At 61.3% G+C, this 57,671-nt stretch carries 47 protein-coding genes and 2 pseudogenes (1 of these 49 running past the window's edge); 20 read left to right on the top strand and 29 right to left on the bottom strand.

Going from position 1 to position 57,671, the window contains the following annotated elements:
- Positions 1-104, top strand: the end of a protein-coding gene (locus AYK65_RS22405) for a tautomerase family protein (protein WP_037381523.1). The gene continues 109 nt to the left of window position 1, outside the view; only the last 104 of its 213 coding nucleotides appear in the window; its start codon lies off the left edge, out of view; its stop codon occupies positions 102-104.
- A 44-nt stretch (positions 105-148) separates the two neighbouring features.
- Positions 149-1,144 carry an MBL fold metallo-hydrolase gene (locus AYK65_RS22400; protein ID WP_081160873.1) on the top strand — a complete coding sequence of 332 codons (996 nt, stop codon included), beginning with the start codon at positions 149-151 and terminating at the stop codon, positions 1,142-1,144.
- A gap of 331 nt (positions 1,145-1,475) precedes the next feature.
- On the opposite strand, the gene AYK65_RS22395 is transcribed toward AYK65_RS22400, so the two are convergent.
- A complete protein-coding gene (locus tag AYK65_RS22395; protein ID WP_081160871.1) occupies positions 1,476-1,931 on the bottom strand; it encodes an Rrf2 family transcriptional regulator in 456 nt (151 codons plus the stop codon).
- Between the two features lie 85 nt (positions 1,932-2,016).
- Here AYK65_RS22395 and AYK65_RS22390 point away from each other — a divergent pair, with 85 nt between their 5' ends.
- The 3 genes from AYK65_RS22390 (at position 2,017) to AYK65_RS34035 (ending at position 4,790) form a co-directional block, all read left to right on the top strand.
- Entirely contained in the window at positions 2,017-2,796 is a 780-nt protein-coding gene (locus AYK65_RS22390) for a class I SAM-dependent methyltransferase (protein ID WP_081160870.1), read from the top strand.
- A 196-nt stretch (positions 2,797-2,992) separates the two neighbouring features.
- Positions 2,993-3,502, top strand: coding sequence for a P-loop nucleotide/nucleoside kinase family protein (locus AYK65_RS22385; RefSeq protein WP_081160868.1), 510 nt, complete (start codon positions 2,993-2,995; stop codon positions 3,500-3,502).
- A 982-nt stretch (positions 3,503-4,484) separates the two neighbouring features.
- Positions 4,485-4,790, top strand: a complete 306-nt coding sequence (locus AYK65_RS34035; RefSeq protein ID WP_139793314.1) for a helix-turn-helix domain-containing protein — start codon at positions 4,485-4,487, stop codon at positions 4,788-4,790.
- A 481-nt stretch (positions 4,791-5,271) separates the two neighbouring features.
- Here AYK65_RS34035 and AYK65_RS22360 read toward each other — a convergent pair whose 3' ends face one another.
- From AYK65_RS22360 to AYK65_RS22315, 10 genes and pseudogenes are all read right to left on the bottom strand, one after another.
- A complete protein-coding gene (locus AYK65_RS22360) occupies positions 5,272-6,198 on the bottom strand; it encodes a DMT family transporter (protein ID WP_081160865.1) in 927 nt (308 codons plus the stop codon).
- A 491-nt stretch (positions 6,199-6,689) separates the two neighbouring features.
- Positions 6,690-9,665: an NAD(P)-dependent oxidoreductase gene (locus AYK65_RS22355; RefSeq protein WP_081160863.1), complete on the bottom strand. Its 2,976-nt coding sequence runs from the start codon at positions 9,663-9,665 to the stop codon at positions 6,690-6,692.
- A gap of 269 nt (positions 9,666-9,934) precedes the next feature.
- Positions 9,935-10,210 (bottom strand): helix-turn-helix domain-containing protein, encoded by a 276-nt coding sequence (locus AYK65_RS22350; RefSeq protein ID WP_420810263.1) that lies wholly within the window; start codon positions 10,208-10,210, stop codon positions 9,935-9,937.
- Between the two features lie 7 nt (positions 10,211-10,217).
- A pseudogene (locus AYK65_RS22345) lies at positions 10,218-10,814 on the bottom strand (transposase family protein); the annotation flags it as partial.
- Positions 10,815-10,972: 158 nt separating this feature from the next.
- A complete protein-coding gene (locus AYK65_RS22340) occupies positions 10,973-11,218 on the bottom strand; it encodes a MoaD/ThiS family protein (RefSeq protein ID WP_081160860.1) in 246 nt (81 codons plus the stop codon).
- A 9-nt stretch (positions 11,219-11,227) separates the two neighbouring features.
- Positions 11,228-13,480: a xanthine dehydrogenase family protein molybdopterin-binding subunit gene (locus tag AYK65_RS22335; RefSeq protein WP_081160858.1), complete on the bottom strand. Its 2,253-nt coding sequence runs from the start codon at positions 13,478-13,480 to the stop codon at positions 11,228-11,230.
- A 2-nt stretch (positions 13,481-13,482) separates the two neighbouring features.
- A complete protein-coding gene (locus AYK65_RS22330; RefSeq protein ID WP_081160900.1) occupies positions 13,483-13,959 on the bottom strand; it encodes a (2Fe-2S)-binding protein in 477 nt (158 codons plus the stop codon).
- On the bottom strand, positions 13,959-14,819 hold the full coding sequence (locus AYK65_RS22325) for an FAD binding domain-containing protein (RefSeq protein ID WP_081160855.1): 861 nt from the start codon (positions 14,817-14,819) through the stop codon (positions 13,959-13,961). Before AYK65_RS22325 ends, AYK65_RS22330 begins: the two co-directional genes overlap by 1 nt.
- A 679-nt stretch (positions 14,820-15,498) precedes the next feature.
- The gene (locus tag AYK65_RS22320) at positions 15,499-16,917 is read right to left on the bottom strand and encodes an adenylate/guanylate cyclase domain-containing protein (protein WP_081160852.1); all 1,419 of its coding nucleotides are present in this window, start codon (positions 16,915-16,917) and stop codon (positions 15,499-15,501) included.
- Positions 16,914-17,690: a COG4705 family protein gene (locus AYK65_RS22315; RefSeq protein WP_081160850.1), complete on the bottom strand. Its 777-nt coding sequence runs from the start codon at positions 17,688-17,690 to the stop codon at positions 16,914-16,916. The genes AYK65_RS22320 and AYK65_RS22315 overlap by 4 nt, the downstream gene beginning before the upstream one ends.
- A gap of 604 nt (positions 17,691-18,294) precedes the next feature.
- Here AYK65_RS22315 and AYK65_RS22310 point away from each other — a divergent pair.
- The 3 genes from AYK65_RS22310 (at position 18,295) to AYK65_RS22300 (ending at position 20,883) form a co-directional block, all read left to right on the top strand.
- Positions 18,295-18,972, top strand: coding sequence for a winged helix-turn-helix domain-containing protein (locus AYK65_RS22310; protein WP_081160847.1), 678 nt, complete (start codon positions 18,295-18,297; stop codon positions 18,970-18,972).
- A 106-nt stretch (positions 18,973-19,078) separates the two neighbouring features.
- Entirely contained in the window at positions 19,079-20,326 is a 1,248-nt protein-coding gene (locus AYK65_RS22305) for a HAMP domain-containing sensor histidine kinase (RefSeq protein WP_338031455.1), read from the top strand.
- Between the two features lie 2 nt (positions 20,327-20,328).
- On the top strand, positions 20,329-20,883 hold the full coding sequence (locus AYK65_RS22300) for a dual specificity protein phosphatase family protein (RefSeq protein WP_081160897.1): 555 nt from the start codon (positions 20,329-20,331) through the stop codon (positions 20,881-20,883).
- A gap of 548 nt (positions 20,884-21,431) precedes the next feature.
- Here the strand turns inward: AYK65_RS22300 and AYK65_RS22295 are convergent.
- The 5 genes from AYK65_RS22295 to aztA all read right to left on the bottom strand — a co-directional run bounded on the left by AYK65_RS22295 (position 21,432) and on the right by aztA (position 25,570).
- Entirely contained in the window at positions 21,432-21,710 is a 279-nt protein-coding gene (locus tag AYK65_RS22295; RefSeq protein WP_081160841.1) for a hypothetical protein, read from the bottom strand.
- The gene (locus AYK65_RS22290; protein WP_081160895.1) at positions 21,707-22,777 is read right to left on the bottom strand and encodes a CobW family GTP-binding protein; all 1,071 of its coding nucleotides are present in this window, start codon (positions 22,775-22,777) and stop codon (positions 21,707-21,709) included. The genes AYK65_RS22295 and AYK65_RS22290 overlap by 4 nt, the downstream gene beginning before the upstream one ends.
- A gap of 133 nt (positions 22,778-22,910) precedes the next feature.
- Complete coding sequence (gene aztC / locus AYK65_RS22285) at positions 22,911-23,894, bottom strand: zinc ABC transporter substrate-binding protein AztC (RefSeq protein WP_081160839.1); 984 nt, start codon at positions 23,892-23,894, stop codon at positions 22,911-22,913.
- A 19-nt stretch (positions 23,895-23,913) separates the two neighbouring features.
- A complete protein-coding gene (aztB, locus tag AYK65_RS22280; RefSeq protein ID WP_081160836.1) occupies positions 23,914-24,780 on the bottom strand; it encodes a zinc ABC transporter permease AztB in 867 nt (288 codons plus the stop codon).
- Positions 24,773-25,570: a zinc ABC transporter ATP-binding protein AztA gene (aztA, locus tag AYK65_RS22275; RefSeq protein ID WP_081160833.1), complete on the bottom strand. Its 798-nt coding sequence runs from the start codon at positions 25,568-25,570 to the stop codon at positions 24,773-24,775. Before aztA ends, aztB begins: the two co-directional genes overlap by 8 nt.
- A gap of 153 nt (positions 25,571-25,723) precedes the next feature.
- Here aztA and AYK65_RS22270 point away from each other — a divergent pair, with 153 nt between their 5' ends.
- From AYK65_RS22270 to dmeF, 6 genes are all read left to right on the top strand, one after another.
- Complete coding sequence (locus tag AYK65_RS22270) at positions 25,724-26,713, top strand: CobW family GTP-binding protein (protein ID WP_081160831.1); 990 nt, start codon at positions 25,724-25,726, stop codon at positions 26,711-26,713.
- Between the two features lie 50 nt (positions 26,714-26,763).
- Positions 26,764-27,999 (top strand): zinc metallochaperone AztD, encoded by a 1,236-nt coding sequence (aztD, locus tag AYK65_RS22265; RefSeq protein ID WP_081160828.1) that lies wholly within the window; start codon positions 26,764-26,766, stop codon positions 27,997-27,999.
- A gap of 71 nt (positions 28,000-28,070) precedes the next feature.
- Entirely contained in the window at positions 28,071-28,484 is a 414-nt protein-coding gene (locus tag AYK65_RS22260; RefSeq protein ID WP_081160825.1) for a Fur family transcriptional regulator, read from the top strand.
- A gap of 43 nt (positions 28,485-28,527) precedes the next feature.
- Positions 28,528-29,733: a zinc metallochaperone GTPase ZigA gene (zigA, locus tag AYK65_RS22255; RefSeq protein WP_081160892.1), complete on the top strand. Its 1,206-nt coding sequence runs from the start codon at positions 28,528-28,530 to the stop codon at positions 29,731-29,733.
- Positions 29,734-30,055: 322 nt separating this feature from the next.
- Complete coding sequence (locus AYK65_RS22250) at positions 30,056-30,328, top strand: metal/formaldehyde-sensitive transcriptional repressor (RefSeq protein ID WP_081160823.1); 273 nt, start codon at positions 30,056-30,058, stop codon at positions 30,326-30,328.
- An 18-nt stretch (positions 30,329-30,346) separates the two neighbouring features.
- Positions 30,347-31,297, top strand: coding sequence for a CDF family Co(II)/Ni(II) efflux transporter DmeF (gene dmeF / locus AYK65_RS22245; RefSeq protein WP_081160820.1), 951 nt, complete (start codon positions 30,347-30,349; stop codon positions 31,295-31,297).
- A 330-nt stretch (positions 31,298-31,627) separates the two neighbouring features.
- On the opposite strand, the gene AYK65_RS22240 is transcribed toward dmeF, so the two are convergent.
- Entirely contained in the window at positions 31,628-32,512 is an 885-nt protein-coding gene (locus tag AYK65_RS22240) for an NAD(P)H-binding protein (RefSeq protein ID WP_081160890.1), read from the bottom strand.
- Positions 32,513-32,639: 127 nt separating this feature from the next.
- On the opposite strand from AYK65_RS22240, the pseudogene AYK65_RS33970 reads away from it, so the two are divergent.
- Positions 32,640-33,639: pseudogene (locus AYK65_RS33970) on the top strand (AraC family transcriptional regulator).
- A gap of 55 nt (positions 33,640-33,694) precedes the next feature.
- On the opposite strand, the gene AYK65_RS33260 reads toward AYK65_RS33970, so the two are convergent.
- Positions 33,695-34,618 carry an alpha/beta hydrolase gene (locus AYK65_RS33260; protein WP_081160818.1) on the bottom strand — a complete coding sequence of 308 codons (924 nt, stop codon included), beginning with the start codon at positions 34,616-34,618 and terminating at the stop codon, positions 33,695-33,697.
- 406 nt (positions 34,619-35,024) lie between these two features.
- A complete protein-coding gene (locus AYK65_RS22225) occupies positions 35,025-35,894 on the bottom strand; it encodes an aldo/keto reductase family oxidoreductase (protein WP_081160815.1) in 870 nt (289 codons plus the stop codon).
- Between the two features lie 117 nt (positions 35,895-36,011).
- On the opposite strand from AYK65_RS22225, the gene AYK65_RS22220 reads away from it, so the two are divergent.
- Positions 36,012-36,935 carry a LysR family transcriptional regulator gene (locus AYK65_RS22220; RefSeq protein ID WP_081160813.1) on the top strand — a complete coding sequence of 308 codons (924 nt, stop codon included), beginning with the start codon at positions 36,012-36,014 and terminating at the stop codon, positions 36,933-36,935.
- Positions 36,936-37,038: 103 nt separating this feature from the next.
- Here AYK65_RS22220 and AYK65_RS33965 read toward each other — a convergent pair whose 3' ends face one another.
- Complete coding sequence (locus tag AYK65_RS33965) at positions 37,039-37,254, bottom strand: RidA family protein (RefSeq protein WP_420810262.1); 216 nt, start codon at positions 37,252-37,254, stop codon at positions 37,039-37,041.
- A gap of 646 nt (positions 37,255-37,900) precedes the next feature.
- Here AYK65_RS33965 and AYK65_RS22210 point away from each other — a divergent pair.
- Positions 37,901-39,094 carry a hypothetical protein gene (locus AYK65_RS22210; RefSeq protein WP_081160810.1) on the top strand — a complete coding sequence of 398 codons (1,194 nt, stop codon included), beginning with the start codon at positions 37,901-37,903 and terminating at the stop codon, positions 39,092-39,094.
- Positions 39,095-39,141: 47 nt separating this feature from the next.
- Here AYK65_RS22210 and AYK65_RS22205 read toward each other — a convergent pair whose 3' ends face one another.
- The gene (locus AYK65_RS22205; protein WP_081160807.1) at positions 39,142-39,657 is read right to left on the bottom strand and encodes a cupin domain-containing protein; all 516 of its coding nucleotides are present in this window, start codon (positions 39,655-39,657) and stop codon (positions 39,142-39,144) included.
- A 648-nt stretch (positions 39,658-40,305) separates the two neighbouring features.
- Here AYK65_RS22205 and AYK65_RS22200 point away from each other — a divergent pair.
- Positions 40,306-41,286 carry an AraC family transcriptional regulator gene (locus AYK65_RS22200; RefSeq protein WP_081160805.1) on the top strand — a complete coding sequence of 327 codons (981 nt, stop codon included), beginning with the start codon at positions 40,306-40,308 and terminating at the stop codon, positions 41,284-41,286.
- 59 nt (positions 41,287-41,345) lie between these two features.
- On the top strand, positions 41,346-42,554 hold the full coding sequence (locus AYK65_RS22195; RefSeq protein WP_081160802.1) for an MFS transporter: 1,209 nt from the start codon (positions 41,346-41,348) through the stop codon (positions 42,552-42,554).
- A gap of 499 nt (positions 42,555-43,053) precedes the next feature.
- Here the strand turns inward: AYK65_RS22195 and AYK65_RS22190 are convergent, their stop codons facing one another.
- Positions 43,054-44,382 (bottom strand): ATP-binding protein, encoded by a 1,329-nt coding sequence (locus AYK65_RS22190; RefSeq protein ID WP_244560088.1) that lies wholly within the window; start codon positions 44,380-44,382, stop codon positions 43,054-43,056.
- Positions 44,383-44,644: 262 nt separating this feature from the next.
- Between AYK65_RS22190 and AYK65_RS22185 the strand changes: the two genes are divergently transcribed.
- Positions 44,645-45,493: a MipA/OmpV family protein gene (locus AYK65_RS22185; protein ID WP_081160796.1), complete on the top strand. Its 849-nt coding sequence runs from the start codon at positions 44,645-44,647 to the stop codon at positions 45,491-45,493.
- 64 nt (positions 45,494-45,557) lie between these two features.
- On the opposite strand, the gene AYK65_RS22180 is transcribed toward AYK65_RS22185, so the two are convergent.
- The 7 genes from AYK65_RS22180 to AYK65_RS22150 all read right to left on the bottom strand — a co-directional run bounded on the left by AYK65_RS22180 (position 45,558) and on the right by AYK65_RS22150 (position 57,419).
- Complete coding sequence (locus AYK65_RS22180) at positions 45,558-46,280, bottom strand: response regulator transcription factor (RefSeq protein WP_081160793.1); 723 nt, start codon at positions 46,278-46,280, stop codon at positions 45,558-45,560.
- 108 nt (positions 46,281-46,388) lie between these two features.
- Complete coding sequence (locus AYK65_RS22175; RefSeq protein WP_081160790.1) at positions 46,389-47,006, bottom strand: methyltransferase family protein; 618 nt, start codon at positions 47,004-47,006, stop codon at positions 46,389-46,391.
- Between the two features lie 148 nt (positions 47,007-47,154).
- Positions 47,155-50,253, bottom strand: a complete 3,099-nt coding sequence (locus AYK65_RS22170; RefSeq protein ID WP_081160786.1) for an efflux RND transporter permease subunit — start codon at positions 50,251-50,253, stop codon at positions 47,155-47,157.
- Complete coding sequence (locus AYK65_RS22165) at positions 50,253-51,485, bottom strand: efflux RND transporter periplasmic adaptor subunit (protein ID WP_244560087.1); 1,233 nt, start codon at positions 51,483-51,485, stop codon at positions 50,253-50,255. The genes AYK65_RS22170 and AYK65_RS22165 overlap by 1 nt, the downstream gene beginning before the upstream one ends.
- Positions 51,486-52,423: 938 nt before the next feature.
- Positions 52,424-54,226: an NAD(P)/FAD-dependent oxidoreductase gene (locus AYK65_RS22160; protein ID WP_081160782.1), complete on the bottom strand. Its 1,803-nt coding sequence runs from the start codon at positions 54,224-54,226 to the stop codon at positions 52,424-52,426.
- A 63-nt stretch (positions 54,227-54,289) separates the two neighbouring features.
- Complete coding sequence (locus AYK65_RS22155) at positions 54,290-55,363, bottom strand: 2,3-butanediol dehydrogenase (RefSeq protein ID WP_081160779.1); 1,074 nt, start codon at positions 55,361-55,363, stop codon at positions 54,290-54,292.
- Positions 55,364-55,532: 169 nt separating this feature from the next.
- Entirely contained in the window at positions 55,533-57,419 is a 1,887-nt protein-coding gene (locus AYK65_RS22150) for a sigma-54-dependent Fis family transcriptional regulator (RefSeq protein WP_081160777.1), read from the bottom strand.
- Positions 57,420-57,671 lie beyond the last annotated feature (252 nt).

Below are 57,671 nucleotides of genomic sequence, written 5' to 3'. Positions count from 1 at the left end.
TGCGTCCGACCACGATGGTCCTGATCGAGGAAGTGCCCGATGGCGGATACGGCCGTGCGGACGAAGTCTTCGTCATGCCGGAGGAATACCGGGCAAAGGACTGACGCCGTATCGATAGAGAGCTGCTGAACACAGGAAGACATGTGTGATGGAGACTGAAAAGACAGCATACACAGACAGACGCGATTTGCTGAAGCTGACGGTCTTGGCTGGACTGGCGGGAATGGTTCCGATCCGCGCTAGCGCACAAGGGCAGGACATCTTGCAACCGCCCGCGCGGCCCCTGCCAACCGTGGATACACGTTTTCCGGCGGAGATGGCGCCAGGTGTCTTTCTTGTGCCCGACAAGCGCATCCCGCTCGTTCCGAATATCGGGATCATCGTCGGCACGGAAAGCGTGCTGGTGATTGATTGCGGTCTTGGTCTCGAGAGCGCCGAGAACGTCCTGCGCCTGGCGCGAGAACTCGCACCGGGTCGCCGGATCATCCTGACGGTCACCCACGCCCATCCGGAACACGGCTTCGGTGCCCAAGTGTTTGGGAACGACGCACGCATCTACTACAACAGCGCGCAACGGGACTATTTGCAGCGCTCAGGTCAGACCTTGTTGGACGGCTTCAGAGCGGCCATTCTGCCGGAAGGGCAGAAGCATCTGCTGGACGGGATCAAACTGACGCCACCGCATGAGACATATGACACCGCGGAGACCGTGATCGATCTGGGTGGTCGTGAAGTCCGGTTTCGGACTTGGGGCACCGCCCATTCTCCGGGGGATCAGATCCTCTTCCTGCCCCAGGAGCGCATCCTGTTCGCGGGAGACCTTCTCGAAGAGCGTATGTTTCCAATCGTGCCGTTCTTCCCGCCTATGATCGGTGCCGGCGACATTGACGTTGCAAAGTGGGAAACCGCTCTCAACGATTTGATGCGGTTGCAGCCGCGCCTCATTGTACCGGGGCACGGAAATCTCGGCGGCGCCGAGCTTCCTGAGGCCGTGCTTGGCTATTTCCAAACGGTGCGTGGAATGCCCGCCGAGGCCGGTCCGCAGACGGCCAAGCTTCCGTCGCTCCTTCGCGCGCGTTATGCAACATGGGAGAATCCGGAGTTCATTTCGCCAGCACTCCGATACTTTCAGCAGAGAGCCTAATCAGCAACTGCTGTAACAAGGGAATGGCGTCTCGCCGATGCAGATAGCTCTGGCCTCCTCGCCCCGCTCGCCCAGCATCTTGTCGATGCCGGGCACCTCGAGCCCCGTACAGCTGCGCGAGAGCCTGGCCGCGGCCGACCTTTCACTGCCGCAGGATATGGTATCGCGGATCGGTGAAGCGATTCAGCGGGAGGTGGGTTAGGCGAAGGACCTATACGGGCTCACCTGCGGAATGAATGACCGCTATCAGGCGGCGATACCCAGCATTCGAACTTCCGAAATGAAGGCGCATTGCGGACACGCCTAAAGTGTATCCCGCCTGCTAGTATGCTTAGGTTTGCTTCGGCGCCCGCGCCTCAATCGCCCCAGCACAACGCATGTCGAAGCGTTTGGCGAGTTCCGCCAGGCTGACCTCCCCGAGACGGCTGATCAACAATGCCTCAGCCTCACGCATGGCGCCTTCGACCGCCTCGTTGACGATCTTCTCGACGGCGCAGTCGGGGTTGGGATGCTCGCTACCGATGGCGAAGATGCGCGGACCTCCCACTGCCCGATGAACATCGAGCAGCGACACTTTCGTGAGGTCCATGGCGATCGACCAACCGCCGCCATGCCCTTTCTCCGATCGCACATAACCCGCTTTACGCAGGCCCGCCATCGTACGGCGTACGACCACCGGGTTGGTCCCAAGCATGCGCGCGACCACCTCGGACGTCATAGGTCCATCGTGGCGTGCCATGTGGAGCAACACATGGAGCATGCGGGAAAGGCGGCTGTCGTTGCGCACGGTTTCATCCTTGCACGGTGGAGTGGATTGGCAGCGTCGGCAACTCACGTTACATTAAATGTTACATGATTCGAAGAGGCGTGACATGCGTGAATTTGAGAACCCCGATCATTGGGATACTGCTGCTCTGCACTACGAGAAGACCGCGCACCCCTTCACTGCGCGCTATGCCGAAGCGGCGTTGGCACGCGTGCCGCTGACCTCGGAGGCTCGAGTCCTGGATGTCGCGGCCGGCACCGGCGCATTGGCACTGGCTGCGGCGCGCACGGGCGCTCAGGTGCTCGCGACCGACTTCTCGCCCGGCATGGTCACCCGCATCGCGGCTGCCCGACTGCCCAATGTGGAGGCGCGCGTCATGGATGGGCAGAACCTCGACCTTCCTGACGCGGGTTTCGACGCAGTCTTCTCGATATTCGGCGTGATTATGTTCCCCGACTGGCGCAAGGGCCTCGCCGAGATGGCGCGAGTGACTCGTCCGGGTGGATATGGTGTGGTCGCAACCTGGCAGAGTCGTGGCGCGGCGACGTTTCTGCTGCTAGGTCAGATCCGCCAGACGCTGTTTCCTGACCTTCAGAGCATGGCGATGCCGGAAGCCGTCCAGGCGCTAACCGATCCGAAGGATTTCGCGCGGGAACTGATCGATGCAGGCTATCGGGATCCGCAGATCGATCAAGTCATGTATGAATATGAACTTGAGGTCGCGACACTCAACGAGCCCGACACATTGTTTGGCATGTCTCCGGATTGGACTAGCCTTTCCGACCAGGAGAAAGCGGCAGTCGTCGCCGAGGTCCGCAGAATTGCTGCCGATCGAGCGGTTCTGCCGATACCATCTACCGCACTGATCGGTGTCGCGCGCCGCTGAAATCGTGCGGCGGCGGCTGAACGGATGACTGCTTTCAAGATGGTGGCAAGTCGTCCTGAATAACGTACTTGAGGGCGCGTTCTGGGCGTGGCTGCACTAACGTAGCGGATGGACAGCTGACCTGATCGCTCAGCTTGTGACCTGAGCACTCTGAGGTAGGGTGTCTTCTTACCCGATTGGAAGCCATGATAAACCTATGGGCATCAAGAACTATCTGATCGAAGGCGGTTCCGGCACTGGAAAAACGTCTGTCGCTACAGAACTGGAGCGGCGGGGCTACCATGTGATCCATGGTGATCGGGTCTTAGCTTATGTCGGTGACCCCGAGACAGGCCAGGCACTCGCAGGCCCTCCCAAAGGCGCAGACCGCATCGCTTGGGGCTACGCGCACTGGATCTGGCCCGCCGACAAGGTCCGGACCATTGCTGCCGACACCACCCATCCTGCCACATTCTTCTGTGGCGGCTCGCGCAATTTCCAAAAATTCCTGCACCTATTCGACAAGATATTCGTGCTCGACATCGACGCTGAGACGTTGAACCGAAGATTAGATGGACGGCCGAATGAGCCTGGCTTCGAACCGGCTGAGCGGGCACTGGTACTCCACTACCATCATACTCGGGAACATCTTCCTGCCGGCATCACCATCGACACGGCGAATACCGTCGCACGTGTTGTCGACGATATCCTCGCTAACCTCACTTGAACCCTTGCAGCAATTGTGATCGGAAAGGGACACCCCGATTATTGCGGGAAAACCGAAGCCGCTTGAACCGGCCACTGGGCGTTGTCACTATCGTAGCCGACCGGCAGCTTTGAGACAGACAACCCGGGTGGTCCAACGACCGTCTTGGGGGCGCAAACCTGCCGTCCCCGCGCAACGAATTGACAGTCCCCTTCGGGCTCAGAGCTGTCATCCACCTTCAACTATCTTGAGACGAAGCGGACAGTGATAATTTGACACTTCAAAGCCAGCATTCGGCGATCATCGGATCGTCCGTGGGGAAGCGCGGAATCCGGTAAAGGCCCCGCTTCCGCATTTCGGCCCGGATCGGCTCGATGCGATCCACGACCCGCACCCCTGGTGAGGTTTCAGTTCCGCCCTCGCCGCCGTGAAGCACGGTCTGACAGCGGCATGTGTATCTGCCCGGAAAGTCCGAGGCATACGACGTAGAGGCCAGTGGTCGTTCCCGGCCTCATTTGCGTTCCTCCCATCAGGGATCCTTCTGCCGCCGTTGTCTCTCCGGTGCCGATAAATGCGACGCGGTTTCCCCGCCCAGGCGGGCCTCGTCGATTCGGCGACCAAGGGCGCAAGGAGAAAGTTGGTGGTGCGAATCAACCGGCAGACATGGGGGCACGAAAAAGCCCCGGCGGGCACTGCCGAGGCTTCCTTTTCGCCCTACCAAGCCGCTGTTTCGGAGGGGGCCGGTTGCAGCGAGGGCGATGGTGCCGGGCAGCAATTTCCCGGCGACATCGCGATGATGCCACCGGGCCGGCGCATCTCAAAGTAGCAAAAAGTAGCTAGATCGTTGCATCTTCGAGGTGTGGTTAACTGGCAGAAACGCAAGAAAGCGTTCTCCGACAAGAATTGGTGACACATGTGTCAGTGTCACCGGCTGATACCTGCCGCTTGCCTCGCACCCGGCGATTTTCGCTTTAACACGATTTCGCTGCTATAATCGCGCCTTATGAAGCCGCAAGAATTCGCCGCCACTATCGCGGGACTGGAAAGCCAAGGCATGACACCGAGCGAGATCGCCCGCGAGGCGGGCCTCTCGCGCATGACGGTGTGGCGGATCGCCAAAGGCGAGACCTCCCGCCCCTCCTATGAGACGGTCACCCGCCTCAAGTCGGTGGTCGCACGCCGGACTGCTGCAATGCGCAGACCTGCGCTAGTCTTCTATAAGGAACGGTTCTGGAATGTAGGCGTGTGTCTAACCGGGAGTGAACCACACAAATTGAGGATGCCCTCTTTAAATGCCACATCCGGCTGAAAACAGCTGCATTCTCACATTTACGTGTCAAGCGACACCAGGAGCAGCTTACTGCGCAGCACGATGAGTCTTACGACCGATTTCATCTCAGAGCTGATTAGGGCGGCAATGAGTCGGACCGGCTGACACACTATGAGATAAGCCGGCTCCTTGACCGCGCGATAGACACGATCCGCGACATGCGCGAGCGCACCGTTGAGCCCATCGTGCACGAGACGTCCTGATTGATCTCCGGATGTCGTCGGAGCGGGCTCGCGACCCTTCGGCGGAGGAGGTCAGGGATGCCCTGGTGGAGGCGGCCGACGTCATCAGGGCACTGAAAATCGTCTTGGAACGGACCCCGTAACATACCTCGCTCACGATGGCAGCGATGCCCGGGACATGAACTCTGCCGCACTCGACCGGCGACTACCTCTGGAACGAAATTGACCGACCCCTTGAACGTTTCAGGCCGATCCGCGCTAACCGCTTCAATCCAACTTCAAATTCCCTTAGCGGGTATTATTGCAGAAATGCCCACGGATCCCCGCTGCGCGCGTTGCCGACCAATCTGAAGCATCGCGATGCTTGCGATCACGAGCAAAACCGCGCCGATCTCAAGAATGCCTACCGGCTCACCTGCAATCCAGCTGATCGACAGTGCAACGATCGGCGTGACGTATGTCGCTCCGGAAGCAGCGACAGCACCAAGCTCTTGAAGCAGATAGTAGTAAAGTAGGAACGCAGTGCCCGTGCCGAGAACACCCAGCCCAACCACGACACCCGCTGTCGCGTGCCAATCCTGAAGAATGTTCTGGATTCCGGTCGTGTCGGTCAGCAACAGCAGGACGACGAGGGCGAGGCCGGTCTGCCACGTCGCTAAGGCGAGCGGCGGGAGGTTATAGGGCGCCAGGAACCGGCGAACGTAGACGTACGAGACTCCAAGGATTGAAGTTGCAGACAACATCCAAAGGACGCCGCAAATGTCAATCGTTCGCCCTAAGACCTCCCACGGGCGGGCGATCAGGGCAATGCCACAGAAGCCAAGCAGCACCCCACCTGCCATCATGCCATTTAACTTCTCTGATCGAAGGAAAAGGAGCGTCGCGATAGTGGTAAACATCGCGATTGACCCACCCAGGATGCCGGCGGCACCCGACGGCAAGAGGGCCGTGCCCTTTACAATCGCGTAGTAGTAGTAGGCCGTCGCTACGACCGCCATAACTGCAAAGTGCCCGACACAGTGGAATTGAGAGCGAGTAAGCACTCTTTTCTGCAACGCAAAGGCTAACAGGGGGAGAAACCCAAATAGGATTCGTAAAAGTGTAATTTGTGACGCCGTAATATATTGAGTAGCCATTTTCATGTATAAGAAATTCGACCCCCAAAATAAGCCGAGAAGGACAAATGCTATATAGGTCAATCTCATTGCTTTGTTCCTTGTGAGCGAGTGCCGCGCGGCGATCAAACAGAATTTTATAGAAGCGGGCGTCTATGGCAGAACGACAGAAGCCCGATAGGCTATTTCCTGCAATCGATACAGCGGAATAGGGTGCCCCTTTATACCCCTACAAATTGCATCGTTCTGATCGTCACGGCAGGCATTAATGCGACGGCGGCTTTGACAATATTCTCGTACGATGCGCCAAGGGGAACGGCGCATCGCCCCCTCTCACGCCGCCGCTGACGGAATCACCCGGACAATTGCCGGTAAAGCATCTCTCGCATCACGGAGGACTGTTCTCGATTCGCGAGTCCCGTTCCTCAGCAATAAGTTTTTGGGCCACGTTGGCTCTTCCGGCGGCAGGAGCCGCAGCGGCACGCCGGCGGCGATCACCTTTGCCGGGTCGGCAGCGGCGACGGCGGCATCAAAAAGCGAGGTCCTAAACCGGCGGCGCTCGTCGGGGGGTTCAACGGGTGTTACTCCTCCGCCGGCCCGTAGAGACCGAGCTGCTCTAACAGCGCCCGCTGCCGGTCGACACTTTCCACGAGAAGGCCGGTATAGCGATCGATCATCCGGCCGCGGTGGTTCGGATCAGAAACGCCAGAGAGCGCGCCCAGGATCGCCGCGACCTTTTCCGACGTTTGCCGCAGTTCCCCCAGGAGCTCCGCCTTGCCGCCGACCTCGGTGATCACCCCCTTCGTCACTCGGCCGATGCCAGCGGGCGTGCGGCTGCCGGCTGACACGTAGCCCTCTGGAAGGTCGCCCTTGAGATTGGTGACCGACTTGAAGCGGATGACGTCGAAGACCTGATCGACCGCCTGCTTCGCACCGGTCACCCGCGAGGGATGGTCGGTGTCAGCGGCCGCATGCGGCAGCAGCTCCAGCTTGCCCTTGTGGCGCTCTTCGAGCGGCAGATAGGGAAGCATCGGTCCGCTGAGCCTGCCGGTCGCCGCGTCCTTGAAGAGGTCGGCGTCGATCGCCGCATGCGCGATCTTGCCGGAGGACAGCGCCTCATCGAGGGCGGTGACATCGACCACCTCGCCGCGGTCGTAGTTGACCAGCACCGCGCCGTCATTCATCGCGCCGAGCACCTTCGCATCGACGGTTCCGGCGTTGGAATAGACGCCGGTCGCCGCGTCCAGGCGGCCAAGGCCGATATGGACGGAGAGCACGTCCGCATCGGTCGCCGCTGCGACCGGACTTGCGGCATATTCGAACCCTTCCGCGTCGATCCAGCGCTTGTGATGCTCGCGCGCGTAGATCGCCACCTTCATGCCGAAGGCCTTGGCGAGCTTGGCCACTTCGCGGCCGATGTTGCCGTAGCCGAGAATGGCAATCTTCCGGCCCTCGAGCTTGGCAGTCGGAAAATCCTTGAGCTGGCGGCCGGTATCGAAGTCGCCCCCGGCGACCATCCGGTGCAGCCTGTCGACCGGCAGGTCTGGAACGACCTTCAGGATCGCCTTCATTGCCATCTGGGCGGTCGCGCGGCTGTTGATGCCCGGCGTGTTCATGAGCGGCGCCTCGCCGCCCTCGCCGTTACCGCCGCCCCAGGAGGCCGAGCCCATATTGCCGGTGCCTGCACCGATGCGCACGCCACCGAGCGGGAATATGGAGGCCTTCGGAATGAATGACGCCGCCGCGATCAGCGCATCGTACTGCCCCTTATCGGTCTGCGGTAGGATCTCCGCCTCCGTGCTGAGGTTCGGCTGGTAGAAGAAGTGGATGCGCCCCTTCTCGAGCGCGGACCGGTCGCCGAGCGGCCCGACATGGAAGACGCCGCCCTTGTCCTCGATGTAAGCCTTGATCTCGCTGTGATCCGGCTGGCCGTCAGCGCCGAAGCGCAGGCCGACCAGATCGGCGATCAGCACTGTATAGGCGCGCTCGGGATCGTCCTTGCGGACGGGCCCGTCGGCCTTCGCCGGAGCCTCGAAAGTGACGCCCTGCTTCGCCAACTCCTCTTCGAGAACGACGATCTTGGCACGCAGATAGGCGTATTGCAGATTTTCCAGCAGCGCGACGACATCTTCCGGCTCGCGGATGCCGCCGACCCAGGCGCGGTAGTCGCCGGGCGTGCCCGGGAAGGCATTGACGTAGCGGGCCGCATCGAGGCCGGGCTCGTATTCGCCGTTCGGATGAGTAATTCCCTCATACCCGAGCAGTTGCTTCGAACGGGCGATGATGCGGGCGTGGATGTCTGGATCGGTAATGCCTGGGTCCTCGACCTTGAGCAGCGTCACTGCCGCGCCGCGCCGTTCGGCATCGGTGACCGTCAGCGACAATAGCGGATGCGATGCGACCCACTCGTCGATCACCTTGCGATTTTTGGCAGAGCGGCGGTTGAGATCGACGACCGACCCGACCCGGGCCTCCGACTGCAAGAGGCCGAAGGTGGTCTCGGCAAAGGCAAGCGCGCTGTAAGTGTTGATGACGCCGCCAAGCATGCGGTCTTCGGCGGCATCGTAGAACGGCCCGGCATCAACAGAGCGCTTGGCCGAAAACGGCTGCCTCGGATCGATCGGCGGAGCGATCTTCAACTGGCGCGGAATTGCCCAGGCGGGATCCTGCTGGTTCTTCTCGATCAATGCCAGGGCATGCGGCGTGAAGGAGGCGACAAAATAGCCCGAAATCCCGCCGATCGCCTTCTGGAACGGCATGAAAAGGCAGCACTTCGCCATCACGGCTTCGACCAGTTCGGGCTCCCACGGCATGGCGCCGAGCATCGAGGTAGCATCGAACACCGCATGGCGGTTTGCCGGGTCGCCGTCCAGCCAGCTCAAGAGTTCGCTGATCTCGCGACTGGTATAGGTATTGGCGCCAGTCGTCTCGTGACCGACACCGACGAAGATAGAGACGCCGAGGCCGGAGAGCTCCGCGGCCGTGGGGATCACGCCTTCGGAAACGGCGAAATGGATTCGGCTCTCGCAGCCCTTTTCGGCAAAGCGCTGCATCTCGATCAGCTGTGTGGCCCAGGACTGGCGGAAGAACCCGGCGGCCTTGGACGGATCGCTCTCCGGCTGCGGGGTGTCGACATATATGCGTTGCGAAGTGTCGTTCGCGTTCATCAGATGCTGGACGCAGACGGTGAAGCCGCTGTGGCCACCGCCGAGCCCGACGGCCATACGGTTTGTCTTCGGAAAGCCGAAATAGCGATGGATCGCCCGCATCATGTCGGTCAGGATCTTGTCTGCCGGATAGCCGCGGTGCATGCTCCGCGAAATCTCGGCAGTGGTGAAGCCGCCGATGTCGTTGCCCCTGTCGTCGAATTTGCGATAGGTATTCTCGATCCAGGCGTCGAAGGCGATGCGCCGCAGGCGGCTGTCCACTTCGTCGGTGGTCGCATCGGTGATCGGGCCGACGCCGAAAAACGGATTGGACGGCAACTTCGGCGCACCATTCCTCGTCAGTTCGAGTGCCTTCAGTCGCTGTTCCTGCATCTGCGCGATGTTCGTCATGATCTGCCTATCTGTTGTCGAGGCGTGAGGATGCGCGATATTGGATCGGACACGTCAGAAAGATGACCTCATATGCGCCGAGCAGCACGCGGAATGCGTCATGGATGCGCCTGGAATGAGGATTGCTATCGCGCCGGCGCTGGCAAAGCGCCGATGCCCGTACGAGGAATAAACTACCTGCGGAAGGGAACGTCGCTGGCCCCGTTTCGGCGGCTGCGGTAAAACGGCCCGTCATGCGCCGGCGCAAGAATCAGACGCAATATCGACGTTTAACCGGGTGATTTGCCATTTGCTGATCGGCGTATGGATGCGCGGAAATACTGTGGTGTACTGGAGAACCGCCTCCGGAACATCCGACTGAGGTGCGAGGCATCACAAAAGCCGCTTTCCACTGCGATCATCGCAATCGACTTGCCGGTGTTTTCCAGCATGTGCCGCGCGAGCGAGAGCCGCATTGCGATGAACGCGGAGAGAGGCGAGATTCCAAGTGCCTGCCTGAAATGCCGTTCGAGAGATCGTTTGCCGACGTTCAGATGTCTTGCCATCTCGGCAACGGAGAGTGGCGCGTCCAGATTTTGCTGCATCAGCGCCAAGGATGTCGACGACCGAACGGCGCTCCAGGTCGACGATCATCGTGCCGTAGCGCCACGATCGCCGCCAGCTCCAATCATCTATGCCAACAACCCGGATCGTGGCGTCGCGATGAGCGAGCGCGGCATCCCGCTTCAGTTGCCGCAGGATCGTGTCGTCGCTGACCGGCATGCCGAGCCGTCGCATCAAGCGCTCGCCGGGACGGCCGCCGGCGCTATGGCCGAGCAGACCGACAATCTCGGAGACCCGCCTTGTCCGGCGCGCATAAGGGGAGGCAATCGTCGGCAGCCGGTCGGTGAACGTTTGTCATTCACATTTCTGATGCGCGCACCGCCAGCGGCTCAACCGAAGCTTCACCGTTACGGTTTTGCCCTGGACCGGCAGATCTTGGAGGCTTCGGTCGGACCAGCCATGCCAATTTCGGGTCCGCCGTCCGCAATCAGGGCAAATGCCAAAAGCTGGCCCGGCAGCGGAAACAACCCAACCATCATCATCTGTGAGCGCAACACCCAGAACTATTGCCCCTGAGCCGGGCGACCATTTCATTTTCGTTCGCATACCCGCCTATGGCGGCATCATGTCTAACGGCGCGTGAACCACACAAAGTGAGGAAGAACCAATTTAAGTGCCAAGCGACAGCAGCACGACGATCACGGTGAGATGCGCATTGCCTCGTCGAAACAGTGCGTCTACACGGGCGCTCTCGCGACCCGCCTTCAACCGCCTGCCAGTCTCGGCAGCAAATAGATTTCCGCGCCCGTCGGCAGTTCCTTCGACCAGGTGTCCCGATAGATCGTTCCGTCAATTGCGACTGCGATCCCTCGTGTCATGAGCGGCTCGAGCCGAGGGAACCGTTCGCTCAACCTCTCGAACAGTTCCCTGATATTCTTTGCCTCGATCTCGATCTTGCTGTTGCCCTCAGCTGCCGCGGCGAGAGAGCCCCAGAGCGTCACCTCGACCATCGCACCTCCTTACGCTTCGAGCGCTGCCAGGATCCGCGGCGGCGACATGGGAATATGCAGCATTCGCACGCCGACCGCATTGGACACGGCATTGGCCACCGCTGCAAGCGGAGGGACGATGGACGTTTCCCCGACGCCGCGAACCCCATAGGGATGATTGGGGTTGGGTATCTCCAAGATCTGCGTGTCTATCATAGGCAGATCCGAACACACCGGGATACGGTAGTCGAGGAAGCCCGCATTTTGCAGCCGGCCGTCTTTGCCGTAGATATATTCTTCGTTGAGTGCCCAGCCGATGCCCTGCGCGGCGCCACCCTGGTACTGTCCTTCGACATAGGTCGGATGCACGGCTTTGCCGGCATCCTGCACCACGGTGTAGCGCAGCACCTTGGTGGCCCCGGTTTCCGGGTCGACCTCGATATCGCAGATATGGGTGGCAAAGGATACGCCGGCGCCGTCGGCGACGATCTCGCTGTGCCCCGCAATCGGGCCGCCCGTGGTGCCCGATGCCGCGGCAATCTCCTTCAGAGACAGTTTCGGAAGGTTTCCGTGCGTCTCGCCCTTGGCGACGGCATGGCCCTTTTCCCAGGTCACGTCCTCGACCGGAATGTCCCACATCTGTGCCGCACGCTCTCGGAGAATCTTGATAGCGTTGCGGGCAGCAGAAATGGTGGCCATCGACGACGAGAACGTTCCTCGGCTGCCATCGGTCATGTCATTGTAGCCGAGAGTGGACGTGTCGGCGATCACCGTTCTGACCTGCGAATAGTCGATCCCGAGCTCCTCTGCGGCCACCAGCGACAGCGATGCGCGCGAACCGCCCACATCCACCGTGCCAACCGCGAGCGATACTGTGCCATCTATACCGATGTTGAGATCGGTACACGTCTGGCCCCCGAAGTTGAACCAGAACCCACATGCCATGCCGCGCCCCTGGTTCTTGCCAAGGGGTGCCTTCATGTGAGGATGGTTCTTCACGGCCTCCAGTGTCGGCCCGATGCCGATCGGGCCGTAGACTGGACCGTAGGATGCCTTGGTCCCTTCCTGTGCCGCGTTCCGGATCCGGAAATCGACCGGATCCATGCCGACCTTCTTGGCAAGTTCGTCGATGGCGCTTTCCACTGCAAACGCCGCCATCGGCGCCGAAGGCGCGCGATATGCCGCGGTCTTCGGCCGGTTCACCAGCACCTCATAGCCGACCGTCCTGACATTCTCGAGCTTGTAGCAGGCGAATGCGGTCATGGCGCCAACCTCAGCCCATGCTCCGGCATAGGGGCCGCAGGAATAGCGCAGCGTCGCATCGGCGGCGATGATCGTTCCGTCCTTCAATGCGCCGATCTTCACGTCGATCGACGTGGCGCTTGTCGGGCCGGAGGCGCGAAACACCTCGTCACGCGTCATCACCAGCTTGACCGGCCTCCCGGCCTTGCGCGACAGTGCAAGCGCGACAGGCTCGGCCCAGACATGGGTCTTGCCGCCGAAGCCGCCGCCGATTTCCGACGACGTCACGCGCAGCTTGGAAGCATCCATGCCGAGCAGTTCTGCGCAGTGCTGGCGATAGACAAAGTGGCCCTGGGTGCAAACCCACAGGTCCGCTGTGCCGTCCGAACAGACATTGGCGACGCAGGCGTGAGGTTCGATGTAGCCCTGATGAGTCTGTTCGGTCTTGAATGTCCGTTCGACCACGAAATCGGCCCTTGCCATACCGGCGTCGACGTCGCCATGCCCGAACTGGCTCCGCATCGAGACATTCGAAGGGCGATCCGGCTTGGGATCAACGCCCGTTGTGAAGATCGTGTCGTTGATGAGCGGAGCATCCGGCGCGAACGCCTGGTCAACATCGGTAACGTGCGGCAGGAGTTCATACTCGACCTCGATGAGCTTGAGCGCCTGCTTGGCGGTTCGCGCATCGATTGCTGCCACGGCGGCCACGGCGTGACCGTCGTAGAGCGCCTTCTTGCGCGCCATGCAGTTGTCGAGAATGTCATACATCGCCGCATCACCATTGGTGAGGTCGGGCAGGTCCGCCGCCGTCAAAACCGCCTTAACGCCAGGAAGTTGCGCGGCCTTTGACGTGTCGATCTTGCGAATGATGGCATGAGCGTGCGGGCTGCGCAAAATCCGTCCGACCAACTGGCCGGGCATGTTGAAGTCCGCGCCGTAGCGCGCGCGGCCCGTCACCTTGTCGACTCCATCCGGCCGGATGGGTCGGGTGCCCACGGAGGAGAAGCTGCGTTTCGAGTGGCTGGGATCAAAATTCATGGTCAAGCTCCTCTCATCACGCCTGCTGCGTCCTGAACGGCGCGCACGATCTTGTCGTAGCCGGTGCAACGACAGAGATTTCCGGCAAGGCCGAAGCGTATTTCCTCTTCGGTCGGATCCGGATTCTTCGCCAGCAGATCCTTTGCGGCAATGAGGAAGCCGGGTGTGCAGATGCCACATTGCAAGGCGGCATGCTCGAGGAACTTTTGTTGCAGCGGATGAAGCTGGTCACCCTGTGCCATGCCCTCGACGGTCTCGATGCGCCGGCCTTCCGCCTCTGCCCCAAGCACGAGACAGGAGCAGACCAGGCGATCGTCGAGAATGATGCTGCAGGCGCCGCAGTCGCCCGTGCCGCAGCCTTCCTTCGCTCCCATGAGCCCCAGGCGATCACGCAATACGTCAAGCAGCGTCTCGTCGGCGTGACAGAGAAACTCGGCGTTGTCGCCATTGATGTTCGTTGAAACTGCTATGCCTACCATCATTTCTGTCCTGCACGCTGATAGGCGGCCAGTGCGACCCGCTTGGCCAGCACTCCCGCGACTTTCCTTCGGAATTCCACAGTGCCCCGCTTGTCGTCTATGGAACGACAGGCGCCTGAACAGGCCGCGGCCAGGCGGTCAAGCGTCTTGTCGTCGACGCGGGAACCAGTGAGGATTTCGGCCGCTTCCTCGACCAGAAGCACCGTCGGCGCCACCGCGCCAAGCGCGACGCGCGCCGACTGGACGACACCCTGGTCATCAAGAGTGAGATTCACCGCGGCACTGACGACCGCAATATCCATCTCGGTACGTGGCGTGAACCGTTGATAGGCGTCGCCCGAACGCGGCTGGCGCTTGTCGAGCAGAATGGCCTCGATGATCTCGCCGGGCGCAAGCGACGTCTTGCCCGGCCCGACCGGCACCATTTCGACAGCGATCGTGCGGGAGCCGGCCGGCCCCCTGATCAGAGCCTTTGCACCGGCCGCCACCAGCGCGGGCACGCTGTCGGCCGCAGGCGATGCGTTGCAGAGATTTCCGACGATGGTGCAGCGCCCCTGCACTTGCTTGGAACCGATGAGATTGGCGCCTTCCACCACGCCGGGCCACGCCCGCCGGAGCGCTGCATTCTCGCCGAGGACCGCGCAAGGCACCGCAGCGCCGATGACGAAACCATCCTCGCTTTCAGTTATGTGTCTCAGGGCGTCTATAGCTTTGATGTCGATGATGAGTTCGGGTTCGATGAAGCCCCCCTTCATTCTCACCAGCAGATCGCTTCCACCGGCCAGAATGGCGGCCTTGCCTGACGCTTCAACCAGTAGGCCGATGGCGTCCTCCAATGAACTCGGACGAATGTAGCGCAAAAGAACCCTCCTCTTTAAGCATTGGGCGAGACGCGAAGCGCGCAGATCCAGGTGTGATTATGTTGAGCTCCAGCATGATTTTCCTCGTCACGCTATGAGATGCGCTGTTAGGTGGCAAGCCGAGTTCTCCTTTCCAGTCCGATGAACCGGCTCCCGACGCATAGTTCAGCGGTCCACTCCAGGCTTAGTTTTCTAAACCTGCGCAATGCTAGCTTGCCTGATATCGTATGGCACTGCGCTGGGTAGCGACGGCCAGCACCGACACACGCACTTCGGAAAACGCAATCAAGCTGGAACTCTGGATAAACCTGATCGACACGTGGGGCTACAACATAGACTTCAGTCGAGAAGAAACGGATAGCCGATTACCGCAGTTGCCAGACCCGAAGCTCATCGAACGTCATAAATCGTTGTTCCCGCCAACGATACGCAGCGTTTAGTGCTGTCGTTTGATGCCATTGCCCATGCCCCCCATAGGCTCTGTCAGTATCGGGGCAGTTGAAAGGATTCGAAGCGCAAACCCTGCCATTAGGCGGGCGCGTGATCCTGGCGCAAGCGGTTCACTTCCATAGCGTTTTCCGACGACGCGCACTGCAATGCAACGTGAAGCGAAGTCCGTCCCGCAAACGGGACAGCCCGTCCCGCCGAAAGTTTGCCCGCCTCTGGCCTCTGCCTTTCATTATGTAAGCTTCGCAACGTTTGGCGTTTCACGTTCGCACTGCGAACCGGACCGCAGCCTTAGACGGCGAGCTTTTACAGCGCGTTGGTGTCCCTTGATTTCCAGAGGCACCATGGCCGTCTCCACGAACGACAGGCCGTCTGGCGGTCTGCCGACCTCGAACGACACTATCAACTCCGACGGCTGCGCGCCCGCGCAAAGCGCGGCGGCGATGTTGACGGTGTCTCCGAGGATCGTGGCATCCTTCCGCTCGCCAGCTCCGATTTCGGCCTCGACGAGATAGCCGTCGTGTATGCCAATGCCGACTTGTCGAGGGAAGTCACACTGGCGCAGCCGGGTCAGCATCTCGTTCGCCGCTCGCCAGGCATTCTCCCTTCGATCGTTGCCCTCGAACCATGCCACGAGACCGTCGCCCAGGAGGCGATCGACATCGCCGCCATGAGCGATGACAGCCTGGAAGCCGATATTTGCCACCGCGGAGACCAGCGCTGCAGCTTCGTACGGCGACGCCGCTTCGGCAAAGCTCGAAAAGTCGCGAATGTCGAGGAACAGCACCGACGCGTTGATTTGCCGCGGACTGCTCGACCAGGCCTCGGCTCGCCGGCTAACATTCTTCGAAACGAATCGCGCCAGCGAGGAATGGGCCTCGTTCAACGCTGCGGTTCGGTGGTCGATCTCGGATTGCGCCTTCGAGACAAACAGGATGGCCATGCCGACCGAAATGGCAAAGACGGAGCCTACCCCTCCGAGCCAGAGCAACGTGTAGGTGGAAAGCGCGCGTTCCCAATTTGCAGATGCCTCCGCAGTGACGACGATCAGCGGCGGTTCTTTCGCACTGGCTTGGATCTTGGTTGCCGCCAGCCAATACATCGACGGTCCGTCCTGCTCGCGGAACAGAGAGAAGCCATCCTTTACGCTCTTCAATTCGCCAAGGCTCAAATTTCGACAGCCGCGATATGCCGTTCCCGCGATAATGGAACCGGACGGATCGAGAATGACGGCGCATAGCCAGTTCATTTCCTCGGCTTCCCTTGACAGGGCCGAAGACGCCACCGCCACCTCGCCCTTGGTCGCGCCCAGTTGGCGTCCCTGCCATGCCGCCGGATCGGCACGCTCTGCGGTTGCGACCAAAGCAGTATGCCAGGCTGCGGCCTGGGATTCATAAGCATATTCGGCGCTGCTTGAGAGCGCCTGCGCGAATGCAAACAACAAGCCGATCAGGGCGGCAGCAAGTGACGGTAGCACGAGCAAGACGAAGCGACGCCGCAACTGGTATGCCGAGCGCTCGTATTTTTGCTTCGTCTCCTGCTGGTAAGCGGCGGTTTCCGTCGTGCCGCCACTGACGATCAGACCGGCGCCTTGCGGGCGCCGGTCCAGGTTCTGCTGGGATTGTTTATAGCTTTCGCGCAGCAGGCTCACGACGCCTTCGCATCCGAAAGCTCGAGCCGCATCTTGCGCTCGCGACGCGAGCCGATGAAAACGACCCCCGCAAGAAGAGCGGAGGCGACAAGCGACGTCGCAAGCGTTCCGAGCTCGAGACCGCCATGGGTGTGTTCTTTGACCAGGAAGTCGCCGAAGGTTGCACCGAACGGACGGGTGAAGATGAAGGCCGCCCAGAAGAGGAGGACGGTGTTGATCTTGGTGAAGTAGTGGAGCACCAGGATCACGGCAATTAGGGCCGCGCATACCAGGGCGCCCTGTATGAAATTCAGGCCAATCGGGTCGATCAAAGCATCGCCGAACGCGGTACCGAGGCTGTTGGAGAAGACCACTGCGATCCAGAAGAACAGCTCGCTGTCCTTGGCGAGGATGGGCTCGACGCTCAACGTCCGCTTGCGCCAGTACCAAAGCGTCAGGGTGATAGTCAGACCGGCGACCAGGATCGTCGAGCCCAGCACGTAGCCGAGCCCGAACGTACGGTCCATCATATCCGAGATTTCAGTACCTGTAGTGGTGGTGGCGACGATCGCGGCCCAGAACAGGGCCGGGTGGAAGGCATTGGACCGGATCTGCGTGAGCAGGACGCCGACAAGCAGCGCGACCGTTCCGAAGAATCCAACAACATAGCCGAGGCCCAGGGTGTGGGCGATAAAGTCCCCGGCAGTTTCGCCTAGTGTGGTCGCGATGATTTTTGCGATCCAGAAGGATCCAGTGATCGCTGCGACCTTGTTTGGGATGTCTGGTTGAACCATTTTCGTCTCTCGTCCGCTTGAGTGCTTGCGGACACCTGTCCGCGACGACCCAAGTTGCACGGCACTTTCACCCAGGCCTGGCCGTCAACATACGGATATGTAAAACTTGGCTGTTATTGGCGCGCAGGCGCTACTTTCTCCGCGTGCGGCTGGGCGATGCCTCTACGCATGCAGGTGAACCAGCCGCCGTCCTGGCGCAATGCGAGCGCGCGGGGGCCACGCCGACGCTTCAATGCTGATGCTTCCGACCCACTTTTCGGCCCCGGGCCACCAGGCGGGAGCGGCGCGGGGACGCGCGCCCGGCCGATTTCGACGGCTTGCCAACTGGAGAGCGACAGGCCGCTACGCCAACCGTCCGAGACAGGGCCGGGCATTCCCAAGCGATCGGATGAACCTTCTGCGCCGCAGTTGTAGAGAGGCTCCCATACAGTGCTCTTGCCGACAGGATGCCGTTCGTAAGAACGTCTTTTGAGCATTGAATTGCGGCTGACCCGAACCGCCTTACGAATTTGTAAAAATTCGATCAGGTCTGGGACACAATGTTGCGCGATTTATACACCGAAGAGAGTTTACGGTGGCAGGATAACGGTGGAGTCGGACGGCAATGCGCATTCTCGTCATCGAGGACGACCAAAAGACATCGGAATATATTTTGAGGGGCCTGTGCGAAGCGGGTCATGTCTGCGATGTCATCGAGGACGGTCGTGACGCCCTCTTTCAGGCCAGCCGTGAGCCGTACGACGTCATGATCGTCGATAGAATGCTACCGGGTCTGGACGGACTTTCCCTGGTCAAGGCGGTCCGAGCGGCGAAGGTGAAGACCCCGGTGTTGTTCCTGACAGCGGTCGGTGGGGTCGACGACCGGGTGGAAGGACTTGAGGCGGGCGGAGATGATTACCTGACAAAGCCCTTCGCCTTTTCGGAGCTGCTCGCCCGTGTCAACGCGCTTTGCCGGCGCCCTCCGGTCCAGGATCAGAAAACGCTTCTTCGATTTGCCGATCTGGAAATGGACGTCGTCAAGCGACAGGTCAGCCGCCGGGGGCAGACGATCGATCTGCAGCCGCGGGAATTCACATTGCTCGAGGTGCTGATGCGGGCAGAAGGCAGGGTGCTGACGCGGACGATGCTTCTGGAACGCGTGTGGGATTTCCACTTCGACCCAAAGACTAGCGTCGTCGAAACACATATCAGCCGTCTAAGAGCGAAGATCGACAAGCCGTTCGACGCTCCGCTGCTCCATACGGTGCGCAATATCGGATATCGCCTTGATGCGCGCCGCTAGATTGTTACGGAGCACGCCCTTCCGTCTGGCGCTCACGTTCGGCTTCCTCTTCGTACTGGCATTCCTCGTCACCGGCACCATCGTTTATGCAATGCTCAAGCGGGAATTGTCGGAGGCGCTCGACGCCTCCGTGCGCGAGACCTATTCGGTGGTAGCCTCCACCTACTCATCCGGCGATCTGGAGGATCTGTCAGCGGCCATCAACACTTACGCCAGGCTTAGTCGGTCCGAGGATCAGGTGTATTTGTTGCTTGACGACAAGGGCGAGCGACTGGCCGGCAATATTGGAATCGTGTCTGTTGATGATGGCCTGTCGAGCGTTAGCGCCTCTCACCTGGGTCTAAAGGGCGACAAGCAGTTTCGAATAATGGCCGGCGACGTCGGCAAGTATCGGCTCGTTTTCGGCCATAGTTTCACGGAAACCGACGAACTCGAGGAAACCGCATTAGCGAGCTTCGCTTGGGGTGCCTTTCTGATCGTCGCGCTCGCCTTCGGCGGCGGGGCTTTTCTCGCCAACCGCGCCCAGCATCGGCTGGAGGGTATTGCGCGCACGATGAGCGAGGTGTCGAACGGCAATCTTTCTCCACGAATTCCGCTGAGCGGGAACGGCGACGACATCGACGTCCTCTCCAAGCACATGAACGAGGCGCTCGATCGGCTGTCGGCGCTAGTCGAGGGCATGCGCCAGGTCAGCGCTGATATTGCCCATGATCTTAAGACGCCACTGAACCGTCTGCGGATGACGATTGAGCAGGCGATGCAGCAAAGCGAGCGCGGCGAAGATGTTCAGGATCGTCTCGTCGAAGCGCGTGAAGAGAGCGATCGGATCAAGACTACATTCGAGGCCTTACTGCGCATATCGCAGATCGAGGCTGGCGCGCGAAAGACGCGATTCCGACCCGTCGACCTGATGGACATCATGCAGTCTGTGTCAGAGGTCTATCGCAGCGTCGCCGAAGATAACGATCAGGAGCTGGAGTTCATATCCGAAGTGAAGCTCCCCTGTATGATCGTCGGCGACCGTGAGTTGCTCACCCAACTTTTCGTCAATCTGGTCGAAAATGCGATCACCCACTGCCCCCCAAAAACACAGATCACGATGAAGCTCGCGGTGGATGGTCGCAGCTTCCGCGCCACCGTTGCGGATGACGGGCCGGGCATTCCGGCGGGGGAACGCGAGCTCGTGTTCCGGCGCCTTTATCGGCTCGACAAAAGCCGAACGACGCCCGGTAGTGGCCTTGGCCTTAGTCTCGTGAAGGCAATTGCCGATCTGCATTCCGCCAGCATAGTGCTCGAGGACCGAAAGCCAGGGCTCGATGCAATCCTCCGTTTTCCTGCGCAACAACTGGAATGAACATGAAGAACTTTTCAAATTTGCTGGCAGGTGCCGCCGGCGCGGCCGCCCTGCTTTTCGGCGGCTTTCTAGGCGTTCTGCAACTTACGGGCAATTTCCACGAGGTGCTGCCGAGGGAGCTTTACCGATCGGCACAGCCGTCGGCTGCCGACATCGCGACCTATGCACGGCAATACGCGATCAAGACGATTGTGAATCTGCGCGGCAAGAGCAAGGAAGGCTGGTACCGGCAGGAAGTCGACGCTGCCAATCGAGCCGGCATTGCTCATATCGATTTCCGGCTGTCGGCCTCCAAGAAGGTTTCATCAGATGAGGTGCGACAACTGGTTGCTTTGCTGCAGGATGCCCCAAAACCGATCCTCATTCACTGCCAGGCGGGAGCCGACAGAACAGGACTAGCCTCCATGATCTATCTTCAACAGATCGCGGGCGTCGACGAAGAGACTGCGGAAAGGCAGTTGTCTGTCCGCTACGGCCACATTGGCATTCCCTACATTTCCGCGGCCTTTGCCATGGATGAGAGCTGGGAGGATTTCGAAAGGATCATCTTTGGATAATGTCTCTCTTATCGGGCCGCTCAACGCGGCGAAGGTCTCGTCTCGATAGTCGACAACAGATTTGAAGCTGGCAATCCTGGTCGGCAGAAGCTGGCCGTAGGAACTGAGTGTCACCGCGCGATCATCTTGCGCGTCAGCCCGTGTGATTCCGGAACGGGCAGATCGGCAGGCGAGCTCCCTCGCAGGCGCGAATTGCGGTTGCGTCACCGCCTTGCGCCGAGGCGCGGCGCCAAGGATGGGCGAATAGGCCAGCATTGGTCTCCGTCTTCGGCCTTCCTCCGGAACGGTCGTTCCTATTATCGCACCGATGGGACTCACTTAAGAACGGATCAAGGTATTCCACCGTCAGACTGACCATGACATCGGCCAAGCGATCGGAGACGAAGTGCTCGCCTACCTCCTGGTCATGCAGCCACACCGGGGTTCGACGTTCGGCAAGCACGAACAAAGCCTCGCCGAACTATTTCGCGTACGCTCCCATGAATACATTTCGCCGCTAGCAGAGCCGAGTGTCCGCTACGGTTGGACCTGCTCCCGCAAACCTCAATTTACCCCCCGCCGCGAAACGCGCTCGCAATATCCTCGATGACGATGTCCTTCATTGGCTTGTGAAGCGATGCCTGCATGGTTGATCCAGATCCCTGCATGACGAGAACGACGGTCTCCTTTGGGGGGCAGCCCGGCAGATGACAGGCAAGTTCGTTGACGCAGACGATGGCGTCGTCGTCCAGCTTGAGGACCTCGCGCGTCCATTGTTTGATCACACGCACGCTATTGACGACGCCAGGCGTGCCACGTGCGAGAGGGTTGACGAACGGACTGCTCATGCCGACCTCCGCTGCTTCCTGGACGAACGCGGTGCCAACACGTCAAAAAGGTCGCGGATCGGCTTTGCGGGCATGTCCTGCCCGATCAGAACGACGCGGGTGCGACGATCGTCGTTTGGCCACCCTTCCAGACGCTGGGAGGGATAGAGCCGGTGTTGCACCGCGTGCGCAATCATCGGGCGATCCGGAGCGTCGGAAAGTGCGAATATGCCCTTCAGTCGCAGCAGGCCGGATTCGATATTGCTCGTCACGATCTGAAGGAAGATTTCAACCGCATGCCGCTCGAGCGGAAGATCATGAGTGAGACTGAACGCCTGGATCCCGTCACCATGGCGGTTGGGATCATGCTTATGGTCGGGGTGGGATGCGAGGGCCTCGATCGCAAGCCAGCCGCCCACGTCTTCGCCCTTGCCGTTAAGAGAATAGGCACGGTTGCCGAACAAAGCCGCTAGCTCAAAACCCGGGCCATGGCGGTCATGATACTGGGCGGCCGGGTTAAACGCGCCGAGCTCCCCGGCCCAATCGCGACCATCGCCAATGACATCGGTTTTCGTCAGAATGACGTGATCGGCGAAGGCAAGCTGCTTCCAACCTTCGAGGAAACTATCAAGAGTTGCGCGGCCGTTCATGACGTCGAAAGCAGTGATGACCTCAGCGAGGTAGAAGTGAGCCGCGACGACATGGTCCCTCAGTCCCACGGCAGGTACGCCTCCGGGAATGAGGCTGTTGATGATCGGGGCGGGATCGGCGAGTCCGGTGGTCTCGACGATGACGCGCGAAACCGGCGGAATTTCGCCTCGGAGCCGTGCCTCGTGCAGTTCGTGCAAGGATATGCAGATGTCGCTCGTCGCCGTGCAGCAGATACAGCCGCTCGTGGTGCGGAAATAGCTTTCAGAACCGCTGCGCACCAGGTGGTGATCGATCGGGATCGTGCCGAACTCGTTGATGATAACCGCGGCGCCTGCCATCCGGGGATCTGCAAGAATCTCGTTCAGCAATGTCGTCTTGCCCGAACCGAGAAAGCCGGTGAGCAGTGTCACGGGCACCGGGTCGTAGATCCGCCTCATGCACTTCTCCGATCTCTCGGGCACCGCATTGCGCCGCTTGAACAGTCCGGCAATCATGTCGCGATCGCGTCCCACATTGGTTCACACGGGTGTTCAACGGGCTTGCCCGACCGGCGCCGGGCAGGCCCTCGGGTTAGCTTCCGAGAATGGCAGCCTTGATGGTGTTCACGTTGTAGCGGAACATGTCGATGTAGGTGGATGCCGGACCCTCTTGGCTGGAGAGCGCGTCGGAATAGAGCGTCCCGCCGACCTTCAGACCGGTTTCGCTCGCGATCTGGTCGACGAGGCGGGGATTGGTGATGCTCTCGACAAAGATTGCCGAGGCCTTGTCCTCCTTCACCTGATCGACGAGCCGGGCGACGTCGGCGGCGGATGCTTCCGCTTCCGTCGAGACGCCCTCAGGTGCGATGAACTTAAGACCGTAGTCGTGCTCGAAATAGCCGAACGCATCATGCGAGGTGATGATGGTGCGCTTGTCCTGCGGAATGGCGTCGATTGCGGCGTTCACCTCCGTCTCCAACTCGCCGAGCTTGGCGCGATAGGCTTCCGAGTTGGCCGTGTATGTCGCGCAACCAGCCTTGTCGGCTTGGCAGAAGGCGTCGGCGATGTTCTTCACGTAGATTCTGGCATTGTGGATCGACTGCCAAGCGTGCGGATCGAACTCGCCATGATGGTGATGACCTTCATGGCCATGGTCGTCGCTGGTGTTGACATGTTCTTCGGCCTTCGCATGCTCCTCGCCTTCGTGATGAGCATGCTCTTCCTCCGCAGTCTTCAGTGGTTCGATGCCCTTGCTCACCTCGACGACGGGAGCCTTGGTGCCACTCGTCTCGACCAGGCGCGACATGAAGCCTTCGAACTGAAGACCGTTGACCAGAATGACATCGGCGCGCTCCAGGGCGGCCGCATCGGCCGGGCGCGGTTCGTAGACGTGGGCGTCGCCGTCAACCGGTACCAGCGTCGAGATTTCAACCCGATCGCCGCCCACGTTCTTCGCGAAATCGGCGATGATGGAGAAGCTGGCGACGACCTTTAGATTGGCAGCAGACGCGCTGGACGCGAGGCCGCCAAGGGTCAGAAGGCTGGCATAGGTTGCGAGGCGTAGTGTCGTGAACATGGAAGTCTCCTTCTGTTGATCAGGCAGATCTATGGCGGCGCGACGGCAGCGCGCTCGCCAGCACGCCTCTTCGGCCGAAGATAGTAGACAGGATGTATGCGCCCCCGGCGGCCATGATGATGGCCGGTCCGGACGGCATCGATGCGTGATAGGAAAGGAGGAGGCCGCCGAGCGACGAAACCACGGCGATGACGATGGCGATCAGGCACAAGGTGCGGACATCGTTTGACCAGAAGCGGGCTGCCACCGCCGGCAGCATCATCAGACCGACGGACAGCAGCGTGCCCAGCGCCTGAAATCCGCCGACGAGATTAAGCACCACCAACACCAGGAACAGCAAGTGGACTGGCCCGCCGAACCGGCTGACCGATCGCAAGAAGAGAGGATCGAGGCATTCGGCCACGAGCGCGCGCCAGCAAAGCCCGAAGGCGAGGAAGGTGACTGCGGCGATGCTTACGATCAAGCCGATCGCCTCGTCATTCAGGGCGAGTACGGAGCCGAACAGCACATGCATCAGATCGACGCTCGACCCACGCCATGAAACCAGAAGAACACCCGCGGCCAGTGAGATCAGGTAGAAGGCGGCCATCGAGGCATCCTCCTTCTGGACCGTGAAGCGCGACACCAGCCCGGAGCCGAGTGCAACAACCAGGCCAACCACCAGCCCACCTATCGTCATTGGCAGGATGTCGAGCCCGAAGAGGAGAAAGCCGAGTGCGGCCCCTGGCAGGATGGCGTGCGACATTGCATCACCGGTGAGGCTCATGCGTCGAAGCATCAGAAACACGCCAACGGGCGCGCAACTGACGGAAAGAACCACAGAACCAAGCAGCGCCCGCTGCATGAAGCCGTATTGCAGGAAGGGGCCGAGCAAACTGTCATACATTGGCGGCAACCCTTTGCTTACGACCAGCGTCCGGCTCGTGAGTGGGACTGAAACCCGGCCGCTCGTCCTCGCACCAACCGGCGTTCTCGTCCCATGCTTCCTGGAAGTTCCGTGCACGCGACAGGTTCTCCGAGGTCAGGACATCCGATGTCGGCCCCCAGGCCACCAGCTTGCGGGCAATCAGCAGCGTGCGCGGAAAATGCTCGCGCACAAGCGCATGATCGTGGAGTACGCAAAGCACCGTGCGCCGCTGCGCGGCCCACTTCTTGATCAGACGAATCAGATCTTGGATCGTCCGCCCGTCGACTGCATTAAAGGGCTCGTCCAGCAGGATCAGATCGGCATCCTGGAGCATCGTCCGCGCAAATAGAGCGCGCTGCATTTGCCCCCCGGACAGACTGTCGAGAGGGCGCTTCTCAAAGCCGGTCAGTCCGACGACATCGAGGCACCCCGCAAGTTTCGCCCTGTCCTTGCCGGTAATGCGGCCTAGGAATCCCCGGTCCTGCCAGAAGCCAAGGGATACTAGGTCGACAACGCGCGCTGGAAAGGTCCGGTCCAATTCCGATTGCTGCGGAAGATAGGCCAGCCGCCCGAAGTGCTGCTCGCAGGTGCCGCTGATCGGCTTCAGGATGCCGGCGATCCCCTTCATCAGGGTCGACTTGCCTGATCCATTGGCGCCGACGATCGCAGTCAGAACACCGCGCTCGGCAGTGCCCCTCAGGTGGTGAACAGCAGCATGGCCTTGGTAGCCGAGCGTCAGATTTTTGAATTCTAGGCAAATGTCGGTCATCGCGTCCTCTGGGATTGACAGCGACTGCATATGTAATGTTATTACGTTCGTCAAATGAAATGTTACGTAATAACGTATCTCAAGACACGTGAACTAAGCCCGACGGGAAACCCGGTCGGCGGTGTCAGAGCCCGTTAATTGAGGAGATCAACTATGCCGAAGCAGAGCGAGCCAACCCCTGTCACAGTGCTCACGGGCTATCTTGGCGCGGGCAAAACCACGCTTCTGAACCGCATCCTGTCGGAGCCGCACGGAAAGAAGTTCGCCGTCATCGTCAACGAGTTCGGCGAGGTCGGCATCGACAACGATCTCATCGTCGATGCGGACGAAGAAGTCTTTGAAATGAACAATGGCTGCATTTGCTGCACGGTGCGCGGCGACCTTATCCGCATCATCGAAACGCTGATGCGTCGCCGCGACCGCTTCGACGGCATACTCATTGAGACCACCGGCCTCGCAGACCCCGCGCCCGTGGCGCAGACCTTCTTCGTCGATGAGGACGTTCGGTCAAAGACACGCCTCGATTCGATCATCACCGTTGTCGATGCCAGGCACCTGCTCGGCGAGATCGACCGGGCGCACGAGGCCCAGGAACAACTGGCATTCGCCGACACCATCATCCTCAACAAGATCGATCTCGTAGCGGAGGCGGCGATAACCTCCGTCGAAGAGCGGATTCGGCGCATCAATCCGACAGCCAGCATTCTGCGCTCCGAACGCTGCAATCTCGATATTGCCAGCTTGTTGGATCGCAAGGCCTTCGATCTCGATCGCATTCTCGAAGTGGAGCCCGACTTCCTCGATGAGGAACATGAGCATGATCACGACGATCATGTGACGAGCTTCTCACTCGTCGAGCGGGAGCCGATGGATCCGACCAAGTTCTTCAATTGGCTCCAGACCACAGTCCAGCGCTTCGGCACTGACATGCTGCGAATGAAGGGGATCGTCTCGTTTGCCGGAGACGACGACAGGTACGTCGTCCAGGGCGTGCACATGCTGATGGAAGGCGATCATCAACGTCCATGGAAAACCGGTGAAGAGCGGATAACTCGCCTCGTCTTCATCGGACGCAACCTTCCGAAGGACATCATCAGCCACGGCTTTTGCAATTGCCGCGCGACGCGAGAAGCCGCCGAGTAGCTTCGCGCAAGCCCTCCAATCACAACAGTTTCAGTAAAGGAAGAAACCCAATGAGATTGTCTCTCACTCGAAGCCGCCTACTGACGGCAGTGGCCGCGACCCTCGTGTTTGCGGCCCAGGGCGCGCTCGCCGAAGACCACGAAACGCAAGAGGTTTGGCGGATCTTCGTCGCCGATCACACGCACCCAGTCGTTCGAGCCATCGACTTTTCTGAGGGCAAGGAACTCGGCCGCTACGACGTGAAAGGCTATGCGGCGCTCACGGCGAGCGCATCCGGACAGACGGTGTTCGCGACGCAGTCGGATCATGACGTCGTGCATGTCATCAAGACTGGAATTGTGTTTTCCGATCATGGTGAGCATCGCGACCTCGGTGTGTCGGATGTTGCGCTTATCCCGGTAACCTTCGAGGGCAAGCGCCCGGTCCATGTCGTTCCGCACGACGACCACGCAATCCTGTTTTATGACCGTGATGGCAAAGCCGACATTGTCGATGAAGCGGCGTTGCTCGAGGGCAAGGCCGAGGTCCGCACGGTCGATGCAACCAAGCCCCATCACGGTGTTGCAGTCACCTTAGGACGCTACGTGCTGGTATCTGTGCCCAATACTGAGGTTGAGACTAAGCCGGATGAGTTGCCCCCGCGCGTCGGTCTGCGTGTCATCGATGAAAACGGCCACCAGGTCGGCGACATAGCCAAATGCACCGACCTTCATGGTGAGGCGACCTCCGCGCGCCTCGTCGCCTTTGGCTGCAAAGAGGGTATCCTCATTGCGCGCCCTGGCGGTATCGATGGGCCGAAGCTGGAAATGCTTCCCTATCCCGCGGATTTCCCGAAGGGCCATACGGGAACCCTGTTGGGCGGCAAGGCGATGCAGTTCTTCCTCGGTAACTACGGCGAGGACAAGGTCGTGCTCATCGACCCGGACAGCAAGCAACCCTACCGGCTGGTTGAGCTTCCGACCCGCAGGGTCGATTTCCGCCTTGACCCTGCGACGCCACGCAATGCCTACATCCTGACGGAGGACGGCGATCTTCACGTGCTGGACGTGGTCAAGGGCGAGATCGTTCGCAAGGGCAAGGTGACCGAGCCCTATAGCAAGGATGGCCATTGGCGCGACCCCCGTCCACGTCTGGCCGTGGCCGATGGCCAGATCGCCATCACCGACCCGCGGCACTCGCTTGTCCGGGTCATCGATGCCGAAACCCTTAAAGAGACACGCACCATCGCAGTCGAAGGCCAGCCGTTCTCGATCGTCGCTATCGGTGGTTCGGGCGCATCGCACTGAAGCGATGATGCCGTGGTCCGGAACTGGGCGTCAGTTCCGGACCACTTGGACAACCTGTTCGGGAGAGAAGAATGCCGCAGACCACCCATGCTGACGCGCTGAAGCTGACGAAGAACCAGAGCCTCGTGCTCGCGGTGTTGCAATCGTCCGCGCAACCGCTCAGCGCCTACAGTATCCTCGACCGTCTGCGTGAACACGGCCTAAAGGCGCCGCTCCAGGTCTATCGAGCGCTCGACAGGCTGCTGAAAACCGGCCGAGTCCACCGTCTGGAAAGCATGAACGCTTTTGTCGTCTGCTGTCACTCGCTACGCGGGCAAATCCATCCGCGGATCACCGCCTTCGAGATCTGCGAGGCCTGCGGAAAGGTCAACGAATTCCACGACACAAAAATCGAAGACGCGTTGACCAGACATGCGCGAAGCAGCGGCTTTAAGATCAGGACCACGACGATTGAAGTCCACGGCCTCTGTGCCGATTGCCATTGATCCAGTCGGAACACCCCGATCGATGTTAAACAGGAATCTTGAATTGACGAACAAACTTCCCGTCACCGTTCTCTCCGGCTTCCTTGGCGCCGGCAAGACCACGCTCCTCAACCACATCCTTGCCAATCGACAGGGTATGCGCGTCGCGCTCATCGTCAACGACATGAGTGAGGTCAATATCGACGCCGCGCTCGTGCGCGACGGCGGCGCCAATCTTTCGCGCACGCAAGAGCAGCTCGTCGAGATGACCAACGGCTGCATCTGTTGCACGCTGCGCGACGACCTGCTGAAGGAAGTCCGCGCGCTAGCCGAACAGGGCCGGTTCGATTACCTGTTGATTGAATCGACCGGCATCGCCGAACCGCTCCCGGTGGCCGCAACCTTCGATTTCCGCGACGAGAGCGGGCAAAGCCTGTCGGACGTGGCAAGGCTCGACACGATGGTGACGGTTGTCGACGCCGCAAACCTGCTGAAAGACTACAGCTCGGCGGATTTCCTGTCCGACGGCGGCGAGACGGCCGGCGACGGCGACACCCGCACCATCGTCGATCTCCTGGTCGAGCAGATCGAGTTCGCCGACGTCATGATCCTCAACAAGATCGGCACGGCCACGCCGGAAGAACGCGACGCGGCGCGCAAAATCATCGTTGGCCTGAATCCCGACGCCAAGCTGATCGAAGCCGACTTCGGCAAGGTCGACCTCAAGGAGGTTCTGGGTACCGGCCGCTTCAACTTCGCCAAAGCCGAGACGCATCCCCTCTGGTTCAAGGAACTGCACGGATTCAAGGACCACATCCCTGAAACGGAAGAATACGGCATTCGCTCCTTCGTCTATCGGGCGAGGAAGCCTTTCGATCCCATGCGGTTCCAGGCCTTCATCGACAAGTCGTGGCCGGGCGTCGTGCGCGCCAAGGGGTTCTTCTGGCTGGCGACGCGGCCACACCACGTCGGTGAAATCAGCCAGGCGGGCGCTCTCGTGAGGACGGGCAAGATGGGTCTGTGGTGGTCCTCCGTGCCGCGGGAGCAATGGCCGCAGGATGCCGGCTTCGTGAAAATGCTGAGGCCCTATCTCGATCCGATCTGGGGCGACCGTCGGCAGGAGATCGTCTTCATCGGCGCCGACCCGATGGATGAGTGGAGGATCCGGGCGGAGCTCGATGCTTGCCTCATCGATAGCCGGGTGTTTGCGCCCGAGCTCTGGCGCAATCTGCCGGACCCATTCGCAAGCTGGGCGCCGAAAGCTGCTTAGCATCCATGGAGCCAGGAATCGGCGCATCCTCTTCCGACGAACGCATCCTTGCGGCCCGAGCCAACAAAGTCTCGATGCCGGAGAGTTGTCGCCGCCCGCATCGCCCGCGTGGACCCGTCTTGAGTTGACCGTGATGCCGCTCGTCGCGTTTGAATAGCTCGGAAAGTCTCGGCGTGTCGGTTTCGCGGCGGCGCCGAGGCCGTTCATACTGATCTCTATCCTTTTCCGTCGACCTGCCAGTTCAAGCGCGCCTCGTCCGGCTGCAAGGCTTTTCCTTCATCTCCCACTGTAGTATAGAGGGTTATATTACCGGGACTGAACCATGGGCCACACCATCCGACAAAAAGAAAAACTCATTGCGCGTGTTCGGCGCCTGAAGGGGCAGCTCGATGGCGTCGAAAAGGCTCTGGCAGCGGAAGTACCCTGCGGTGAGGTGTTACGGCAGCTCGCATCCATACGAGGTGCGATGAGTGGGTTGACGGCGGAACTGATGGAGGATCACCTGCGGGGCCATGTCCTTAACGTCGAGACCGAGGCGGACCGCCGGGACGGGGCCGAGGAGATGATCGAGGTCATCCGCACCTATTTGAAGTGAGTTTGGCAGGGAAATCCCATGGCTTCATCCACCTCGGGTCTGTACCACGACCATGTGTTCCTCGGCGCTGACCATCGGCGTAACGAGAGGAAGGTCTGGCTCGTCATTGTGCTGACCGCCACCATGATGGTGATCGAAATCTCCGCCGGCACGGTGTACGGCTCGTTAGCGCTCGTTGCCGACGGATGGCACATGTCCACGCATGCCGGTGCCATGCTCATCACCGCCCTTGCCTATTCGTATGCCCGCCGGTATGCCGGCGATCCTCGCTTCACGTTCGGAACGGGCAAACTTGGCGATCTCGCAGGCTTCTCAAGCGCTGTCGTTCTGGCTCTCGTCGCTCTCCTTATTGGCTGGGAAAGCCTGCTGCGTTTCGCAAATCCGATCTCGATCCAATTCGAACAGGCAATTGCGGTGGCGGCTGTCGGCCTGGTCGTAAATCTTGTAAGTGCCTGGTTGCTGAAGGACGACCGGACGTACGACCATCATGGCCATCACCATGCCCACGATGACGCACACGAACACAGTCAACAGGATGGCCATGCCCGGGACAACAACCTCCGCGCAGCCTATCTGCATGTTCTCGCCGACGCTCTGACCTCGATCCTGGCGATCGTCGCGCTGCTCGTCGGAAGGAGCTATGGCTGGCTGTGGGCCGACCCGTTGATGGGCATTTTAGGCGCTCTGGTGATAGCGCGCTGGTCGTGGGGTCTCTTGCACGACGCCGGCAGCGTCCTGCTGGACCGGGTGCCAGAAGCCGAACTCATCCAACGAGAGATCCGCGAGGTGATCGAGATCGAGGGCGATAGGATTACAGATCTCCACGTCTGGCAGGTCGGGCCTGGACATTACGCGGCGATCCTATCGCTCATCTCAGTCCGGCCGAAAGAACCGGACCATTACAAGGCCCGCCTTGCACATGTTCACGAGCTTGCTCATCTGACGGTGGAAGTGAACTGCAGCACGTGAGCGCCGAGCTGTGCAATATGCAGCCAGATATAACTCTTGAACTGAGCAATATACGGCCCGCTTCACAAGTGTAGCCGACGATGTCGCCCACTACGATCGCAGCCAGTCTGCATTCCATCACGAGCCTCGACGGTCTTCAGGAGCATCTATAAGGCACCGTCCTCGCTGGCCCAATCAAAACCGTGTGTGCGGAATGTCGGCCGTCTTTGAACGACTGGTTGCCGGCTTTGCCGCGACGGGCCTGATCTGGTCATCTTGTCCCGTTCAAGCGCGCGTCGGTCTGCGCATAACGACCCTCCCCGCTCCGCCTGGGGCGGCGGACTGCTAGCTCTAGCCGAGGATCGTCGGCTTGAGCACCGTCTCGCACCACTCCCGGAAGCTGGTCGGCGTCGAATTCGCGGGCGTCCGCGACTCGGCATCGTCGAGACCGGAATCCTTGGCCGCAAACATCTCTGCATAGCCCAGGGCGAAAGCCGGCGACATGCCGCGTGCGGCAAGCCCGTCCTTGAAGGCTTCGAGGGAGACCTGCTGGAACCGCACCGGCCACCTCAGCACTTCGGTGAGGATCGCGGCCATGTCGTTACAGGACAGGTCCTCCGGACCCAGCAACGGCACGTCGGCGCGCCCGCGCCACGACCGGTCGAGCAGCAGCTTCGCGGCGGCGGCGGCGATGTCGCGCGTGGCACAGGTAGGATGCCTGCGGTTGCCATCGAGGGGCAGGCTGAACAATCCCTCGTCGCGGATCAATGCCGCCTGGCGGAGGAGATTGTCCATGAACGAAGGGTTTGCCAGCGCGCGGTAGGAGGCGCCCGTGTCGGCTATCATATCGTCCATCGCCAGCGATGCCGTGACGAGCCCGGCACGACCGGCAAGCGCAGTACCGCGGCCAAGCGCCGAGACGCCAACCACATGCCGAACGTCGCAGCGCTCAACAGCCTCGCAGGCCGGAGCGCTGAAATCGAGGTAGGCGGCCTCGAGGCTCTCCGCGGCCGGGTCGGGAGGAACGAGCCAGAACAGGGCGTCGGCGCCCGCGAATGCTCTCAGCACGACTTCGCGATTCCCGTGCGAACCCTGCACGACGTCGACTTGCTCTCGAATGCGTGCCGGAAGGCGTGAAGGCTCGCGCGCGATCATGCGGACCGGTTCGCCGCTGCCGACGATGATCTCGACGAGCTGGCGCCCGATTTGGCTGGTGGGAGCGGTAATGACGATCATCGTCGCTTCTTTCGCTTGATAGGTGGATTCCGCCACGCGGCGGCTTGGCTGATGAGGGATAGTCCAGCGAGAGAATACGATCTATGCTGCGCAGTACGCGATTTTTGCTGGATCGTCCCAGATGCCAATGGACCCGCTCTCTGACATCCTGTCGCTGCTGAAGCCGCGCAGCTATGTGTCGGCGGGCTTCGATGCAGGCGGAGACTGGGCGATCCGCTTCACCGACCAGCAGGGCCGCATCAAATGCTACGCGGTCGTTTCGGGCGCGTGTTGGCTCACCGTCGACGATGTATCCGCCCGTTCGCCTGCGGGCGGGTGATTGCTTCGTGCTACCGAGCGGCCGGCCTTTTCGTCTCGCCAGCGATGCCGCGCTGGAGCCTGTCGATTCAAGCGCGGTCTTCCCGCCGGCTCGGCCCGGCGGTGTTGTCACCTACAATGGCGGGGGCGATTTCTTCCTTGTCGGCAGCCGCTTCGCCGTCAGCGGCCCGCATACGGCCGGGCTGCTGCGCACGCTGCCGCCAATCGTGCATATCCATAAGGAACCGGACCAGACGGCGCTGCGATGGTCGGTGGAGCAGATGATGCATGAGCTTCACGCGCAGCAGCCGGGCGGCGCGCTGATCGCGCAGCATCTTGCCCATATGATGCTGATCCATGCGCTCCGGGCCTATCTTGCGGAAGGGGCGCCGGCCGGCGTCGGCTGGTTCCATGCGCTAACAGACAGGCAGATGAGTGCGGCGATCGAGGCGATGCATGAAGAACCGGCGCACCGCTGGACCGTGCAGGCGCTGGCCGAGCGCGCCTGCATGTCGCGATCGAGCTTTGCCGCCAGGTTCAGGGAGGCGGTGGGGCAAACACCGATGGAGTATCTGACGCGCTGGCGGATGTTGCTGGCGGCGGATCGGCTGGAGAACAGCGCCGATTCCATTTCCGTGATCGCTCTCTCGCTCGGCTATGAATCCGAAAGCGCTTTCAGCACGGCCTTCAAGCGGGTGATGGGCTGCTCGCCGCGCCAGCACGCGCGCGGCAGAGGCCTCCACGGCTCCAATAGGCAGGTCGCGCCAGCCGACGAGGTGCCAAACAGCCATACGGCAGCGGAGGCGACGCTCACGCTGGCCGGAACGTAAAAGCCGGACCGCCCGGCACACAGCATTTTCAGCCGTTCCTCTTGCTATGGCGCTTTCAAGCTATGAACCGGGCAAACCATTCCAGCATCTGCGCCGGCTCGCGCTGAAAATAGGTATAGCCGTCCCATCGCCGCGTCGTACCCTCGATCCAGTGCAGCTCTTTATCTGCTACGGGCATATTGTTGTACATCGCCTGAATGTCGTCGGGCGTGGTGTAGAGGTCGTCGCGGACCTGATAGAGGAAGGTCGGGATCGTCATGCTCCGAGCCCAAGGGACCGGGGAGAACTGGTCGATCGTGAAGCTGGTCTGTAGCCGGATGCGTTCGTTCAGATCCTCGATGTAGTGGGCGGGAATCTCGAAGCGCTCGAGCGCCCTCCGAAGCGCGGCGCCGCTCGACAGAGGCTGCGGCGCGACCATGCAGCGTACCCCGTCGAAGGCTTGGGGCCGCCGCGTCATCGCGAACATCGTGGCGTTGCAGCCGACGCAGCGACTGAAGAGGCCGATCGTCATGTCGCGTGTGTCTGCGCGGCGGCGGACGTAGTTCAGCGACCCGATTACGTCGCGCGACTCGTAGCGACCGGCCGAGAAGACCCCGCCGTTCGCAGCGCCGCTCTGCCCGAAATTGCGCAGGTCGTAGGCCAACACATTGTAGCCCGCATCGTGCAGGATTTTGTAGTCCGGCACGAAATTGACTTCGAAATCATTGCCGGCGGACGCCCCGAAGGACTTCCACGGCTCCAGATGCGAAGGAAGGCCGGCGCGGTTGAACCAGCGCGGGTGATTGGCGATGATGATCTTGTCGGAGCCGGGCCGGGGGATGAACCAGCCTTCAAGCGGAATGCCATCCTCGGACGGGAAGAAGATCTCTTCATAATCCAGCCCCTCTTCGTCGGGCCAATGCAGGATCGGCGCGCGAGGCCAAGTGCGGAAACCCTCCGCTAGCTTTTGCAGCGTCTGTTCGATCTGGTCGGGTGTCATGCCTTTGCTCCTACTGGTCTACGAGCGCTGGAGGCGTCGCTCGCCGTCGATTGGGGCCGCGCGTCATTAAAAAACGGCGCGCCGTCCCATTCCGCCATCTCGTGTCTGTATCCGACGCGGGCATTTCGATAAGCGCTTGGGAGCGCGCCAACCATTCTCGGCGGTACGGCATATCTTTGCGATCGTCCGAAATGCCGGCGCTCGCTTTCGGAGGTCCATCGTGGCGCGGATCGGGTCCTCAAGGTACCCACGACAGGCGGCACCGACCATGGGTCAAAGTCCAGTTTTCTGTTGCGACTGTCCAGAATGGCCGCCCGAGGTCTCCCCGCCGCTGCCGCAGGTTCGGCCGGTACAAAAGGCGGGCGCGGCGGTCGCCCGCCGCCTTGGTCCATTCGCAGGTTCACCTTCAGGCGGGCACCATTCCATCGAGTTCGGCCATCGCTCCTGCCGGGAGATCGACTTCGGCGGCGGCGAGGTTCTCCCTCAGATGCACGCGCGAGGAGGTGCCGGGGATCAGCAGGATGTTTGGCGCGCGCTTCAGCAGCCAGGCGAGCGCCACCTGCATCGGCGTCGCGCCGAGCCGGGCCGCCACATCCGACAGCGTCGAGGATTGCAGGGGCGAAAAGCCACCGAGCGGGAAGAAGGGCACATAGGCGGTGCCTTCCACGGCGAGCCGGTCGATCATGGAGTCGTCGCGGCGGTTGGCCAGGTTGTACATGTTCTGCACGCAGACGATCTCCGTGATCCTGCGACCTTCCTCGACTTGGCTTGACGTCACGTTGGAAAGGCCGATATGCCTGATCAGCCCCTGATGCTTGAGATCGGCCAGCACGGTGAGCGGCTCCTCGATCGAACCCTCGGCCGGGCCGTGCACGCTGAACATGGCGCGGAGGTTCACCACCTCGATCACGTCGAGCCCGAGATTGCGCAGGTTGTCATGCACGGCCTGCGTCAGTTCATCCTTCGTAAACGCAGGATTCCACGAGGCGTCCGGGCCGCGCTTCGCGCCGACCTTGGTGACGATCACGAGGTCGTCACGGTAGGGATGGAGCGCTTCCCGGATGATCTCATTGGTGACGTGCGGGCCATAGAAGTCGCTGGTGTCGATATGGTTGACGCCGCTTTCGACTGCTTCACGCAGCACGGCGACCGCTTCGGCACGATCATGAGGCGGGCCGAACGCGCCCTTGCCGGCAAGCTGCATCGCGCCATAGCCGAGGCGCTTCACCAAGCGGTCGCCGAGCTTGAAGGTTCCTGATTTCTTAACACTGGACATGCGCTGATCTCCGTTTTGAGCCACGAAGACGGAGTTAAGCCTGTTCCATTGGCAGGACAATCAGCTAGTATCCGGACGGGCTGTACGGCACCCCGAACAATTGGAAAGGCGGAGGATATGGAGCGTGACAGGCCCGACATGGCGGATGTGGGCGCCTTCATGAAAGTGGCGCGGGCCGCAGGGTTCCGGGAGGCGGCTCGGGCGAGCGACATCAGCGCGTCGGCGCTGAGCGACGCCGTGCGGCGCCTCGAGGCGGAACTCGGCGTCAGGCTTCTCAACCGCACCACGCGTAGCGTAGTCCCCACCGAGGCTGGCCGGGGGCTGATGGAGCGGCTCGGGCCGGCATTCGGCGAGATCAACGCCGCGCTCGATTTCGCCCGCGGCTTTCGCGACCGCCCGGCGGGCGTGCTGAAACTGAACGTGCCGGTGAGCGCCGCGCGGCTTGTGCTGCCGGATATCGTCCCCGCCTTCCTCGCTGCCTATCCCGATACCCGACTGGAGATCATGACTGACGAAAGCTTCGTCGATGTGATCGCCGCGGGCTGCGACGCCGGCATCCGCTACGACGAGCGGTTGCAGCAGGACATGATCGCGGTGCCGCTCGGACCTCGCATCCAGCGCTATGCGAGCGGCGCCTCGCCGGCCTATCTCGCCGCGCATGGCCGGCCGCAACATCCGCGCGACCTGCTGTCTCACAGCTGCATTCGGAGCCGTTTCGCCGGCCGGCCGATCAGTCCCTGGGAGTTCGAGCGCGACGGCGAGGTGGTCACGATCGACCCGCCCACGTCCCTCGTGGTGCAGGCGGGCGGCGGCTCGGATCTCGGGATCGCAGCGGCCATTGCCGGAACTGGCATCGTCTCGATCTTCGAAGACTGGCTGCGTTCGCACTTCGAAAGCGGAGCGCTGGAACCCGTGCTGGAGCCGTGGTGGCTGAGCTTTTCCGGGCCCTTCCTCTACTACCCCGGGCGCCGGCTGGTGCCGGCGCCCCTGCGCGCCTTCGTCGACTTCATCAGGGGCATGCCGCCGGGTGGACCCGGTTGAGCAATGAAAGCCCCGTGTCGGTATCTTGGAGGCTGAATCAAGCGGTTACGGACGATAACCGCTCAGGGGCATCAGCGCCTGTCCGCCAGTTCGTTGCCGATCCTCAAGGAATGCGGGCAATCACCTTGATCTCGAAGTCGAAGCCCGCGAGCCAATTGACGCCCACCGCAGTGTGTCCTGTTCGGCCGGTTGGTGTGAAAGGTGGTGACGTTGACGACATTGTCCAGGCTGCAGCCGGCGGCGGCCAGAACCGCGCGCATATTGGCAATGGCCCGCCGGACCTGATCCTCGAAAAGGGGCTCTGGCGAGCCGTCTTCACGGCTGCCGACCTGACCGATACGAAGAGAAGATCTCCGGAGCGAATGGCTCCTGAATAACGGTGGACATCATACCAGGCGTGGCGGTTGGTCGGACTGCACGCCGCTTGCTCACCCTTTATGGTAACCCTGGAGCAAGATGAACTGTAATTAGAATTGCGATGGACAGCGGAGGCGGCTGTGGCAAGTTTGTGAGTGCGAGAGCTACCTCCTCGTGCTTGTCTAAGGAACCCCCCGCTTCGGCGGGTTTCTACTACGCTCAGCGATTCAGGTTAAATACGTTGGAGTGCGCTGCCCAGCGCCGCGAAAATCGTTCACGCCATTAAATGGCGAAATGTACGTGCGGACAACTTTTCGGACGCAGCGCTAACGACATGTCGAAAGCGCTCAAATATAAATTTCACATTACCTATCCCTAAAGCGGTACTTAGAAACTACTGCGGCGGGCTAAGCCAAAAACCAAGTGTCGTTCGGCCGGCGATTCAGCGCGTCGGTCAGGTGAGGAGCCGCGCATCTATTGAGAAGTTCCCTTGATTTAGATCCTCCATGTCGCGCTACGCGTGGGTGGACGAGAGCGATTGAATTTCTTGAAACTGAACGCGGCGTGTCGATCAAAACGCCGGCAAATGCGGCAAAGGGGTAAGCAAAATGACTTTTTTCACAACAAACTTCATGTCGGACGGGTACAGCGCCAGTCTCAGCCAATCCGCACAAGGGCAGCTCTCATCCAGCTACACCAATGCGCTGACGGAAGCGCTGAAGGACGCGGCGGCCGCTGACTACATCGGCTTCCTGGCCAATCAGGCTGGCCTCTCGATCGATGACGCATTGGCCGTGAAGGCTTCAGTGATCGCCGGTGATTTTACGCTTACGGGCTTGTTCGGAGCGGCACAAAGCAAGACTGGCGCTGTCGACGGCAGCAGCATTACGGACCCCGCGCCGAAGATGCTGGTCAATGGCGTTGAAATTGACTTGGCAGCCACCCTCACCGGTCTCGACACCGAAACTTGGTCGACTGTCCAGACGAACGGCAAGAAACTCGATACGATCTATCATACCCGAGAATTCTACACGGATACGCAGGAGCCGGCCGACTACGACGCCAGTTGGGCCAACACGAACCAACCCCCCAGTGCCGAGCCGATCTTGAAGGAGTTGACCGAGGACGTCGTCGCGTCTCCTATTGATCTTCTCGCGACCGCATCTGACGCGGATGGCGGAACGGTTTCGGTTGTCGCTGACAGCTTGAGTTTTTCCGTTGCTGGCGGACCTGCGTCCACGACTCCTCCTGGTTACGTCAGCATAGTGGACGGCATAGTGACGGTCGATACTTCGCACTCCGACCTGCAGCCGGGCGGAGCCGTCGATCTTAAGGTCGGGGAGACGCTGAGCTTGGTCGTGAATTACATGATTGAGGATGGCCAGGGCGGCTCGACGACCAATTCGCTGACCGTTCAGATAGCTGGCACGGCGGACATCTATACCGCCACCGACTCATTCAGCTTCCAGAAGATCGGCGGCGGTGAGGATGAACGGTCGTTTTCGGGATTCTTCACGGTCGATTCAGAGGGTTTCGATGGCATTGTCACGGTGAGCGGAGAAGCCGACCTGAACGCGAAAAACGAGAGCCTTGAAGGTTTGATTGACACGCATTCGTTCGACTTCGCGGGCGCCGCCCCGAACAGCTCCACAACCGAAAGCTTAACTCCGTATTCCGATGCGGTGATACTCAGCGGTGCCGATTTCACCGACGGAACGATCGCGTTTAACGGTGAGTTCAGTCAGCAAGTCGCGAACGGTTCCTCGATTAGCATTCAACTCCAATACGATTACTGGGCCTAGAGTGCCGCAAACAGCATGGCCCGGCGACGAGCCGGGTCATTGCGCCACTACCGCCCAGCGCTTGGATGCTTGTGGATTGGATCGACCCAATAGACTTCCTCCGGCTTTTCCACCGGATCGACATCGGTGATATTGACCACCACCGCCTCGTTGTCGGACCGCACCAGCACGCATTCGAGCACGTTGTCGGGATCGGCATTGATTTCCTGGTGCGGCACAAAGGGTGGTACGTAGATGAAGTCGCCTGGGCCGGCTTCCGCGACATACTCAAGCCTGTCGCCCCAACGCATGCGCGCCTTGCCGCGAACGACAAAGATTACGCTTTCGAGCAGACCATGGTGATGCACGCCGGTCTTGGCATTAGGCTCGATCGACACGGTGCCGGCCCAGATCTTCTGGGCGCCGACACGCGCATGATTGATGGCCGCCTGCCGATACATGCCGGGAGTCTGGGCCGTATTGTCATCGAGTTGGTCCCCCTTGATGACGCGAACGCCGTTATGTTTCCACCGGTCCTCTGCGTGATGGTGGTCATGACCGTGGTGATGAGGGTGATCCGACATGCTGGCCTCCGTTTTTCGGCATCGGGACCGCACGAGGTCCTAGATCGGCTCGCTAGAATTTAGCAGCCTACTGGTGCCGTGCAAAATCGCTTCCAGACGATACATTATGCGATCTTATCGGCCCAAAAAGGTGAACATCACAGCAACCCGCCGTGCCGGGCTCGTGCGAGCACGATTCCGTCCGCCCCTAAGGCGACGTCCACGCTTAAGTCTGTTAACGGCAGCATTGCGCCTTCTTATCGGTCATAGAGGCAGTCCTCACCGCTGCCCGAAAGGAGCCGTTTGAATCGCTTGATGCATCGCCATTTGTGCGGCAAATAACGTCTACCGATTTCGCGTCGGATAAGCGACTCAATAAACGGAGTTGCATCTGCCGGACGGCGGACATTGCCTTCCGAATGGAGCCCTGGTGGGCTTCTTGTTCAGTTGGGAGCAGGGCTTCTGACGGAGGGTACGTGCCATCGGCCTTCCCCGCTGCCTGCCCATGCGGCCAGAACGCACGGGTACGTCCGGGCGTCAGCTAGGCCGAGACATTGGACTTCCACAAAGGAAAAGGGTCAGTTGCCCATCGCCAATGATGACGCCGAAGGCGGCCATGGCACAGATGCCTTACTTGCATGCCGGACGCCTGGCATATAAATTGGCCCAATGCTTGATCGTTCATCCCAATCTCCGACACATATTCCTACGGACGCACTAAGCGAAGTTCTACAGGACTTTCGCCTGAGTGGGGTCAACTACGGCCGTTGTGAGCTACGCCATCCATGGAGCATCGCCTTTCCGCAGCAACAGCTGCTTCGCTTTCATTTCGTCAGTGAGGGGCCATGCTGGGTCCATAGCGAAGCCCAGGGATGGCAGGAGTTACAAGACGGCGATCTGGTGTTGTTGCCACAAGGTGTCGAACACCGACTGGCCAGCAAGCCTGATGTTGTCGGGGACTCGCTTAAGAGCTGTCACGTCACCAAGTTGGGGGGCAATGTCTGCGAAGTGGTGCATGAAGGAACAGGAGCGACTAGCACCCTGTTCTGCGGTTCCATGGCTTTGGGTGCGAATGCCCTCAACCCTTTGATCGCTCTGATGCCACCGATCATCAAGGGCTGTGATGTTGCGGGCAATGATCCGATCGTCGGCCCCCTCCTCGCCGCCATGACGGCAGAGGCGTCGCAGCCCCAGATAGGCAGCGCCACGGTCTTGTCACGCATGGCGGACGTACTCGTCGCGCGGCTTATTCGCTGCTGGGTCAATTGCAGCGGAGCCTCGACCAGCGGCTGGCTCGCCGCGATCCGTGATCCTCATATCGGTCGTGCGCTCGCAGCCATGCACCGAGATCCCGGCCATGACTGGACGCTTGAGACCCTTGCTGGCGTGGCAGGTCAATCGCGCTCGATCTTCGCGGAACGCTTCAGCGCCATTTTGGGGGAAGGCGCGGCACGCTATCTCGCCCGTCTGCGCATGCAGCTTGCACGAGAGTTACTCGGTCAAAACATGTCGGTTGCCGAGGTCGCTTCTCAACTGGGCTATGAATCTGAAGCTTCTTTCGCTCGCGCCTTCAAGCGCATCACCAGCGTTTCACCTGGCGTTGTGCGCCGCACCATTTCCGGACGAACGGACATAGAATTCGGACTTTAGGGAACATATCATCCTGAAATACTCGGCTATGAAGACCTCCAAACCTTGGAGGTACTTCAATGACGGACACAACATCACAGCTTGACGGCCCCGCGATTGGCCTCGATTCTGCCGTTCCGAGTGCATGGAGCCCCACTACCTGGCTTGCCGTTATTTCAATGGCGGCCACAAGCTTTGCGCTGGTGTCAGCTGAATTCCTGCCGGCAGGCCTGTTGACGCCAATGGCGCGTGACCTTGGCATCAGCGAGGGAACCGCCGGTCAGGTTGTCACCGCCACCGCGTCTGTTGGCGCGGTGACGGCCTTGTTGAGCAATGTTCTCATCGGCAAACTGAACCGGAAGACTGTCCTGGTTGGCCTAAGTGCCTTGGCTGTCGGCTCCAATCTTCTGGCCGCGCTCGCGACCGATTTTTGGCTATTGTTGTTGGGCCGAGCCGGGCTGGGCGTGGCGCTGAGTGGTTTCTGGGCGCTTTCAGTTGCCGTCGTGGCGAGATTGGTTGGCACCAATGCGACAGGTCGGGGCATGGCTATAGTCACCCTAGGCGTCTCTCTTGCCACCATCGCTGCACCATCGATGGGTGCTTTGATCAGCGATTGGCTCGGCTGGCGTGCCGCCACAGGCATGACGGCAGGGCTCGCAGCGGTTGCGATGCTGCTACAGATACTCAGTTTGCCGACACTACCCGCAAGCACAAGCAACAGTCTTTCTGACGTCTTCCGGCTGACGAAACGGCGCACTGTTCAACTCGGAATGCTTGCCATCCTCTTGCTGATGACCGGACATTTTGCCGGCTCGGTCTACGTGCGACCCTTCCTCGAACAAGTGACGCTCCTTGGCACGGGGTCGATTGCCTTGGCGCTCCTCGGGTTTGGCATCGCCGCTGTGATCGGCAATGTCGCCGGCGGCCGACTGGCAGACGCCAATATCCGCATGGCACTCGCGGTCACCGGCGTATTGATGGCGTTTGCGGCGCTTGCTCTCGTACTCTGGGGTGCACATAGCGGCATCGCGTTTGCCCTGGTTACACTTTGGGGTCTAGCTTTTGGAATGGCTCCGGTGGTATTGCCTACTAACTTGTCCCGGGGCGCAGGGGATGCCTTGGAGGCTGCTGGCAGCTTGATGGTCGTTTCGTTCCAGGTCGCCATCAGCATGGGTGCGGTGTTCGGCGGCTACATCGTCGATCACCATGGCGCTTCCGGGCCGTTGATCATTACCGCCGTCTTGGCGGCATCGACCATCGTCCTGGCGTTGCTGCAGCCCCGCAGCTGACTCTTAAGGCCCCAGCGAAGCTGAGCAGAAGAGGCGAGATCTCAGTTGGACCAGAAGGCCGGGTGAGGCTAAATCCGGGACGTGGCGATGCTTTCTCGTTGCGGCGAGGAGCATCGACCGATCGCCCATGACCGCAATCACAACAATCTGGATTGAGCGGCGCTGCAGATCGGCACTCACGAATGGCGCGGCAGGTTTGCGCCTCCATGTCGGACGTCAGCACCACCCGCTCGAGTTCCTGAAAGCTGCCAGTCCGCTAAACTATTGGCCACGTACTGAATGGGTTGACTCCCGCCTTGGTACGGGAGCGCCGACAGCGGACATTGAACCGCCGGCTAGCTGTCTGCGCTTCTCGCCGTATCGCCGGCGGCGGGAGCCTGACGAATCTTGTTTAGTATGCGCAGAAAGCTTGTTTCGGCGGTGACTTCATTGGGAAGCCGTCCTGTCGCGTTGCAGATATCGATCGGGCAATGGCACCCTGTTCTTCCATACTGTCATCTTACGCGCGCGACAATGCCAAGGTGATGGTAGCGGTGAGTCCATTCGGGCGTCGGTCAAGGAGTTCCAGCTTGCCGCCGTGGGCTTGAATGATCTCCGTCACGATAGACAGACCAAGGCCTAAGCCCGAGTCCGTATTCCCGCGTGCGGCGTCCATTTTGAAGAAGGGTTCGAGAACGCGGCTTCGATATTCTTCGGGAATGCCTGGGCCGTTGTCCATGACATCGATGATTGCATGGCGGCCGTCTGTCCGAAGTTCGACATCGAGCTTCGTTGCAAATTTTACGCCGTTTTCACAAAGATTGGTGACAGCGCGCGTAAGCGCGAGAGGCTTGAAGTTCGCCACCATCCGTGCCGGGCCGCTATAGCTTACCTTGTACCCCATATCGGCGAATTCGTCGCATACGGTCTGTAGTATGGAGGCGAGATCTGCACGCTGAAACGCTTCTTGCTGGTGATTGTCGCGCAAATAGCCGAGGCTTTCCTTCAGCAGGCGGTCGATGCGCTCGATATCGGTCAGCAGAGCCTCGCGCACCTCCTGCTCCTTCACGCGCTCGGCGCGAAGCCGTAGACGCGTCAGGGGGGTGCGCAGATCGTGGCTGATGCCACGCAGCATCCGCGTACGTGCCTCAACCATAGTGGAAATGCGGTTCTGCATGGTGTTAAGCGCGCGGGCGAGCGTGACGATCTCGACGCTACCGCGCTCTTCGAAGGGTGCCGACCCGACCGAGATATCAGCCTTCATGGCCGACGACGCGATGCGGCGCAGTGGTCTGGTGATCGCCCAGACGGCGAAGACGGAAAACAAAATGATCAGCGTCACCGTCGCCACAAGGTAATTCGACCCGAACCTCAGCGCGTCATTGCGGAGAAAGCTGTCTGGCTGCAGTTCCGTCACGACCAGCGTGTGTGCGTCTACCTTTGCAGCGAGGACGCGCTTGCCGTCGACGAAGGTTCTCCACCCTCCGAAGGGAACAGGCCAGTCCTCAGGAGGAAGCAGACGATCGATGGCAACCTGAACGAGTGGCTCGTCCGGCGATGAAGTCGTGACATCATCGAAATAGGAGAGCGGACGCAGGGAAAGTGCCTGCCCGCCCCGGTTGGCCGCCGCCAGCACGACCTTCCTTTCCTCCGCAGTTGCCTCCGCGAGAACCGAGGCGATGGCGGAAATGCGGGCTGACATGGCTTCCAGGTCAGGAGCGTTGTACTCGTTCCGCACCCAGCGCTCCAGCGTCGAGCCGATGACAAAGGCGATGATCAGGCACGCGAAGATGACGGCGGTTATCTGGCCATGGATCGTCGAGGTCCATCGGGGCAATCGAAGTCGCACAAATTCTCCTCGGAGTCCTGCCCCTGCTTCCCGCGAACAGCCGGCCCATGTTTCCGAACGCACCGGAAGGATAGCCATTTCCCCGCCCGTCCGACATTAAGTTTTGTGTCGACAAGCGACGGCTGGTCGACTGGATGGCCATGTCGCATCGGCAACAAACCGTAACATAAAGACACGCGCCCCCGAATTCATCCATGACATGAGCAAAGTGTTGCATACGCAGCCCGCCCTGGCGGCGCCGTGTCAAACCACTGGAGCACCCATGTCATTTCATCAACGGACCGATTGGCGACTTCTATCCGGCGCCTTCTGCGTCACCTTCATGCTTATCGGCACGATCCATGGCGCACTAGGCGCCGATGCGAGCCTGTCGAACGCGGCCCCTGAACCGCCCTTCGACCAGGAGCGGTTCAGCGTCGAGAAACCTGAGCGGAACTGGAGCCTGATCGTCGGCGCCGGCGGCATCTACGAGCCGGAATATGAAGGCGGCGACGAGTTCGAAGTGCAGGCCGTTCCCTTCATCGTGTTCACCTATGGCGAATGGCTGGAGATCGACCCGCGAGGCGTGACGATCACACCGTTCCGGCAAGACGGCTTCGCCCTGTCTGCAACGGTAGGCTACGAGGGCGGCCGCGATGAGGACGATGCAGATCGGCTCAACGGTCTGGGCGACATCGACTTTGCGGCGACGGTGGGCGCCAAGCTGTCCTACGACTGGAACGGGCTCGAACTCTATGCGGCAGTCGACCAGACGATCGATGGCAGCGAAAGCCTGATCGGAACCTTCGGCGCGGAATACCAGGCGCCCGTCACCGAGCGGCTGATCCTTGGCGCCAGTATCGAGGCGGTCGTGGCCAACGACAAGCATATGGAGGCCTATTTCGGCGTCAACGCGGCCCAATCGGCACGCTCCGGCCTTCCCCAATACGAGGCGAAGGCTGGCCTGAAACGCGTTAACGTCGCGGCCTCCGCCACTTATCTGCTGGACGAGAACTGGCTCATCCGCGGTGAAGCCGGTGTCGGCGTCCTGACCGGCGACGCGGCCGACAGCCCGATCGCCGAGGAGGAACTGCAGCCGTCCGCCTCGCTGTTCGTCGGTTACAAGTTCTGAAAACCATGCTGCAGAAAAGCAAAAAGCCGGGCGAGCGCCCGGCTTTTTTGTTGCGCGGAACTCCTCAAGCCTGCTCAACGCTGGCAGTGAACATGTAGCCGCCGAGCCTGACCGTCTGCAGCAGGACAGGGTTCTTCGGATCCGCCTCGATCTTCTGTCGCAGCCGGCTGATATGGACGTCGACGCTGCGTTCGATCGGACCGGCGAGACCGGTATGGGTGAGCGAGAGCAACTCCTCGCGTGTGATGACCCGGCCGGGATTCCGGCAGAAGGCGAGAAGAAGGTCGAATTCCGTGGTCGTCACCGCTACGCGGGCGCTGCTCGGATCGTGCAACTGCCGGCGCAGCGGATCGATCTGCCAGCCCTCGAAGCGCAGCTTGCGCTGGGCGGCGGTGTTGACCAGGCCGTAGGAGGCCCGCCGCAGCAGGCTACGGATACGGGCCACGACCTCCCTCGGGCTGAAGGGCTTCGTGACATAATCGTCGGCACCGACTTCCAGTCCGACGATGCGGTCGATCTCCTCGCCGAGCGCGGTCAGAAGGATAATCGGTGTGGTCTTTTCCGAGCGGATGCGGCGGCATATGCTCAGGCCGTCTTCGCCCGGCAGCATGACATCGAGGATGATGAGGTCGAAATCGTTGCTGCGCAAAAGGGCATTCATCACGTGACCGTCTTCGGCGACGGTCGGGCTCATGCCGTTCTCCTGCACGGTCAACGCAAGCAGCCTGCCGATCTCCGGATCGTCCTCGACGATGAGAATTTTCGCGTTGGCGCTTGTCGCTTGCACTGCCGTTCTTCCCTGCCTGAAAGGGGCAACACTACCGTTGCCGCAGGACGCACGTGTTTCGCTTTATTAAGTTTTGTTGCGAAGCTTGGGAAGGCGTCGCGGGTCGTTTCAGACCGGCAAGGTCCACAGGACGGGGAGGATGCCGGCCGACTGGCCGAGCCTGATGAACTCTATCGCGGCCCAGGCCGCGAGGAAGACGACACCGTCCCGCAGGCTCCTGACCGCACTCGACGAACGAAGCGGCAGGCCGTCGCATTCCCGCCACAGCGAGATGTCCGGCCAGAGGCGCGGCACGGAGCGCGCATAGTCGTTGAAATCCTTGCCGCAGCGGCTGCGCAGGTACGTCTCTTCGCCGCGCATCGCCATGTCGAAGGCCAGATAGGCCGTCAGCAGGAAGGCCGCCATCGACAGAATGCTGCCGCTCTGCGCGCCGACGCCGGCAATGCCGATCAGACTGAAGAAGTACAGCGGGTTACGAGTGACCGAATAGGGACCCTCGGTGACCAGTTCGGCGTTCTTTCGCCCGCCGATATATAAGAGCGACCAGGCGCGGCCTGCTATCGCGACGAAAATTGCCAGTGTGCCCAATACGTCGAAGACGACTCCGGCCAAGGGAGCGACGGGCGGCGCAGCGGTGACGGAAAGCAGTCCGAAGGCAAGGCCGCCAAGCGCTCGAAGCGCGTTGATGCGGTAGAGCTGGAAGAAGGGGACTTGCGCGTGGTTCATGAATGTCCAAGCCTTTGAGGGAAAACGTCTTCATGTTTTCTCAAAGCCGGGGCGGCGCCGGCATGACGATATATTGTGATCTGTTGCGAACTGCAGAGAGATGTGACGGGGCCGACCGATGGTCGAGCGGCCCCGCGTGCGCGCCCCTTCAGAGATTCGGCGCGCTGGTGCCGGGGCTTTTGTCATCCGCTTCAGCCGACTGGAGGAAAGGCTGGAGGAGACGACGCAGGCAATCGCCGACGCCCGACAGGATGAGATGCAGCGAAGGGATGACGACCAGCGACAGGACGGTGGAGACGAGCAGCCCTCCGATGACGGCGACCGCCATCGGCGCGCGAAATTCTCCGCCATCGCCCACGCCGAAGGCGGAGGGCAGCATGCCACCAGTCATTGCGAGGGTTGTCATTACAATCGGGCGCACCCGTTCCAGGCAGGCCTCCACCATGGCGTCTCGACGCGAAAGCCCGTGCGCCTCCCGCTCGATGGCGAAATCGACCAGCATGATGGCGTTCTTCGTCACGATGCCCATCAGCATCAGGATGCCGATCACGACGGGCAGCGAGATCGCGTAACCGGTCAAGAGAAGTGCAGCCGCGACACCACCGATCGACAATGGCAGCGAGGCGAGAATGGTCCAGGGGAACAGCACGCTCTTGAACAAGAGGATCAGGACGATGAGGACGAGCATGATCCCAGCACCCATGGCGACCGCAAAGCTCGCAAACACTTCACCCTCCGTGTCGGAATCGCCCGTTGCCCGGATGCGCACGCCGTCGGCAAGGTTCCTGACGCTTTCAAGTTGCCACAGCCGGTCGAGCCCCTGGCCGGAGGTGAGGCCCGCCGCCATGTTCGCGCCGATCTCTATACGGCGCTGGCGGTCGTAACGGTCGATCGCCGCAACCGTCTCGTCGAAGCCGATCTCGGCAACCGCCGAGAGCGGTACCTGCTTTCCGTCGATGGCAGATACGTTCAGCGTCTCGAAGATCGGCAGTCGTCCGCGTGCTTCACGATCGAGCACGACCCGGATCGGGATCTGTCGCGATCCCTCAACGAATTTAGCGAGTCGTGAATCCACCTCGCCGATGGTCGAGACGCGCATCGTACTGGCCACCGACGCGGCCGAGACACCAAGCGTCGCCGCCTTGTCGGAGAGAAGCATCATCCTCAGTTCCGGCCGCATGGCGGTGTTGTCGCTCGCGGGACTGACGAAGCTATCGTCCTCCGCCATGTCCCTCAGGATCCGGTCGGCCGCTGCCTGGACGGCCTGGCCGTCGCTGCCGAGAACCGAAAACGTCAGGTCGCGCCCGCCTCGGTCGTTGAGAAAGCGCAGGCGGACGTCCGGGATGCCCGCAAGCGCCGCTGCCAATTCTGCCTCGATTGCGACGGACGAGAGCCCGCGCTCACTCTTGTGGGTGAGGTCGAGCGAGACGGTGGCATAGCGCACGTCCTGTTGGCCGCCCATGCTCGTTCCGGCCCTCGCCAGTACGCCCTCCACCTCGTCGCGCTTGCCGATCTCGGCGGCGATAACGTCTGTGGCCCTGCGGGTCTCGGCGAGAGTGGCGCCGGGTGGCAGTTCGACCGTCAGCATCAGCCGGCCGGTGTCTTCGTCTGGCAGAAAACTGGTCGGCACCGAAATCAGCATGGTCGTCGCGGCCGCAAACAGGGCGACCGCGGAGCCGACTGTCAGCCACTTCCAGCGCAGGCTCCCCAGCAACAGACGCTCGTACGTCGTTGTGAACCGGCCCCTTTGGCCGTCTGTCGGCGGCGCACCAGTCATCACATACGCGGCCATGATCGGCGTGATTAGCCGCGCCACCAGAAGTGAGAAGAAGACGGCAATGGCGACCGTCAGGCCGAATTCGCGGAAATAGAGGCCGACCACGCCGGTCATCAGGCCAACTGGCGCGAAGACGGCGATGATTGTCGCAGAGATCGCAATCACCGCCAGGCCGATCTCGCCGGACGCCTCGAGCGCGGCGCGGTAGGGGGATTTTCCCATGTTGCGATGGCGGACGACGTTCTCGATCTCGACGATCGCATCGTCGACGAGGATGCCAGTCACCAGCGTGATCGCCAGCAGGCTGAGGATGTTGAGCGAGAAGCCGAGAAGATCGATGGCGAAGAAGGTGGGGATGATGGAAAGCGGCAAGGCCACCGCTGCGATGAGGGTTGCGCGCCAGTCGCGCAGGAAGAGAAAGACGACGACAACGGATAGTGCCGCGCCCTCCAGCAAGGTGCTCATCGCGGAGCGGTAGTTTCCCTCGGTGTACGAGACATTGTCGTCAACGAGACGGAAGCGAAGATCAGGATGGTCGGCGGCCAGTTTCTCGACGGCCCCCGACACCGCCTCTGCTACCGCGACATCGCTTGCCCCCTGCGATCGATAGACGGCGAAGCCGACGATATCAGACCCATCCAAGGTTGCGAAATCACGCGGTTCGGCGACGATGTCGCGGACGCTTGCGATATCCCCGAGCCGCACGGAGTTTTCCCCGGACAGAGACAGGCGCTGCTCGGCTAGCTCGGTCACCGTACGTGCTGCGGCCGCCGTGGTCAGGACCTGCTCGCGGCCTGCCATCTCACTTCGCCCCCCGGACCGGTCGAGCTGAGCCTGCCTGATCGCCTCGTTTACTGCACTGACGGAGAGCGAGAGCGCCTGCATGCGGTCGGCGTCGAGTTCGACACGGATTTCGCGATCGGCCCCGCCGATCCGCTGAACGCGACCGACGCCCGCCAGGCCCTGCAGATCTCTGGTCGCCACGTCGTCTACGAACCAGGAGAGTTCCGCCACGGTCATGTCCTGGCTCGACACCGCATACGTGACGATGGACTGCGTCTCCTCCTCGATCCGTTCGATCAGCGGCTCGTCGATCGTGCCGGGCAGATCGCCCCTGATCCTCGTGACCGCATCGCGCACATCGGCCATCGCGCGGTCGGGCGAGATCACGCCGAGTTCAAATTCCACCGTCGTAACCGACCGGCCCTCGCCGATCGTCGACGACAGTTCCTTGATCGATGGCAGCGAGGCGATCGCGTCCTCGACCCGGCGCGTAACTTCTGTTTCGAGTTCGACCGGCGTCGCGCCGGACTGCTCGATCGTGACCTTCACGGCCGGGGTGATGATCGTCGGGAAATAGGTGATCGGCAGCCTCGCGAAACCGTAGAGGCCGACCACCGTCAGCACGACGAAAAGGAGGATGGACGGGAGCGGATTGCGGATCGCCCAGGCCGAGATATTGCCGTTCATCACTGGATCGCTCCGGTTGTTTCGGACGTGGGAAGGGCGGCTGCGAGATTGCTTGCGGAGGGCTGGACCGAGGTGGCGATAACCGGGCGGACCTTCTCGTCGGCCTTCAGGAAGCTTCCGGATTTCAAGACCACCATCTCTCCGTCGCTGACGCCGTCGACAATCTCGACTAGCCCGTCCTGACGCGCGCCGACGGTTACCGGGCGGACATCGACGACACCCTCCTTGACGACGAGAACGCTGCTTGCACCGCTCGCGGTCTTCACCGCGCTGCCAGGAAGGAGAATGTTGCGGCGCGCCGAGGCGTAGATGCTGCCGCGGGCGAAGGCGCCCGGCTTCAGCCCTGCGGTCTCGTCGAGTTCAATGCGCACTTCGCCGCTGCGGGTCGTCGGATCCAGTTCCGCCGCGTTCAGCCGCAGCGTGCCGCTGAGCGGACGGTCATGCCCCGAAAGCGAGATTTCCGCCCGCATGCCCTCTTCAAGCTGCATGAAGCTCGTCTCAGTGACTTGAGCGACGAATTCGATTGCCGCGTTCTTGGCGATGACAAAGAGCGGACTGGCGGAGCTCGAAGGCATCGCGCCAATGCGCGCGCTTCTCTTTAAAACCAACCCGGCATCCGGCGCCTTCACCGTGCTGCGTTCGATCGTGAGCTCTATCTCGCGGCGCTCGCGGACGATCAGTTCCGCGTCGGCTTCGGCAAGCTGAAGCGACTGCCGCGCGAGACCCAGTTCCGCCAGTGCGCGGGCATGGGTGTTTTGGTGTTGGTCGAGAACTTGCTGCGACACGGCTCCCTTCGGCTGCAGCGCACGGCTGCGTTCCAAATTTTTGCGGGTTTCCGCCTCGGTCACCGCGGCTACCTCAAGCTTGCTCGCTTCCACCTCGACGGCGGCGCGGGCGCGCAGGAGGCTTACTTCGTTCTTGCCGAGCAGCATCACCGCTTCGGTCGTGTCGAGAACCGCAAGCGGCTGGCCCTTTTCAACCCTCTGGCCAATCTCGACCAGGATATGCTCGATCGCCCGTGCTTGAACGAAGGGGTGAACCTCGATTTCCTCCCGCGCGATCAGCGAGCCGACGACGGGCACCCTTTCGATAATGTCATCCTGACGGGCAACGACGACGGTGACGGGCATCTGCTCGTCGGACTGTGCGGCCGGGACGAAAGCAAGCCAGAGAGACAGCGCGCCGATGACCGGACGCAGGCTGGAAAAGAGTGATCGGGATATCCCACCCATGAATACGACCTTCAGTTTGATCCACCGGCATGTGCGCCTTCGGATGATCCTGATCAGATGATAGCGATCCGGGGGTTGGCAGGTATGTCATCGCGTTAAGAAACGTTACGGCTGTTAGGCGGCTCAAGTGCATTGATAGCATCGGTGGGCTGGCGACGAGCCACCTTGGCAGGATTGCACCAATCACTGTGACTGGTATCAGTGAGGAGTGTAGAAGGCGCTCGGCGACAGGAGGTGGTAGGCAACGCAGCCGGACTGATCGTCCTGGCTGCTGCCTCATCTGGTATGGTCAGGTGCAAATCCGCCGGCTCAAACAGGGCTTACTGCTCGGGAAAGCGCTTGGAGCTTTTGCTTTACCCTCTTTTTGGCGACTCTCGCCGCAGGCTGCCTGACTAATCTTGGCTGTGGCGCTCGAGGAGGAAAACTAACGTTCAGAGCTGACTAAGCTAGCTATAGTCAGACCATGTCCGGTAGCACGGTCGTGCTCGAGGAGGGTGATTTCGTCTTTCTTCCTGCCACCCCTTCTTTCACGATGTCTAGCCTGGAGCCTGCAACCGCCCACCCAGACGTTGGCGCCCAGCACTCAGGGTCCGCTTTTCGCATTGCGTGTTCTTGTAGCAGAGCGACCGCCTGCGGCCCCAAACACGTCATCCGGCAATCGGCTTGGCGACGACCGCTTAGTCCGCATCGCGGCCATTCGCCATGGCCGCAGCGGCGCGACCCTCCCCGCCCTACTGAGACGATCGGACCCGGGAACATGGCTGCCAGTCCGGAATCTAAACTCCTATCCATCGCCTTGAAGAGAATCGAACTGCCGACCCCATTGAAATCGGTTCACGTCTGGGTCCTGCCGTGTCCACCACCAAGAGCGATTGGAGTTTAATTTAAGAACGAAAGTGGCACGCCAGCCGAGGTTATGGCCGGCTGGCGTTTACCGATTAAGAGAAATGGTGACGCTCCTGCAAGCCGTACACCGGGGTCGAAATACCTTCGGCGCGGGCCTTCAATTGCAGCGAAAGATACTGCGAATAGTGCCGCGACTGGTGCAGGTTTCCGCCGTGGAACCAGAGCGCCTCCTGCTGCGTCGGCTTCCACATGTTGCGCTGCTCGCCCTCCCAGGGACCGGGGTCCTTCGGCGTGTCGGAACCGAGCCCCCAGACCTTGCCGACCTTGTCGGCGACCTCCTTGGAGATGAGGTCGGCGGCCCAGCCGTTCATGGAACCATATCCGGTGGCATAGACAACGAGATCGGCGGGAAGCTCTGTGCCGTCCTTCAAGACCACCGCGTCCTCGGTCAGATGACTGACGTCGGAGCCCGATTTCAGCTTGATGCTGCCGTCGATGACGAGATCGCAGGCGCCGACATCGATGTAATAGCCGGAACCGCGGCGCAGATATTTCATGAACAGGCCGGAACCGTCGGCGCCCCAGTCGAGCATGAAGCCGGCCTTTTCCAGATCCGCGTAGAACTTAGCGTCGCGCTCGCGCATCTTCTCGTAGAGCGGGATCTGAAACTCGTGCATGATCCGGTAGGGCAGCGAGGCGAAGATCAGGTCGGCTTTGCGCGTCGTCATGCCGGCGGCGACCGCCCGCTCGGAATAGAGGTCGCCGAGGCCGATCTCCATCAGCGTGTCGGAGCGGACGATGTGCGTCGACGATCGCTGCACCATCGTCACGTCCGCACCGCCTTCCCAAAGCGCTGCGCAGATGTCGTGCGCGGAATTGTTGGAACCGATGACCACCACCTTCTTGTCGCGATAGGCGTCGGGACCGGGATGCTGCGAGGAATGCTGCTGCTCGCCGCGGAAAATATTTTGGCCCCTCAGTTTCGGGACGTTCGGCTTGCCCGACATGCCGGTCGCCAGAACAAGTTGTTTCGGCCGCAGGACCAGCTCCTCGCCGTTACGCTCGACGACGACTTTCCATGCCTTCTTCGCCTCGTCGTGTTGCGCCGACTTGCAGGTGGTCGAGGTCCAATAGTTGAGCTCCATCACCTTGGTGTACATCTCCAGCCAGTCGCCGATCTTGTCCTTCGGCGCAAACACCGGCCAGGTTTCCGGGAAGGGGATATAGGGCAGGTGGTCGTACCACACCGGGTCGTGCAGGCAGAGCGACTTGTAACGCTTGCGCCAGCTGTCGCCCGGTCGCTCGTTCTTCTCGATGATGATCGTCGGTACGTTCAGTTGCCGGAGGCGGGCACCGAGCGCGATGCCGCCCTGGCCGCCGCCGATGATGACGACATAGGGCTGGGTTTCGTAGCCGAGTTCCGCCGCCTCGCTTTCGCGCTTCTCCTTCCACGTCTTGCGGTCGGGATCGTGGCCGTGCTCGGCGCCGAGCGGCCGCCTGAAGCCCTTCGGCTCTTCATGCCCTTTGAGCTCCGTCATCGTCGTCAGGAGCGTCCATATCAAACCGTTCTTCAGACGAATATGGCCGTAACCGCGCGCCACCTCGGTTTCGAATTCGAACCAGCCTTCGGTCAACCCGTCGCTGGCACTTGCCGGTTCCTTCTCGTCCTGGCGGAAGCGCGCCGGCTTGATGGCTGCCAGCTGGCTCGATAACATGTCGCGGATCTGGTCCTGTCCTTCCAACGTCCTGATGTTCCAGGTGAAGGCGACGAGGTCGCGCCAGTAACAATCGGCCTGGAACAGGTTAACGGCTGCGTCGATGTCGCCGCGTTCAAGGGCTTTGCCGAGCTTGGCAAGCGCGGTGTCGATACGGATGCCGGGACTTTCTTCAAGCATAGTCTCCTCCTTTTTGCTTGGATTGGCACGGGCGGCTCCTCATCCGCTCGCGGCGATGCATGCTCACTTCATGAGATCGATCAGGATCTTCAGGTGCTTGCCGCTCGGATCGAGAAGCGCGTCGAAACCCTCCGGCACGGCCCGGTCGAGGGTGATACGCCCGGTGACGACCCGCTTCGCCGGCAAGAGGCCCGAGGCGATCAAGCGGATGACCCGCGGCCAGTAGTGCGTCGGATAGGCCCAGGAGCCGCGCAGATCGATGTCCTTGAAGGTGACCTGGAACCAGTCGAGCGGGTTTTCATGCGGATGCAGCCCCGTCTGAACGACGACACCCTGCTTGCGCACCGCATCGACGCAGGCCTTGAGCGCGTGCTCGTTACCGACGCACTCGATGGCGACGTCGCAGCCAACCTTACCCTCCGTCAGGGCACGTACCATCGCGCCCGGGCTGCCTCGCTGCGGATTTATCGCTGTCAGACCCGGCATGATCGATGCCGCGAACTCGAGCCGGGCATCATTAATGTCAGAAACGAAGAGCTGTGCGGCACCGGCTGCGCGTGCGGCAAGCAGCGTCAGAACGCCAATCGGACCGGCGCCGGTGACGAGCACGCTGCTGCTGGCCGTGACGCCGCCGCGATCGCAGGCGTAGACCGCAACCGCGCTTGGCTCGACAAGTGCCGCCTCCTCGTCCGTCATCCCGTCCGGGATCTTCTCGACATTGTACTCGTTGAGGAGCGCGTATTCGGCCATGCCGCCGGAGAGCCAGCTCAAGCCCGCAAGCGCCAGATCGGTACTCAAGTGAAACAGACCCCGATCGGCGAAATAGTCGCCGGCGCGCGGCATGATCAGCGGCTGCACCGAAACGCGGTCGCCGGCGCGAACTGAGGTCACGCCCTCGCCGACGGCCTCGACCACGCCGCCGAACTCGTGGCCGAGGACCTGAGGCCCGTGGGCGCCGGTAAAAGGATGCGGCTCCTTCGGAATGAAGATCGGGCCGTAAGCATATTCGTGCAGGTCTGTGCCGCAGATGCCGACAAATCGGTTTCGGATCAGTACCTGGCCGGCGGCCGGCTCGCCGGGTGCCGGGATGTCTTCGATCCGTAGGTCCTTCGCCGCATGGAATCTGAGCGCTCGCATGTTTCCTCCCGATCGCTGCTATGCTTTAGCAGCAACCTGCAATGGCCGTGCCAGAGTCGGAACGCCGGGAAAATGCAGTGTTTTCAAAAGTAGGGAGGGGCTGGCGTGTCGCGCCAGGTGATGCGACTGCCACAGCTGTTGCGGTCGATCTGTTGCAGGGCGAAGACGCTCAGTGTTTCTGCTTGAGGCGATAGCGCTTGATCTGCCGATGCACCGTCGAACGATCGAGGCCTAGCCTTCGCGCGGCCTCGGAGATGTTCCAGCCGCAGGCCGACAGCATCAGGCCCAGGGCCGCACCGGGTTCGCCCATACCGGCAGCCCCGGCCTTCGCGACGAGGTGGTCCGGCAAATCGCCAATCTCCACGACGCCGTTTTCGGCGAGCGCGGCGCCGACGGCGATGGCGTTATCGAGTTCGCGGATGTTGCCGGGCCAATCGTGCGACTTGAGCGCGACGAGCGCCGCAGGAGAGAGCGTCAATTCGCGCTCGCCATAGGAATGCCGCGCCAGGATCTGAGCCACGATCCACTCGAAGTCCGGCCTGTCTCTGAGCGCCGGAAGCGACAGCGTCGCGGCGTTAAGACGATAATAAAGATCCTCGCGGAAAGCCCCTTGGGCGACGAGCGTCTGCAAGGGCCGGTGCGAGGCCGAGACGACGCGGATCTGCACCGGACGCGGCACGCTTGCCCCGACCGGCAGCACTTCGGCCTCGGCAAGCACGCGCAAGAGCCGGCTTTGCAGGACTAGCGGCATGTCGCCGATCTCGTCGAGGAAGAGCGTGCCGCCGTCGGCCTGTTCGATCAGGCCTTTGCGGCCCTTGGCGGAGGCGCCGGTAAAGGCGCCCGGCAGGTAACCGAAGAGCTCGCTCTCGATCAATTGCTCGGGGATTGCCGCGCAATTGATCGCGACGAATTGGCCCTTGAGGCCGCTGCCCTCGTGGATGGCGCGTGCCAGATGTTCCTTGCCGGTCCCGGTCTCGCCCTGGATGAGGATCGGCAGGCCCGTGCGCGCAAGCTTCGTCGCCTTGACCTGAAGCGACACGATCTCGGGCGCATCGCCGCCGAGCCGGCGCAAGGGCGGCGGAATCTGCTCGCGCGAGACGGCCGGAGCGCGGGTGCGGGAATGCGGCTCGATCGCATGGGCGAAGAGTGCATTGCCGTCGCGGGCGAAGACGAGCCGCTCCTGCGTCGGACGCCGACGCGTAAGATCGGGGAGGTCGTCGATCTCCATGTCGAAGAAGCGCGATACCGGCTCGCCGATAAGCTGGCGCGGATCGCGCCAGTCGAGCCCGGTCGAGCGCGCCAGGATCTTCGCCCCGCCGTGGGTCATGCCGGCGATGCGCCCGAGGCCGTCAATTGAGATCGCCGCCTCCGGGTCGACGTCGAGGAATTCCGGCGAGCGGGAGAAGCGCAGCACCCATTGATGCGGCGCCTGGGCCATGAGGTTGGCAAGCTCGATGCGCCTTGCGGTCGCGGTGACGAGATGCAGTGCGAGGTTCTGGCTCGCCTTCTGGATCGGCGAACTCAAGAGCGAAATGTCGAGGACGGCGGAAAGCTCGCCGCGCGCGTCGTAGATCGGCGCCGCCGTGCAAGAGAGCGGCGTATGGGTGTTGTCGAAGTGGTCGGTCTGATGGATCGTCAACGCCTCCCCCGTCTCGAGGCAGGCGCCGACGGCACAGGTTCCGGCGCGCCATTCCGACCATTCCGAGCCGAGATAGAGGCCGGCCTTGCGCAGGTTGTTGTCGAAGAGCGGATCGCCGAGGAACTCGACCGTCACGCCCTGCCGGTCGGAAAGCAGCAGCACGTAGTTTTGCCCCGCTACCTGCCGGAACAGGTGCTCGAGCCCGGAGCGGGCTATGTTGATGAGATCCTCCGATTGCTGGCGGTGCTCCTTGAGCCGCGGTTCCGGCACGATATAGGCTTCACAGGTCTGTGCCGGGTCGAGCCGGTGATGCTCGAGACAGCGCAGCCAGGACTTCACGACCATATCGTCGCGGCTAACAGGAAGGCCGCGGCCGACGCGCTCGATCTCACGGATGTGGTCGGAATGTGAAAACATGCCCGCCTCCCAACGGATGCCCTCTCCTCGCCGAGTGTGAGCATCGCCAGGGCGAATGTAAAGGAAGCGAAGAGCAGCAGGCGCCTTAGGGCTTCACCAATGCGGTTTCACAGGCCTGCCTCGCCTGCGCAGCGAAGGAGTTCCCGTTGATACATTATGCGATCCTCTTAGCCCAGAACGTGAACATCCTCGCAACAAGCCGCGCACAGGGCTCGTGAGGAACGGCTCCCTTCGACCCAGGCTGTGTGAAAA

This window comes from Ensifer aridi, from assembly GCF_002078505.1.
GTDB lineage: Bacteria > Pseudomonadota > Alphaproteobacteria > Rhizobiales > Rhizobiaceae > Sinorhizobium > Sinorhizobium aridi.
Note: the sequence above shows the minus strand (reverse complement) of the source record. Positions and strands in the feature narration are given on the sequence as shown.

Bases quoted from the DNA above. Each gene is read 5' to 3' on its own strand.
- AYK65_RS22290 (WP_081160895.1), bottom strand. From the start codon at position 22,777: ATGAGGCGGATCTACGACCCGGTGCCCGTGACACTGCTCACCGGCTTT.
- AYK65_RS22350 (WP_420810263.1), bottom strand. From the start codon at position 10,210: ATGGCAAGACATCTGAACGTCGGCAAACGATCTCTCGAACGGCATTTC.
- aztC (WP_081160839.1), bottom strand. From the start codon at position 23,894: ATGTTCACGACACTACGCCTCGCAACCTATGCCAGCCTTCTGACCCTT.
- AYK65_RS22170 (WP_081160786.1), bottom strand. From the start codon at position 50,253: ATGAACGGCAATATCTCGGCCTGGGCGATCCGCAATCCGCTCCCGTCC.
- AYK65_RS22185 (WP_081160796.1), top strand. From the start codon at position 44,645: ATGTCATTTCATCAACGGACCGATTGGCGACTTCTATCCGGCGCCTTC.
- AYK65_RS22205 (WP_081160807.1), bottom strand. From the start codon at position 39,657: ATGTCGGATCACCCTCATCACCACGGTCATGACCACCATCACGCAGAG.
- aztD (WP_081160828.1), top strand. From the start codon at position 26,764: ATGAGATTGTCTCTCACTCGAAGCCGCCTACTGACGGCAGTGGCCGCG.
- AYK65_RS34035 (WP_139793314.1), top strand. From the start codon at position 4,485: ATGAAGCCGCAAGAATTCGCCGCCACTATCGCGGGACTGGAAAGCCAA.
- AYK65_RS22220 (WP_081160813.1), top strand. From the start codon at position 36,012: ATGGAGCGTGACAGGCCCGACATGGCGGATGTGGGCGCCTTCATGAAA.
- AYK65_RS22295 (WP_081160841.1), bottom strand. From the start codon at position 21,710: ATGAGCAGTCCGTTCGTCAACCCTCTCGCACGTGGCACGCCTGGCGTC.
- AYK65_RS22150 (WP_081160777.1), bottom strand. From the start codon at position 57,419: ATGTTTTCACATTCCGACCACATCCGTGAGATCGAGCGCGTCGGCCGC.
- AYK65_RS22260 (WP_081160825.1), top strand. From the start codon at position 28,071: ATGCCGCAGACCACCCATGCTGACGCGCTGAAGCTGACGAAGAACCAG.
- AYK65_RS22330 (WP_081160900.1), bottom strand. From the start codon at position 13,959: ATGGTAGGCATAGCAGTTTCAACGAACATCAATGGCGACAACGCCGAG.
- AYK65_RS22195 (WP_081160802.1), top strand. From the start codon at position 41,346: ATGACGGACACAACATCACAGCTTGACGGCCCCGCGATTGGCCTCGAT.
- AYK65_RS22360 (WP_081160865.1), bottom strand. From the start codon at position 6,198: ATGAGATTGACCTATATAGCATTTGTCCTTCTCGGCTTATTTTGGGGG.
- AYK65_RS22160 (WP_081160782.1), bottom strand. From the start codon at position 54,226: ATGCTTGAAGAAAGTCCCGGCATCCGTATCGACACCGCGCTTGCCAAG.
- AYK65_RS22210 (WP_081160810.1), top strand. From the start codon at position 37,901: ATGACTTTTTTCACAACAAACTTCATGTCGGACGGGTACAGCGCCAGT.
- AYK65_RS22250 (WP_081160823.1), top strand. From the start codon at position 30,056: ATGGGCCACACCATCCGACAAAAAGAAAAACTCATTGCGCGTGTTCGG.
- AYK65_RS22155 (WP_081160779.1), bottom strand. From the start codon at position 55,363: ATGCGAGCGCTCAGATTCCATGCGGCGAAGGACCTACGGATCGAAGAC.
- AYK65_RS22340 (WP_081160860.1), bottom strand. From the start codon at position 11,218: ATGGTCGAGGTGACGCTCTGGGGCTCTCTCGCCGCGGCAGCTGAGGGC.
- AYK65_RS22385 (WP_081160868.1), top strand. From the start codon at position 2,993: ATGGGCATCAAGAACTATCTGATCGAAGGCGGTTCCGGCACTGGAAAA.
- AYK65_RS22175 (WP_081160790.1), bottom strand. From the start codon at position 47,006: ATGAACCACGCGCAAGTCCCCTTCTTCCAGCTCTACCGCATCAACGCG.
- AYK65_RS22315 (WP_081160850.1), bottom strand. From the start codon at position 17,690: ATGGTTCAACCAGACATCCCAAACAAGGTCGCAGCGATCACTGGATCC.
- AYK65_RS22300 (WP_081160897.1), top strand. From the start codon at position 20,329: ATGAAGAACTTTTCAAATTTGCTGGCAGGTGCCGCCGGCGCGGCCGCC.
- AYK65_RS22400 (WP_081160873.1), top strand. From the start codon at position 149: ATGGAGACTGAAAAGACAGCATACACAGACAGACGCGATTTGCTGAAG.
- aztB (WP_081160836.1), bottom strand. From the start codon at position 24,780: ATGTATGACAGTTTGCTCGGCCCCTTCCTGCAATACGGCTTCATGCAG.
- AYK65_RS22165 (WP_244560087.1), bottom strand. From the start codon at position 51,485: ATGGGTGGGATATCCCGATCACTCTTTTCCAGCCTGCGTCCGGTCATC.
- AYK65_RS22225 (WP_081160815.1), bottom strand. From the start codon at position 35,894: ATGTCCAGTGTTAAGAAATCAGGAACCTTCAAGCTCGGCGACCGCTTG.
- AYK65_RS22270 (WP_081160831.1), top strand. From the start codon at position 25,724: ATGCCGAAGCAGAGCGAGCCAACCCCTGTCACAGTGCTCACGGGCTAT.
- dmeF (WP_081160820.1), top strand. From the start codon at position 30,347: ATGGCTTCATCCACCTCGGGTCTGTACCACGACCATGTGTTCCTCGGC.
- AYK65_RS22335 (WP_081160858.1), bottom strand. From the start codon at position 13,480: ATGAATTTTGATCCCAGCCACTCGAAACGCAGCTTCTCCTCCGTGGGC.
- AYK65_RS22355 (WP_081160863.1), bottom strand. From the start codon at position 9,665: ATGACGAACATCGCGCAGATGCAGGAACAGCGACTGAAGGCACTCGAA.
- AYK65_RS22310 (WP_081160847.1), top strand. From the start codon at position 18,295: ATGCGCATTCTCGTCATCGAGGACGACCAAAAGACATCGGAATATATT.
- aztA (WP_081160833.1), bottom strand. From the start codon at position 25,570: ATGACCGACATTTGCCTAGAATTCAAAAATCTGACGCTCGGCTACCAA.
- AYK65_RS22390 (WP_081160870.1), top strand. From the start codon at position 2,017: ATGCGTGAATTTGAGAACCCCGATCATTGGGATACTGCTGCTCTGCAC.
- AYK65_RS22240 (WP_081160890.1), bottom strand. From the start codon at position 32,512: ATGATCGTCATTACCGCTCCCACCAGCCAAATCGGGCGCCAGCTCGTC.
- AYK65_RS33260 (WP_081160818.1), bottom strand. From the start codon at position 34,618: ATGACACCCGACCAGATCGAACAGACGCTGCAAAAGCTAGCGGAGGGT.
- AYK65_RS22200 (WP_081160805.1), top strand. From the start codon at position 40,306: ATGCTTGATCGTTCATCCCAATCTCCGACACATATTCCTACGGACGCA.